The organism is Lysinibacillus sp. KU-BSD001 (assembly GCF_042920265.1).
GTDB lineage: Bacteria > Bacillota > Bacilli > Bacillales_A > Planococcaceae > Lysinibacillus_B.
In genome coordinates this window covers 57173-114843 of sequence record NZ_JBDQZI010000007.1, presented here as the reverse complement: position 1 = coordinate 114843, position 57671 = coordinate 57173, and the positions used below count along the sequence as shown (strand labels likewise).

Annotated in this window: 57 protein-coding genes (1 of these 57 cut by a window edge); 4 read left to right on the top strand and 53 right to left on the bottom strand. The window is 39.8% G+C overall.

Annotation, left to right across the window (positions count from 1 at the left end):
• The first annotated feature begins 257 nt into the window (after positions 1-257).
• Positions 258-620 carry a hypothetical protein gene (locus AAGS61_RS12115; RefSeq protein ID WP_391372011.1) on the top strand — a complete coding sequence of 121 codons (363 nt, stop codon included), beginning with the start codon at positions 258-260 and terminating at the stop codon, positions 618-620.
• A gap of 37 nt (positions 621-657) precedes the next feature.
• Here the strand turns inward: AAGS61_RS12115 and AAGS61_RS12110 are convergent, their stop codons facing one another.
• The 7 genes from AAGS61_RS12110 to mce form a co-directional block, all read right to left on the bottom strand.
• The gene (locus tag AAGS61_RS12110; protein ID WP_391372008.1) at positions 658-1173 is read right to left on the bottom strand and encodes an acyl-CoA thioesterase; all 516 of its coding nucleotides are present in this window, start codon (positions 1171-1173) and stop codon (positions 658-660) included.
• Positions 1174-1767: 594 nt separating this feature from the next.
• Entirely contained in the window at positions 1768-2427 is a 660-nt protein-coding gene (locus AAGS61_RS12105) for a ribonuclease H family protein (RefSeq protein ID WP_391372005.1), read from the bottom strand.
• A gap of 585 nt (positions 2428-3012) precedes the next feature.
• Positions 3013-3498, bottom strand: a complete 486-nt coding sequence (locus tag AAGS61_RS12100; protein ID WP_391372002.1) for a chemotaxis protein CheW — start codon at positions 3496-3498, stop codon at positions 3013-3015.
• 17 nt (positions 3499-3515) lie between these two features.
• Positions 3516-4628 carry a M20/M25/M40 family metallo-hydrolase gene (locus tag AAGS61_RS12095; protein WP_391371999.1) on the bottom strand — a complete coding sequence of 371 codons (1113 nt, stop codon included), beginning with the start codon at positions 4626-4628 and terminating at the stop codon, positions 3516-3518.
• A gap of 73 nt (positions 4629-4701) precedes the next feature.
• Positions 4702-5658, bottom strand: coding sequence for a hypothetical protein (locus AAGS61_RS12090; protein WP_391371996.1), 957 nt, complete (start codon positions 5656-5658; stop codon positions 4702-4704).
• Positions 5659-6039: 381 nt separating this feature from the next.
• The gene (locus tag AAGS61_RS12085; RefSeq protein WP_391371993.1) at positions 6040-7599 is read right to left on the bottom strand and encodes an acyl-CoA carboxylase subunit beta; all 1560 of its coding nucleotides are present in this window, start codon (positions 7597-7599) and stop codon (positions 6040-6042) included.
• Entirely contained in the window at positions 7599-8015 is a 417-nt protein-coding gene (mce, locus tag AAGS61_RS12080) for a methylmalonyl-CoA epimerase (RefSeq protein ID WP_391371990.1), read from the bottom strand. Before mce ends, AAGS61_RS12085 begins: the two co-directional genes overlap by 1 nt.
• 115 nt (positions 8016-8130) lie before the next feature.
• Here mce and prli42 point away from each other — a divergent pair, with 115 nt between their 5' ends.
• Positions 8131-8226 carry a stressosome-associated protein Prli42 gene (prli42, locus tag AAGS61_RS12075; protein WP_391371987.1) on the top strand — a complete coding sequence of 32 codons (96 nt, stop codon included), beginning with the start codon at positions 8131-8133 and terminating at the stop codon, positions 8224-8226.
• Positions 8227-8257: 31 nt separating this feature from the next.
• Here the strand turns inward: prli42 and AAGS61_RS12070 are convergent, their stop codons facing one another.
• The 10 genes from AAGS61_RS12070 to AAGS61_RS12025 all read right to left on the bottom strand — a co-directional run bounded on the left by AAGS61_RS12070 (position 8258) and on the right by AAGS61_RS12025 (position 20759).
• Complete coding sequence (locus AAGS61_RS12070) at positions 8258-9211, bottom strand: aromatic acid exporter family protein (RefSeq protein ID WP_391371984.1); 954 nt, start codon at positions 9209-9211, stop codon at positions 8258-8260.
• Positions 9212-9277: 66 nt separating this feature from the next.
• On the bottom strand, positions 9278-9718 hold the full coding sequence (locus AAGS61_RS12065; RefSeq protein ID WP_391371981.1) for a BrxA/BrxB family bacilliredoxin: 441 nt from the start codon (positions 9716-9718) through the stop codon (positions 9278-9280).
• Positions 9719-9821: 103 nt separating this feature from the next.
• A complete protein-coding gene (meaB, locus tag AAGS61_RS12060; RefSeq protein WP_391371978.1) occupies positions 9822-10907 on the bottom strand; it encodes a methylmalonyl Co-A mutase-associated GTPase MeaB in 1086 nt (361 codons plus the stop codon).
• Complete coding sequence (gene scpA / locus AAGS61_RS12055) at positions 10907-13054, bottom strand: methylmalonyl-CoA mutase (protein ID WP_391371975.1); 2148 nt, start codon at positions 13052-13054, stop codon at positions 10907-10909. Before scpA ends, meaB begins: the two co-directional genes overlap by 1 nt.
• Complete coding sequence (locus tag AAGS61_RS12050) at positions 13051-14745, bottom strand: methylmalonyl-CoA mutase family protein (RefSeq protein ID WP_391371972.1); 1695 nt, start codon at positions 14743-14745, stop codon at positions 13051-13053. Before AAGS61_RS12050 ends, scpA begins: the two co-directional genes overlap by 4 nt.
• A gap of 119 nt (positions 14746-14864) precedes the next feature.
• The gene (locus AAGS61_RS12045; protein ID WP_391371969.1) at positions 14865-16172 is read right to left on the bottom strand and encodes a dihydrolipoamide acetyltransferase family protein; all 1308 of its coding nucleotides are present in this window, start codon (positions 16170-16172) and stop codon (positions 14865-14867) included.
• A 12-nt stretch (positions 16173-16184) separates the two neighbouring features.
• Positions 16185-17168 (bottom strand): alpha-ketoacid dehydrogenase subunit beta, encoded by a 984-nt coding sequence (locus AAGS61_RS12040; protein ID WP_391371966.1) that lies wholly within the window; start codon positions 17166-17168, stop codon positions 16185-16187.
• Entirely contained in the window at positions 17168-18175 is a 1008-nt protein-coding gene (locus tag AAGS61_RS12035) for a thiamine pyrophosphate-dependent dehydrogenase E1 component subunit alpha (protein ID WP_391371964.1), read from the bottom strand. The genes AAGS61_RS12040 and AAGS61_RS12035 overlap by 1 nt, the downstream gene beginning before the upstream one ends.
• Before the next feature lie 20 nt (positions 18176-18195).
• The gene (gene lpdA / locus AAGS61_RS12030; protein ID WP_391371961.1) at positions 18196-19611 is read right to left on the bottom strand and encodes a dihydrolipoyl dehydrogenase; all 1416 of its coding nucleotides are present in this window, start codon (positions 19609-19611) and stop codon (positions 18196-18198) included.
• A 53-nt stretch (positions 19612-19664) separates the two neighbouring features.
• Complete coding sequence (locus AAGS61_RS12025) at positions 19665-20759, bottom strand: Leu/Phe/Val dehydrogenase (RefSeq protein ID WP_391371958.1); 1095 nt, start codon at positions 20757-20759, stop codon at positions 19665-19667.
• 287 nt (positions 20760-21046) lie between these two features.
• Between AAGS61_RS12025 and AAGS61_RS12020 the strand changes: the two genes are divergently transcribed.
• A complete protein-coding gene (locus tag AAGS61_RS12020) occupies positions 21047-21298 on the top strand; it encodes a DUF2627 domain-containing protein (protein ID WP_391371955.1) in 252 nt (83 codons plus the stop codon).
• Between the two features lie 77 nt (positions 21299-21375).
• On the opposite strand, the gene AAGS61_RS12015 is transcribed toward AAGS61_RS12020, so the two are convergent.
• From AAGS61_RS12015 to nusB, 14 genes are all read right to left on the bottom strand, one after another.
• Positions 21376-22092, bottom strand: a complete 717-nt coding sequence (locus tag AAGS61_RS12015; RefSeq protein WP_391371952.1) for a glycerophosphodiester phosphodiesterase — start codon at positions 22090-22092, stop codon at positions 21376-21378.
• Positions 22092-23663, bottom strand: a complete 1572-nt coding sequence (locus AAGS61_RS12010) for a DUF342 domain-containing protein (RefSeq protein WP_391371950.1) — start codon at positions 23661-23663, stop codon at positions 22092-22094. Before AAGS61_RS12010 ends, AAGS61_RS12015 begins: the two co-directional genes overlap by 1 nt.
• Positions 23664-23955: 292 nt before the next feature.
• Positions 23956-24198: a hypothetical protein gene (locus AAGS61_RS12005; protein WP_391371947.1), complete on the bottom strand. Its 243-nt coding sequence runs from the start codon at positions 24196-24198 to the stop codon at positions 23956-23958.
• A gap of 124 nt (positions 24199-24322) precedes the next feature.
• Positions 24323-25114 carry a sporulation transcription factor Spo0A gene (gene spo0A, locus AAGS61_RS12000; RefSeq protein WP_391371944.1) on the bottom strand — a complete coding sequence of 264 codons (792 nt, stop codon included), beginning with the start codon at positions 25112-25114 and terminating at the stop codon, positions 24323-24325.
• Positions 25115-25357: 243 nt separating this feature from the next.
• Entirely contained in the window at positions 25358-26293 is a 936-nt protein-coding gene (locus AAGS61_RS11995; protein WP_391371941.1) for a SpoIVB peptidase S55 domain-containing protein, read from the bottom strand.
• A gap of 222 nt (positions 26294-26515) precedes the next feature.
• On the bottom strand, positions 26516-28207 hold the full coding sequence (gene recN / locus AAGS61_RS11990; protein WP_391371938.1) for a DNA repair protein RecN: 1692 nt from the start codon (positions 28205-28207) through the stop codon (positions 26516-26518).
• Positions 28208-28222: 15 nt separating this feature from the next.
• Positions 28223-28672 carry a transcriptional regulator AhrC/ArgR gene (ahrC, locus tag AAGS61_RS11985; RefSeq protein WP_391371936.1) on the bottom strand — a complete coding sequence of 150 codons (450 nt, stop codon included), beginning with the start codon at positions 28670-28672 and terminating at the stop codon, positions 28223-28225.
• Positions 28673-28896: 224 nt separating this feature from the next.
• Positions 28897-29718, bottom strand: coding sequence for a TlyA family RNA methyltransferase (locus AAGS61_RS11980; protein ID WP_391371933.1), 822 nt, complete (start codon positions 29716-29718; stop codon positions 28897-28899).
• Entirely contained in the window at positions 29715-31604 is a 1890-nt protein-coding gene (gene dxs / locus AAGS61_RS11975; RefSeq protein WP_391371930.1) for a 1-deoxy-D-xylulose-5-phosphate synthase, read from the bottom strand. The genes AAGS61_RS11980 and dxs overlap by 4 nt, the downstream gene beginning before the upstream one ends.
• A 93-nt stretch (positions 31605-31697) precedes the next feature.
• Complete coding sequence (locus tag AAGS61_RS11970) at positions 31698-32582, bottom strand: polyprenyl synthetase family protein (RefSeq protein ID WP_391371927.1); 885 nt, start codon at positions 32580-32582, stop codon at positions 31698-31700.
• 1 nt (position 32583) lies between these two features.
• Entirely contained in the window at positions 32584-32811 is a 228-nt protein-coding gene (gene xseB, locus AAGS61_RS11965; RefSeq protein ID WP_391371924.1) for an exodeoxyribonuclease VII small subunit, read from the bottom strand.
• Positions 32811-34160 carry an exodeoxyribonuclease VII large subunit gene (gene xseA / locus AAGS61_RS11960; protein WP_391371921.1) on the bottom strand — a complete coding sequence of 450 codons (1350 nt, stop codon included), beginning with the start codon at positions 34158-34160 and terminating at the stop codon, positions 32811-32813. The genes xseB and xseA overlap by 1 nt, the downstream gene beginning before the upstream one ends.
• A gap of 212 nt (positions 34161-34372) precedes the next feature.
• Positions 34373-35248, bottom strand: a complete 876-nt coding sequence (gene folD / locus AAGS61_RS11955) for a bifunctional methylenetetrahydrofolate dehydrogenase/methenyltetrahydrofolate cyclohydrolase FolD (protein WP_391371919.1) — start codon at positions 35246-35248, stop codon at positions 34373-34375.
• 27 nt (positions 35249-35275) lie between these two features.
• Positions 35276-35659, bottom strand: a complete 384-nt coding sequence (gene nusB / locus AAGS61_RS11950) for a transcription antitermination factor NusB (protein WP_391371916.1) — start codon at positions 35657-35659, stop codon at positions 35276-35278.
• A 194-nt stretch (positions 35660-35853) separates the two neighbouring features.
• Here nusB and AAGS61_RS11945 point away from each other — a divergent pair, with 194 nt between their 5' ends.
• Positions 35854-36507: a hypothetical protein gene (locus AAGS61_RS11945; RefSeq protein WP_391371913.1), complete on the top strand. Its 654-nt coding sequence runs from the start codon at positions 35854-35856 to the stop codon at positions 36505-36507.
• A gap of 107 nt (positions 36508-36614) precedes the next feature.
• Here the strand turns inward: AAGS61_RS11945 and glpK are convergent, their stop codons facing one another.
• From glpK to AAGS61_RS11835, 22 genes are all read right to left on the bottom strand, one after another.
• Positions 36615-38105, bottom strand: coding sequence for a glycerol kinase GlpK (glpK, locus tag AAGS61_RS11940; RefSeq protein WP_391371910.1), 1491 nt, complete (start codon positions 38103-38105; stop codon positions 36615-36617).
• 144 nt (positions 38106-38249) lie between these two features.
• Entirely contained in the window at positions 38250-38654 is a 405-nt protein-coding gene (locus tag AAGS61_RS11935; protein ID WP_391371908.1) for an Asp23/Gls24 family envelope stress response protein, read from the bottom strand.
• A gap of 370 nt (positions 38655-39024) precedes the next feature.
• Positions 39025-40392 carry an acetyl-CoA carboxylase biotin carboxylase subunit gene (gene accC, locus AAGS61_RS11930; protein WP_391371905.1) on the bottom strand — a complete coding sequence of 456 codons (1368 nt, stop codon included), beginning with the start codon at positions 40390-40392 and terminating at the stop codon, positions 39025-39027.
• Between the two features lie 14 nt (positions 40393-40406).
• A complete protein-coding gene (accB, locus tag AAGS61_RS11925) occupies positions 40407-40901 on the bottom strand; it encodes an acetyl-CoA carboxylase biotin carboxyl carrier protein (protein WP_391371902.1) in 495 nt (164 codons plus the stop codon).
• A gap of 181 nt (positions 40902-41082) precedes the next feature.
• Entirely contained in the window at positions 41083-41619 is a 537-nt protein-coding gene (locus AAGS61_RS11920; protein ID WP_391371899.1) for a SpoIIIAH-like family protein, read from the bottom strand.
• The gene (locus AAGS61_RS11915; protein WP_391371895.1) at positions 41609-41983 is read right to left on the bottom strand and encodes a hypothetical protein; all 375 of its coding nucleotides are present in this window, start codon (positions 41981-41983) and stop codon (positions 41609-41611) included. Before AAGS61_RS11915 ends, AAGS61_RS11920 begins: the two co-directional genes overlap by 11 nt.
• Before the next feature lie 27 nt (positions 41984-42010).
• The gene (locus tag AAGS61_RS11910; RefSeq protein WP_391371893.1) at positions 42011-42172 is read right to left on the bottom strand and encodes a hypothetical protein; all 162 of its coding nucleotides are present in this window, start codon (positions 42170-42172) and stop codon (positions 42011-42013) included.
• Complete coding sequence (locus AAGS61_RS11905; RefSeq protein ID WP_391371890.1) at positions 42169-43068, bottom strand: stage III sporulation protein AE; 900 nt, start codon at positions 43066-43068, stop codon at positions 42169-42171. The genes AAGS61_RS11910 and AAGS61_RS11905 overlap by 4 nt, the downstream gene beginning before the upstream one ends.
• Before the next feature lie 10 nt (positions 43069-43078).
• Positions 43079-43456, bottom strand: a complete 378-nt coding sequence (locus AAGS61_RS11900) for a pyruvate formate-lyase (protein ID WP_391371887.1) — start codon at positions 43454-43456, stop codon at positions 43079-43081.
• Positions 43453-43662 carry a stage III sporulation protein AC gene (locus AAGS61_RS11895; RefSeq protein WP_391371884.1) on the bottom strand — a complete coding sequence of 70 codons (210 nt, stop codon included), beginning with the start codon at positions 43660-43662 and terminating at the stop codon, positions 43453-43455. Before AAGS61_RS11895 ends, AAGS61_RS11900 begins: the two co-directional genes overlap by 4 nt.
• Positions 43663-43853: 191 nt before the next feature.
• Entirely contained in the window at positions 43854-44387 is a 534-nt protein-coding gene (locus AAGS61_RS11890; RefSeq protein ID WP_391371881.1) for an HXXEE domain-containing protein, read from the bottom strand.
• The gene (locus AAGS61_RS11885; RefSeq protein WP_391371878.1) at positions 44347-45477 is read right to left on the bottom strand and encodes a DUF4085 family protein; all 1131 of its coding nucleotides are present in this window, start codon (positions 45475-45477) and stop codon (positions 44347-44349) included. The genes AAGS61_RS11890 and AAGS61_RS11885 overlap by 41 nt, the downstream gene beginning before the upstream one ends.
• On the bottom strand, positions 45478-46149 hold the full coding sequence (locus AAGS61_RS11880) for a DNA alkylation repair protein (protein ID WP_391371875.1): 672 nt from the start codon (positions 46147-46149) through the stop codon (positions 45478-45480). It abuts the gene before it with no gap.
• Positions 46150-46588: 439 nt separating this feature from the next.
• Positions 46589-47593, bottom strand: a complete 1005-nt coding sequence (locus AAGS61_RS11875; protein ID WP_391371872.1) for an NAD(P)H-dependent flavin oxidoreductase — start codon at positions 47591-47593, stop codon at positions 46589-46591.
• A gap of 133 nt (positions 47594-47726) precedes the next feature.
• Positions 47727-50309 (bottom strand): VWA domain-containing protein, encoded by a 2583-nt coding sequence (locus tag AAGS61_RS11870; protein ID WP_391371870.1) that lies wholly within the window; start codon positions 50307-50309, stop codon positions 47727-47729.
• Positions 50293-52038 carry a vWA domain-containing protein gene (locus AAGS61_RS11865; RefSeq protein WP_391371867.1) on the bottom strand — a complete coding sequence of 582 codons (1746 nt, stop codon included), beginning with the start codon at positions 52036-52038 and terminating at the stop codon, positions 50293-50295. Before AAGS61_RS11865 ends, AAGS61_RS11870 begins: the two co-directional genes overlap by 17 nt.
• An 11-nt stretch (positions 52039-52049) precedes the next feature.
• Entirely contained in the window at positions 52050-52925 is an 876-nt protein-coding gene (locus tag AAGS61_RS11860; protein ID WP_391371864.1) for a DUF58 domain-containing protein, read from the bottom strand.
• Complete coding sequence (locus AAGS61_RS11855; protein ID WP_391371861.1) at positions 52922-53917, bottom strand: AAA family ATPase; 996 nt, start codon at positions 53915-53917, stop codon at positions 52922-52924. The genes AAGS61_RS11860 and AAGS61_RS11855 overlap by 4 nt, the downstream gene beginning before the upstream one ends.
• Positions 53918-53927: 10 nt before the next feature.
• The gene (locus AAGS61_RS11850) at positions 53928-55346 is read right to left on the bottom strand and encodes a hypothetical protein (protein ID WP_391371858.1); all 1419 of its coding nucleotides are present in this window, start codon (positions 55344-55346) and stop codon (positions 53928-53930) included.
• Positions 55347-55358: 12 nt separating this feature from the next.
• Positions 55359-56219, bottom strand: coding sequence for an ABC transporter permease (locus AAGS61_RS11845; RefSeq protein ID WP_391371855.1), 861 nt, complete (start codon positions 56217-56219; stop codon positions 55359-55361).
• The gene (locus AAGS61_RS11840; protein WP_391371852.1) at positions 56200-57150 is read right to left on the bottom strand and encodes an ABC transporter ATP-binding protein; all 951 of its coding nucleotides are present in this window, start codon (positions 57148-57150) and stop codon (positions 56200-56202) included. Before AAGS61_RS11840 ends, AAGS61_RS11845 begins: the two co-directional genes overlap by 20 nt.
• Positions 57147-57671 carry the 3' portion of a hypothetical protein gene (locus AAGS61_RS11835; protein ID WP_391371849.1) on the bottom strand. The gene runs 1851 nt beyond the window's last position, so only the last 525 of its 2376 coding nucleotides appear in the window; its start codon lies off the right edge, out of view; the stop codon is at positions 57147-57149. The genes AAGS61_RS11840 and AAGS61_RS11835 overlap by 4 nt, the downstream gene beginning before the upstream one ends.

Genomic DNA, 57671 nt, shown 5'->3' with positions numbered 1-57671 from the left:
AGGAAATTTATTTGCGACGAAAGCGAAGCGACAGGAGCACCGAAGGATGAGCGACGAGGAGGCTTGATCTCGCCCGTGGAAAGCGAGTGCCGTAGCGGAAAGCAACGGTTACCCAAATGGTAATATATATTTGTAAATTTACTCATTATAAGTTAATAGTTTATTTCGAGAGATACATTCAAATTAGAGGCATAAATACTAGATGAACATACATATGTAGTAGATAGGTGAATACTATTAGAATAGGTGTGAATCGTATGAAGAAGTTAGTAAACGCTTTCATTGCATTTTTAGTCATTGGTAGCTTTATTCTCTCAGTCTCGTTCGCAAAGGAGGAAAATGAAACTGCTTTAAGTAGTATGCACGGCGTAAATGGCGATTTTGAAGTCTATACCGTAGATAACACTGAAATACTGCCAAAGCGACACATTACCGAATCCCATATACCTGTTAATAATTTCACCGCTATTCATACTAAACAGCAAGTTGTCATACCAACATTTCTTACGCTTGTTCACAAAACAAAAATGCAAGAACAACTATACAAAACAAATGAATTGATGCTACATGATTCCATTTATCCTTTCGGTCACTTGGCGATTCATACGTCAAATGACTAAGGCGTGAGCAGTTACTTCACTGCATCACGCCTTTTCATTAGCTCATTACATGATTTTCACGTAAGTATAAAATGATTTCTTTATTATGGATTTGCTTATCTTCTCGGAATAGTGCACGTTGCTTAGATTTTTCAAATAAATACCGTTCCTCTGATGTTTCAGGAATCACTTGCGGTACTTTTACTGGCTTTCGATTTTCGTCAAGTGCTATAAATGTAAAATAGGCAATAGCAGCGATTTTATGTTCCCCTGTACGCAAATTTTCCGCATATACTTTAATAAATATTTCCATCGAACTTGTTCCTGTCCATATAACAAATGACTCAAATGTGACGGACTCTTCTGGACGAATCGGCTGTAAAAATTCTACTGTATCTACTGAAGCCGTAACACACTCACGACGACTGTGCTTTGCGGCAGAAATGGATGCTACTTGGTCCATATCACTTAATAAGCGTCCACCAAAAAGCGTGTTATGATTATTAAAATCATTTGGAAATACACGACCCGATCTCAACACACGTGAATCTTTGCAATATTTTGTTTCCTCCATTCAAACTCCCCCTATTCCCCCATATATATTTTATCTTTACTACATTCTTTCTGTACTTAAAGTTCATTTTAAGCTATTAAATGCTATTTTTCTATATATAATCCCAAAAAAACATCTCACGTTAACTGGAGCAGTCACTAAAAAAGTCGAGTCATACCAGCATTATTGGTACAAATCGACTTTTCACTTTTATAGAATGAGGGAAAACAAGAAACTTCTTACATTTTCGAATATTATATCACGCATGTTGATTTCCGCTACGGCTGACTCGCTTTCCGCAGGCACGGCTTCAACTAATTTCTTTCGGCTAATGCCGAAAGAAATGGATTTTCAGCTCGGGGCAACATGATGTTGCTCACAAAGGCGTTGCCACAGGACGTGGCGACTTTAGCCTTTGATCTTTTTCCTGCAGGAGTCGAGTCGCCTCCGCTCCAATCAACGAGCAAGCGCCTTTTTATTAATCATTTCACTAAAAAGCACGCTCATAATATACCATTATTTGTATAATAAATACACCTGATATCATATAAATTCCCAAAATTAAAAGGGATGGGCTTTTTCATTTTAAACTATTACTGTGTAGGCTTTCGCAATTTATGATTGCAATTCAATTTCTCCTGAAATATCGGTTCCTTGAAGCGCTTGTGTAGCAAGACGATCTGCTTCCGTATTTTGTTTTCGAGAAATGAGTTCGTATTCAGGAATGATCCCTAATGAGTGTAACTTACCTTCTATTTTATCTGCCCAGCTTGCTAAATTTTGCTCATAGGCTGGCCATTCCCCGTTTAATTGATTGATCACCACTTGGGAATCACCGATAAAGCGTACTGTTTGATGATGCACATCCATTAATTCTAATTCCACTAAACTTAAATGCAATGCTGCATATTCTGCCTCATTGTTTGAATCTAAACTTGATACATATGCATTACGACGCAAGCGGTAAGACTTACCATCTTTTTCATAATAAATCGCGACACCAAGACCTGAACCTTTTGTTTGCACGTCAAAGCCACCGTCAAAATATACTTTAATATTATGCGGTTCTGTCTCCATTTCTTTTATATACTTTTTCAACTCTTTGATCATCCATGTACTATCGTGTTCATCCATGATTTCTATCGTTTTCACACGACCAGTACGTTCTAAATCTTCCGCAATCATTAGTGTATGTTCAACACTCATCGGTTCTGAGCGAAAGATTGTCGTTGCCCCTTTAGGTGTTTTATATGTCCATTCAATTGTTAGTTTCAAGGCGAATCAAACCTTCCCTAATATTTCCTTTATTATAACAAAAAAGCCCTTCCTTTATACGTAAAGGAGGAACACGACTTAAGCAACTTATAAAATATTTTTCGATTTTCTTTTTCCAACTTTTATCTTGTTAACGAAGACATCGGAATATATTGGTTTCTGCTACAACTAACTCGCTTTTTACATATTTCTTTGAGCAAATATATGTAACTTTAAGGTAATATAAGGTAAAATTAGTACATCATTACTCATCACCGTAAGTGATGAGGATAAACCGACATTCTTGAAAGGAAAAAAACAATGACACATTCTAGTAATAACACGAAACCAAAAACGCGTACGCTTATTGCTACTCAAACTGAAGTCCCTGGAGTATTTCATATAGTCACTTCCGCTACTCCTATATGGAATAATGTAAATGAAGAAATAATAAAAACAACACTAACACGTATCGATTGGCAAGCTATAGAAACAAAACCCCACTAACTGTTAGCTCCAAAAGATAAGCTCGCTATCGTATAGACAGCGAGCTTATCTCCTCTCTTAAATGAACTAGTTTTCACATGTACGGAACTCTTTCATATACTAAGCCTTTACGTTTTCTTCGTCACCTAACATTTTGTGTAGGTATTCGATAATTTCACGAATTCCTTCTAATGAATTCACTAAAATTTTCGGATCAACACACGTAATCATCCGCTCTTCTAAATTAGCAACAGCCGTAAAATAAGCCGTTTTTGCATAATTTACAAGGCCTACTTGTTTTAAAACGCTCGGATCGAAATCTAATATTTCGCGCGCATCTGTTACAACCAGCCCATAATTTACGACATCCGTATTTAAAATAATAATACGTACTTGTTCACCTTGACTTGACTGATGATATAAAATACGTTGAAAATCAATCACTGGAATAAGCTCCCCGCGCATCCGTGTGAAACCTAACAAATAATTCGGTAAGTGTGGAATCGGTGTAATACGCTCTAACTTTTCGATCGATACAACTTGTTCTACTGGTACGGCATATTCTTCCTGCCCACAAGCAAATACAACTGATTTTTCAAATCCCATAGTAACCCCTCTTCTTATTATTTCCCTGCGCATTTTACAATTTCAACTAAATAATCCGCTAGCTTTTCTAGTTCTTCAATTGGCATACGTTCATTTGTTGTATGAATTTCTTCATACCCTACTGCTAAGTTGACCGTTGGAATACCAAACCCAGCAATAACATTGGCATCACTACCGCCACCTGAAATGCCTAATGTTGGCTCTCTATCTACTTGATGTGCTGCTGCCATTGCTATTTGTACTACTTTATCAGCTTCAGTTGCTCTAAATCCAGGGTACATGAGCTGTACCTCTACTTCTGCACGGCCCCCTAGCTGTGCTGAAACTGTTTCAAATGTTTCTTTCATATGTGCGGTTTGTGCGTTTAATTTATTCTCATCAATAGAGCGCGCTTCTGCTAAAATATATACTTCATCACAAACAATATTTGTCGCTTTGCCCCCCTCAAATCGGCCGATATTAGCGGTTGTTTCTTCATCTAGGCGACCTAACTTCATCTGTGCAATAGATTTTGCAGCGAGCGTAATGGCTGAAATCCCTTTTTCAGGTGCCACACCTGCATGAGCTGTTTTCCCAATAATCTTTGCCTCAATCCGCGCTTGGAATGGTGCTGCTACAACAATCTCCCCTACTTTCCCGTTACTATCGACCGCAAATCCATATTTCGCTATGATCATTGATGGATCAAGCTCTTTTGCACCAACTAAACCACTTTCTTCTCCCGCCGTAATAATGAATTGGATTGTACCATGTGCAATATTTTGTTCTTTTAAACGGCGCGCCATTTCAAATAACGCAGCCATCCCTGCTTTATCATCCGCACCTAAAATCGTTGTTCCGTCTGAGTAAATATAGCCGTCTTCGCGAATTTCTGGCTTAATCCCTTTTCCTGGTACAACTGTATCCATATGTACAGTAAAGTAAATCGGCTCTACATTCAGTGTACCTTTTAAAGTAGCAATAATATTCCCTGCTCCGTGTCCATTGCGTGTATGTGCATCATCTTGTACAACATCAAAGCCCATCTCTTCAAGCTTTTTCACAAGAATTGGTGCGATTATTTCTTCGTGTTTCGTTTCAGAGTCAATTTGTACCAGTTCTAAAAATTCTTTTACAACACGAGTAGTCATAAAGTACACTCCCTTTTAATCCAAAATAAGATGGTACTATTTTACCTCTATCACCAATGAAAAACAATTATTCCTATTCATCTGATAGCAATTTCGCTTTTTTTGCAGATAATTGTTCTTTTTGTTGCTCTACTATTTCAAGCTTATGTTTCAGTGCAAGCAATGTATTCGATACATCATCTAATACACGTGAAATTTGGTTTGTGGAAGTGGAGATTTTCGAATGAATGGACCATGCTGAAAATAGGTCATCAAAGAAGAAATCAGCAAATTTGACAAAACCATCTGTATCGATTTGTAATGTTTCATGTTTCATTTCTTGAATGTCTAATAATTCATTTTGAAAACGTTGAAGAGCTATTTGCGCTCGATGCAAATACGCATTAGACTTATCAAGTTCTTGGTGTTTTAATGTTGTGGCAATGAGACCCCCACCTAAAAATGTATCCCATGTTGAATAATTCTTTGCTGTTTGCAATGCTTGGGCCGCTTCAACTAGCTTTCTTTGGGCTTCTTTTCCTGCTGTAATCGCCTCATGTATTTCAGTTAATAGTTGTTGCACTAAAAATTGTTGTTCAATGATTTCATCTAATATAGCCGCTTTTTCTTGATGATTGGCCATATAGTACAGTTGAATTTTATTTTCAAGCTTTTTAATTTGATCGATTAAATACGACTCATTCATGGCATTTATTTTGTAAATCGTATCGACTAAATCATCATTTAAATCTTCCTGCATCAGTTGAGCTTCGATCAATTTTAACTCTTTCGTTGCCATCACATCTAAGCGTTCTTCTACTAACTCTTGCTGTTTGCCTGTCCATGTACGAAATACATTCACAAAAGAAAAACCTTCTAATTTGTTTAATTTTTTGCGCGCATCTTTTAAATGTTGTTCGTATTTTTCAATATTAACTGCTACATGTTTCATTTGATGTTCTAATGATGCTTGTTGCTTTTTTAACTTCTCTAATGAAAGGATTTGCATTTTATAACTTTGGAGTTGTTGTTGTAATTCAATTAAATTCATTTTTTCCTCCTTATAATATTGCGGTATTTTTACTACTATAAGAAAACTAGGACATAAGAAAGACCTGTCTTGAGCAAAAATAGCGTGAAACTCATAATGAGTAAATCGATAAATATATATTACCATTTAAGTAACCGTTGCTTTCCGCTCCAGCACTCGCTTTCCACGGGCGAGATCAAGCCTCCTCGTCGCTCATCCTTCGGTGCTCCTGTGTAGGCTGTAGCAAAGCGCGGAGGCTATGATATATACCTTTTACTATTCAAATGGTATTTTTAGGATGTATTTTTGCTCATTACAGCGTGAAATATTGTTCCCCTCATACAGATATCGTCACACTAAAAAAACGCTCTCACAAATGGTGAGAGCGATTTTGTTCGCTTCTTATAGCGGAATATTGCCGTGTTTTTTGTATGGACGGTCTTCGTGTTTTGTAGAAAGCATATCTAATGCTTGGATTAACTTAATACGTGTTTCGCGTGGATCGATTACATCGTCTACCATACCACGAGATGCTGCAACGTAAGGGTTTGCGAACTTCTCTTTGTACTCTTCGATTTTTTGAGCACGCGTTGCTTCTGGATCAGCCGATTTTGCGATTTCGCTAGCGTGAATGATGTTTGCTGCACCAGCAGCACCCATTACCGCGATTTCAGCGTTTGGCCAAGCGAATACTAAGTCCGCACCAATTGCTTTAGAGTTAAGCGCTACATATGCACCACCGTATGCTTTACGTAAAATCACTGTAATTTTTGGTACAGTTGCTTCTGAGTAAGCATAAAGGATTTTCGCACCGTGACGGATAATACCACCGTGCTCTTGTTTTACACCTGGGAAGAAGCCAGATACGTCTTCGAATGTAATTACAGGTACGTTGAACGCGTCACACGTACGTACGAAACGAGCTAATTTATCTGAAGAATCGATGTCTAAACCACCAGCTAAGAATTTTGGTTGGTTACATACAAGACCTACAGATTCACCCGCGATACGAGCGAAACCAACTACGATGTTTTTCGCGAATTCTTTTTGAACTTCCATAAATGAACCTTCGTCCACTACTAGCTCCACAACTTTACGCACATCGTACGATTTTGTTTGGTCGATTGGCACAACGTCTACAAGCTCTGAGCGATACTCATCTCCAGCAGTATATTCTGCTTTTGGTGCTTTTTCTTTGTTGTTTTGTGGTAAGTAAGATAATAATTGTTGGATTTGAGCAATCGCTGCTTCTTCGCTTTCAGCACGGAAGTGAGCGTTACCAGAAATCGCGTTGTGTACTTTTGAACCACCTAAACCTTCAGAAGAAATTTTCTCACCTGTTACTGTTTCGATTACTTTAGGACCAGTGATGAACATTTGAGACGTTTTATCTACCATTAAGATAAAGTCAGTGATTGCTGGAGAGTAAACTGCTCCACCCGCACATGGTCCCATGATTACTGAAATTTGCGGAATTACACCAGAATAAATAGAGTTACGGTAGAAAATATGACCATAACCGTCTAAAGAAAGTACGCCTTCCTGGATACGCGCACCGCCTGAATCGTTAATACCGATGAATGGTGTACCGTTTTTCGCAGCTAAGTCCATTGCTGTTGCAATTTTTTTCGCGTGCATTTCACCAAGTGCACCACCGAATACAGTGAAATCTTGTGCGAATAAGTATACGTTACGGCCGTTGATTTTACCGAAACCAGTTACTACACCATCACCAGGGCCTTCTAATTTTTCCATACCAAAGTCTACTGTACGGTGTGTGATGAATGGGTTAATCTCTACGAAAGTGCCTTCGTCAAGTAACATCTCGATACGCTCACGAGCAGTCATTTTGCCTTTTTCATGTTGTTTTTCGATACGAGCGTCACCACCACCTAATTCAATAATCCCTTTGCGGTCATATAGTTCATTAATTTTGTCAAACATATCTACAGTAAGTGCCATTATTTTTGCTCCCCTTTTCCACTTTTATCACATAATTCGTATAGTACACCGAAAGAGTCTTTCGGATGTAAGAACGCTACTTCAGCGCCGCCTGCACCAGGACCTGGTTCATCTGAAAGAAGGCGTACACCTTTTTCACGAAGTTCAGCCATGCGCTCACGGATCCCTGTAACACCAAATGCTACGTGATGAATGCCTTCACCGCGTTTTTCTAAGAAACCATGAATTGCACTTTTTTCACTCATTGGTTCTAAAAGCTCAATTTTTACGTTTCCAGCATCGATGAAAGCGACTTTCACTTGTTGAGATTCTACTTCTTCTAATTTTAAAAGTTTTAAACCAAGTGTTTCCGTATAATATGTAATACGTTCATCGATATTTCGCACTGCGATTCCAATGTGGTCTACTTTTTCCATTGTGTAAACTCCCCTTATAAATGGCTATATTGCCGCCTTGTATTAAGCGATAACTACTTGAGAATTTCTTTAAATTTGATACACTAAATAAAGAGAAAAGAAGGAGCGAATACGTATGAGCAATAAGAAATTTCAAAAAATCGTTGTCTATACAATGATTGTCATTATGTTAATTTCAACGATTGGACTAGGTTTAGCTGCTATTATGTAAGGTGGATGCGATGTTGCATCCATCTTTTTTATTACAACCCCTTAAAAGATTGCTTGATTGCTAAATACGCATCCATTTCCTCAATAAACTGGTACAATGCTGCCATAGCTCTAAATGTTTGATGGTCATTTGGTAATGGCATATTGGCGAACTCTATTTTTACTTCATTTAGTTTTTCTCTAAAATGACTAGCTGTATTGCCTGAATGAACATGTTCACTTAGCTCTTTCATAAAAACAGCGACTAATTCCGATTGTTGTACTATAACAGGTAGGGCAGTAATTTTCGGCAAAACACGTTCAATGATCTCCAGTTGTTGTTCCCGCATATCAAAATAGACATAATATGCATTTTTCTTACGTGTAAGATGATTTTCAACATCCTGGAAAGCAAGTGCTTTTGCCTTATTTAATATTTCAACAGCTTTTACAAGTTCATGACCATCCCAAAGCATATCCCCTTCCTTTAAATATTTCGCAATTTCAGAAAATATTTTTTTGTATAAGGATTCAATTTCTCTTCGGTACCAGTCAAGTTCCTTTTGAATATCTGGCATATACATATTCACTACTAAACCTACTGTATAGCCAATTGCCATTAATGCTAATTCATTATAGAAAAGGGCTAATGTAAAATGGGCTTCCGCATAAATGTGCATAATAATGACCGCACTGGAGACAAAACCTGCGATCACACCAACCGATACAATCGTTGGTATAAAAACGACAAGCATTATTCCGAGAATAACGGGGTTATATCCAAATATTTCGAAAAATACGTATGCAAGTATCATCGCGATAGCACTTGCTACGACACGTGTGTACACGGCATGAAGCGATTTCTTTTTTGTCGGTTGCACGCTCAAAACGGTTAAAATTCCTGCGGCAGTAAAAAAATCTAAGTTACAGTACTGCGCGATTGCTATCGCAACAGAAGCACCAAGCGCCGTCTTTAATGTACGATAGCCGATTGAAAATTTTTTCATCGACCGCTCTCCCTTTTTTTAACAGGAAGTGCAAATCCCGTCAAGAACGGGACTGCACCGGCGTTTTTATACTTCCTCGCAGTATTCTTCAAAGTAACCTTGTAAGTTCGTAACAACACTAACTGGATCATGTCCTTCAATCTCGTAACGTCCCACTTCTGCCACTACTTGACCATCTTTTAATAAGACAAATGATGGCGATGATGGTAAGTGATCTTCACCAAAAAGGTAACGAGCTGCTGCAGTCGCCTCTTTGTCTTGACCTGCAAATACTGTTACTAAATGGTCTGGACGCTTATCATAGTGAATCGCTGCACCAGCTGCTGGGCGAGCAATTCCCCCTGCACATCCACATACAGAGTTCACTAGAACAAGGGTTGTACCAGGACGTTCAAACGCCGCTTCCACCTCTTCAGGCGTACGTAATTGTTCGTAGCCCGCTGCTTCCATTTCAGCACGTGCTGTCGTTGTAATTTGTTGCATAAATAAATCGTAGTCCATATTCATCGATTCATCGCTCCTTTCACAATACCATTTTATCATAGCAAGTTCGTTCGAGCGTTGCAAAGGACTTCAGTTGCAGAATCGATTGTTTAATAACCAATTATCCTTATTTTTCATCAAATAATTGATTAACCCCTTGTGTCACAGTTAGTCGACCATTTAAAATGGCATCCTCTAACTCGCGAACTTGCACTTTACGTGACGGATTTTGGTAAAAGGAATCGATTAAGTGATCCGTAATCATCGTATGGAACCAATCACGTGTTTGCTCATGACGGCGTACTGTCCAATAATTCGATTTTTTAACCGTTTCCTCAAACGTCAACAGCATATTCCATACATCTTCCAAGCCCGTTTTTTCCATTGAGGACGCAGCAAGTGCTGTACTAACCCACCCTGGTGTGGACGGCTGTAGAAAGTGCAAAATTTGCTTATATTCTTGCATTGTTCTTCGTGCCGGACGTACATTATCACCATCTGCTTTATGCACTAAAATCCCGTCCGCTAATTCCATAATTCCTTTTTTCATGCCTTGTAGCTCGTCCCCTGCCCCTGTTAATACAAGTAGCAAAAAGAAGTCGACCATGCCACGTACATACGTCTCACTTTGTCCAACGCCAACCGTTTCAATTAAAATGACATCATAGCCGGCTGCTTCACAAATGAGCATCGTTTCACGTGTTTTCTTATGGACGCCACCCAGTGTACCTGCGGAAGGTGATGGACGAACGAATGCATTTTCTTGACGAACAAGCTCTTCCATACGCGTTTTATCGCCTAAAATACTCCCGCCAGATAATGAGGAACTTGGATCAATCGCAAGTACCGCTACTTTTTTGCCCATTTTACAGAGCATCGTCCCAAATGCCTCGATAAATGAAGATTTACCTGCACCTGGTACACCTGTAATGCCAATACGAATACTGTTACCTGTAAACGGTAGTAGCTCTTGTAGTAATGTTTGCCCCTGCTCCTTATGCTCAGCATTGGAGCTTTCGACAAGCGTAATCGCCTTGGAAAGCGAAGTACGTACACCGGCACGTACCTCACTTGCTAAAGCAGGGATATCAAGCTGTTCTTGCTTTTTTTTACGGAATCGTTTCGGGGCTGAGTGACTCATACCATCATGACCACCTTTCACGCCTTCCATGACAATTAAGCCTTTTTCTTCCATCCCTTTAAAGTATTCCATTAGTTTGCCACTTCCTCGTAGCCTAACTGTTTGTAGATTTCCTCAATTAATTTTTGAGCTGCTACTGGAATAACTGTACCAGGACCGAAGATTGCTTTTGCTCCAGCTTCATATAAGAAGTCATAGTCTTGTGCTGGGATTACACCACCACAAATGACAATGATATCTTCACGGCCTAATTTTTTCAGTTCAGCGACTAATTCTGGTACTAATGTTTTATGACCCGCTGCAAGTGAAGATACACCTACACAGTGTACGTCATTTTCTACAGCCATTTGAGCTGTTTCAGCTGGCGTCATAAATAGTGGAGAAATATCCACATCGAAACCAAGATCCGCATAAGCTGTGGCAACAACTTTTGCACCACGGTCGTGACCATCTTGTCCCATTTTTGCTACTAGAATACGTGGACGACGACCTTCGTTTTCTAAGAACTCTTCCGTCATTTGCTTTACTTCTGTGATTACCTCATCATCTGCAAAGTTTGATGAGTAAACGCCAGAAATTGAGCGGATTACCGCTTTATGACGACCTGATACTTTTTCGATTGCATCTGAAATTTCACCTAAAGATGCGCGAGCACGTGCAGCATCTACTGCTACAGCAAGTAAGTTCTCAGATCCATCTTCAGCTGCTTTTGTTAAGCGCGCTAAATGCTTTTGTACTTCCTCTTCGTTACGTTCTGCTTTCATTTTTTCTAAACGCTCGATTTGTTTTTGACGTACAACGGTATTATCAATGTCAAGAATATCGATTGGCTCCTCTTCTGCTAAACGGTATCGATTTACACCAACAATCGTTTCAGCTTTTGAGTCGATTTTCGCTTGGCGTTTCGCCGCAGCTTCTTCAACTTTCATTTTCGGTAAACCTGTATCGATCGCTTTTGCCATACCGCCAAGCTCTTCGATTTCTTCGATTAATTCCCATGCTTTTTCTTGTAGTTCTTCTGTTAATTTCTCCACGTAGTAAGAACCGCCCCATGGATCGATTACTTTCGTCATACCTGTTTCTTCTTGTAAGAATAGCTGTGTATTACGTGCAATACGCGCTGAGAAGTCTGTTGGTAAAGCGATCGCTTCGTCTAATGCGTTTGTGTGAAGTGACTGTGTATGCCCCATCGCAGCTGCGTTTGCTTCGATTAATGTACGCGCTACGTTGTTGAATGGATCTTGCTCTGTTAAAGACCATCCAGACGTTTGAGAGTGCGTACGTAATGCTAAAGATTTTGAACTCTTTGGCTCGAATGTCGACATCATTTGTGCCCAAATACGACGACCTGCGCGCATTTTTGCTACTTCCATGTAGTAGTTCATACCAATTGCCCAGAAGAAAGATAAACGCGGTGCAAATTTGTCGATGTCGATACCGGCTTTAAGACCTGTACGTACATACTCAAGACCATCTGCAAGCGTGTAACCAAGCTCGATGTCGTTTGTCGCGCCTGCTTCTTGGATATGGTAACCCGAAATGGAAATCGAGTTGAATTTTGGCATGAATTTTGATGTGTATTCAAAAATGTCAGCGATAATTTTCATCGACATTGCTGGTGGGTAAATGTACGTATTACGTACCATATACTCTTTTAAAATGTCATTTTGGATTGTACCTGCAAGTTTATCTGGTGTTACCCCTTGCTCTTCCGCTGCAATAATATAAAATGCAAGAACTGGTAATACTGCACCGTTCATTGTCATCGATACAGACATTTGGTCAAGTGGAATCCCATCAAATAAAATCTTCGCATCTTCTACAGAGTCAATCGCAACCCCAGCTTTACCAACATCACCTGTTACACGTGGGTGATCTGAGTCATAGCCACGGTGTGTCGCTAAGTCGAATGCTACTGAAAGACCTTTTTGCCCCATCGCTAAGTTACGACGATAAAATGCATTCGATTCCTCTGCTGTTGAGAAACCTGCATATTGACGTACTGTCCAAGGACGAGCTACGTACATCGTTGGGTAAGGTCCACGTGTATTTGGTGCGATACCCGCTACGTCTTGTGTATGTTTTACATCTTTAATATCTTCTGCACTGTATACAGATTTTACTTCGATGCCTTCATTCGTTAAAAATGTGCCATTTGCTTCTACTTGTTCTGCCTTTAGCACGTCCTCGATCACAACTGATTTAAAGTTTGCGCTCATCGTTGTACCTCCTTCATGCTAGCAGTTACAGCATTTAGTTTTTCAATGATGTTTTGACCAGCGAAGATAAAGCCGTTCAAGCCTTGTGCTGTCCAAGTATCTGCTTCTTCTTTAAACTTACCTGCTGCATCTAACACGATATGAGCTGGCTTGTCTTCCAATAATGCAGGGACTAACGCTTTTGTATCATCGTCTGTTGCTGCTATACATACGTAATTGAAATCTGCTTGTGCTAACCAAGCTTTTGCTGCATCGATTGTATCGATTGCACCTGATTGTTCTGGTGTAATACCCGCTGTATTAAAGAAGCCTGCTACAAAGTCTGCACGTGGCTTGAAGTTCTTTAATTCACCGAATGTTAAAATGGCAATTTTAGCATTCGCTGCTGCAAATTCTTTACGTAAGTTTTCAAATGGAATCGCTAAACGTTTTACATCTGTAAATTGTACATTCTCTTCTGTTGGTAGTTCATCTGCTGGATTTGCGTAGATGTTCGTCCCAATTAGTGAATGCTTACGTGTTTCAACTGCTTTAATACGTTGTGCATAAACGTCTGCAATTTGTGCTGCTAACGTATCTGCATATGCATCAATACCGCCTGCTTCTTCAATTTCTAAGAATAGCGCCCAAGCCGCTTTTACGTAATCTGCTGTTAATGATTCGATGAAATATGAACCGCCTGCTGGATCTAATACATTCAACACTTGCGATTCTTCATTAATGACTAATAGTACATTTTGTGCAATACGTGTTGATGTAGTAGTTGGTTTTGATAACACATCATGTGGATGCACTGTAAATACATCAGCACCACCAATTGCGCCAGCAAATGCCTCGTTTCCAGCACGTAATAAGTTTACATAAACGTCTACTTTTGAGAAGCTACGTACGGATGTTTCAGCGACAATCGGTACAGCGATGGCTTCTGCACCAACCCCATTTGCAAACGCTTTCCATAGCACTTTAAAAGCGCGAAGTTTAGCGATTTCTGCAAAGAATTGTGTATCAATAGCAAAGTTGACGAAAAACTTAGAAGCAAACGCTTCATAAGATGCAGCCGCTTTTACTTGTTTTGCCGCAAGTGCTAATGCAATCGCTAACTCTTGTACAGCATTTGCACCATCGTTATGATATGGTACTGTGTTTGCTACCGAAGTTCGTACATTTGGATAGTCTGCTAAATCAATTGCATCGTTGCTTAAGATATAGCCTTCGACATTCGTACGTTTGCCTTCTTCGATTGCGTTGAACACGGCTAAAATTGGGTCATTTGCGTTTTCAACAATAAATTTAAACGAATATTCTGTTAAATAACTCGACAATTTAGCAATTATTTGCTCATCTAACGCGAATGGTAAACGGCTATCAATTGTAATTACTTTGTTGCCGCGTGCTAAGCTGTCGTCTAAATGCGCGAAAAATTTCTCTGGTGAATCGCCTGTGATTTGTTGTGCGATTTGTAATCCATTCGTTGCCGATAACGTACGGATTGTCGCTACTTGTTTCTCAAGCTGCTCCCCTAATTTTTCTACAAGCATTTCTTGTGTATAAAGTGGCTCAAGTGTAACCCCTTCGATTGTTTTTGTGAACAATGACTCAAATGGTTTTCCTTTTAAAGCAGCAATTGCCTGCTCTTTCCATTGTTCATAACTAGCTGCCGGAAATTGTATTTCTTTCATGTTAGTTGACATGTGGACGCTAATTAGCTTCCCCCCTTACTATATTCTACAATGTATTTTACATGAGAAAGTGCTTACAATAAAGTATAAAAATTAAAGGAAGCCTATATTTATAGGCTTCCTGGCAGTTGTCAGTAGACTGACATCTTATTTTTATCCGTGTTTTCGAGTATTTCTTTTACTCTTTTCAGAAAATTACCGCAAATAAGTCCATCGAGTACTCGATGATCTAATGATAAACAAAGATTGACTATATCACGTATCGCAAGCATATTTCCACCAATTACTACCTGTTTTTTTACAATACTTTCCACCTGTAGTATAGCAGCTTGTGGATAATTAATAATACCTGCTGACTGAATTGAGCCAAACGAACCTGTATTATTGATGGTGAAAGTTCCGTCCGAAACATGCTCAGGACGTAGGTTTTTAGTTCTTGCCAGCTGTGAAAGTTCATGAATTTCACGCGCTATTCCTTTTATTGACTTTTCATCAGCGTGTTTTATAACAGGGACAAATAATTGATCATCTGCTGCGACCGCAATGGACATATGAATATCCTTTTTTTGAATGATTTTGTCTCCTGCCCATGTGGAATTGATCATCGGGAATTCCTTTAATGCCTGTGCCACTGCTTTGATGAAAAATGCAAAATACGTTAAATTGTAGCCTTCTTGTCGCTTAAACTCCTCTTTTAGGGCATCACGATATGCAACTAATTCTGTTACATCTACTTCGATCATCATCCATGCATGAGGGATCTCTTGCTTACTGCGCACCATATTATTTGCAATCGCTCGTCGTACGCTTGTAATCGGTAGTTCAATATCTCCACTTTTTAAAGCTGTTTGTTCTTTTCGTAATGGTACGTTTTGCTGCACCTCTTGCTGTACTTCAAGCGCAGCTGGTGTTGGCACAGGTTCACTTTGTTGTTGGCCAGTATTGATTATGGCTAATACATCTTTTCGTGTAATCCGCCCTTCAAACCCTGTACCTTCCATCTTTTCTAAATCAACCGCATATTCTGCGGCAAGCTTCAATACAGCTGGTGAATAGCGTGCCTTCATTTTCGGCTCACGTAGTTCCCTTTTTGAGGATGGTTCTTCTTTTTTAGGCAGCGGTTTATGCACTCCTGCATTTAAAATAGCGGCAGAAACATTAGATTTTTTTGTTTCCGGTGCAGTTGGTAGTTCATCGCTACTTTCAATTTGAACGGTACAAACAACCGCCCCTACTGGAAGTGTCTCACCTTCAACAGCAATTAACTCTTGAATAATGCCACTAAAGGACGAGGGAATTTCTGCTTGCACCTTATCTGTCAGGACTTCTGCCAATGGATCGTATTTATTTACGCGGTCTCCCACTTTTACAAGCCAACGTTCAATCGTGCCTTCTGTGACACTTTCCCCAAGCTGAGGCATCGTAATGTTTTGAATCATAACGCTCTCCTCCTAAAATGCAGCAAGTTGACGCATTGCTCGCTCAATTTTGTCTGGACTAATCATATAAAATTTCTCCATCGTTGGCGCATATGGCATCGCTGGTACATCCGGTCCAGCTAAGCGTTGAATGGGTGCGTCTAGTTCAAACAAACAATGTTCTGCAATAATGGCCGCAACCTCACTCATAATGCTTCCTTCCTTATTGTCTTCGGTCACTAGCAGTACTTTCCCTGTTTTAGATGCCGCTTCAATAATCGCTGCTTGATCGAGTGGATAAACCGTTCGCAAATCGAGAATATGTGCTTCTATTCCATCGGTTGCTAGCCTTTCTGCTGCCTGCATCGCAAAATGAACAGTTAACCCATAAGTAATAACCGTGATGTCATCTCCCTCACGTTTTACATCTGCCTTGCCAATTGGTAGCGTATAGTCTTCCAGTGGGACTTCCCCTTTAATTAATCGGTATGCTTTTTTATGCTCAAAAAACAACACAGGGTCCTCATCTCGAATGGCTGCCTTTAGTAACCCTTTTGCATCATAAGGAGTTGATGGAATCACAATTTTCAAACCTGGTGTACCAGCAAATAGCGCTTCTACTGACTGTGAATGGTAAAGTGCACCATGGATTCCCCCTCCAAATGGAGCGCGAACGACAAGTGGACACGACCAATCATTATTCGAACGATATCTAATTTTCGCCGCTTCTGACACAATTTGATTGACAGCCGGCATTATAAAATCAGCAAACTGCATTTCAGCAATCGGGCGCATCCCATACATCGCTGCACCAATGGCTACACCTGCAATTGCACTTTCAGCAAGTGGTGTATCTAACACACGTGCCTCGCCAAACTGTTCATATAATCCTACCGTTGCTTTAAATACGCCACCCTTGCGTCCGACATCTTCTCCTAAAATAAAGACGCGCTCATCAGACGCCATCTCCTCTTTCATCGCTAAATTAATGGCCTCAATAAAAGACATTACTGGCATTAGACGTCACTCCCTTCTGCATACACAAATCTGAGTGCATGTTCTGGTGTTGCATACGGTGCAGCTTCTGCATAATCTGTCGCATCATTCACGATTTCTAGTATTCTTTCATTTATCTCCTGCAAGCTTTCAACTGTTGCTACATCGGTTTCCATTAAATACTTTTCAAATAATAGAATCGGGTCTTGTGCACGCCCTTCTTCAATATCCTCTGCCGTACGATATTGACGATGATCGTCATCAGAAGAGTGGGCTGTTAAGCGAAATGTTACGGTTTCGATTAAGCTCGGCCCTTCGCCTTTTCTAGCTCTATCTGCCGCCTCTTTCACTACTTTATATACTTCTAACGGATTTTTCCCATCTACTGTAACCCCAGGCATCCCATAACCAATCGCACGATCGGATACTTTCTTACATGCTAATTGCCGTTCAACAGGTACCGAAATAGCGTATTGGTTATTTTCAACCATAATAATGACAGGTAATTTATGAACACCTGCAAAGTTTGCACCTTCGTGGAAATCGCCTTGATTGGACGAGCCTTCTCCCAGTGTGACAAATGTGATAAAATCTTCACGCTGCATTTTCCCTGCAAGTGCTACCCCTACAGCATGTGGTACTTGTGTCGTAACAGGTGAAGAACCTGTTAAAATACGATTTTTCTTTTGACCAAAGTGCCCAGGCATTTGACGCCCCCCAGAGTTTGGGTCTTCAGCTTTTGCAAAAGCCGACAGCATTAAATCCCGTGCTGTCATTCCAAAGTGAAGCACAACGCCCATATCGCGATAATACGGCGCAATATAGTCTTTTGTATAATCAAGTGCAAATGCTGCCCCTACCTGCGCTGCCTCTTGACCTTGACATGAAATAACAAACGGAATTTTTCCTGCACGGTTCAATAGCCACATCCGCTCGTCTAATCGCCTTGCTAATAGCATTGTTTCGTACATTTTACATACATCCTCATTTGTCAAACCTAAACTACTATGATGTAACATTTCTGTCATACGAACATCCCCTCTCGTAGTTAAAAATGGATAGCCTTCCCTTCAATAGCAAGTGCTGCTTCACCTAACACTTCACTCAGTGATGGATGCGGGTGAATAGTCGCGCCCATCTCCCAAGGTGTTGCATTTAAAAATAAGCTCAGTGCCGCTTCTGAAATTAAATCTGTCGCGTGAGGACCAATGAGATGAACACCTAACAAATCATTTGTGTGACGATCCGCAATTACCTTGGCAAACCCTTCCGCTTCTCCATAGACAAGCGCCTTTCCAATTGCTTTAAATGGGAATGTAGCCACTTTCGTTTCAAACCCTTGCTCCTGTGCCTGCATTTCTGTTAAGCCAACACTCGCAATCTCTGGGTGCCCATACACACAGCGAGCTATATTGGAATAATGTAGTGCTTCATTTTTTAATCCAGCTATATGCTCTACCGCTCGCATCCCTTCATATGAGGCAACATGTGCGAGTTGCATGCCACCGATCACATCTCCGATTGCATAAATATGATGCTCTTTCGTTTGAAAATGTGCATTGACTTTTATGCAAGCGTTTTCAATTTCGATTTCAGTATTTTCTAAGCCAATGTTTTCAATATTTGCTGTACGACCAATGGATAGCAACATTTTTTCAGCTGTCAATACTTCTCCTGTTTTTAGCGAACATGTAACTTCTTTAGTCGAAACTTCGATTGTGCTCGTATCGATGATTGCACTAGTAAAAATACGAATATTGCGTCTTTTTAATAGTTTTGTCATTTCCGAGGAAATATCTACGTCCTCCGTAGGTAAAATACGCTCTCCATATTCTACAATGGTCACTGCGACGTCAAAATCAGCAAGCAACGATGCCCATTCAATGCCGATTACACCCCCACCGACAATGATGATTGATTTCGGTAACGTCTTTAATTGTAATGCCTCATCTGATGTGATAATCGTTTGTCCGTCAACATCTACCCCATCCAACATGCGCGGGCGTGATCCCGTTGCAACGATGACGTTTTTCGGTATAAGCATTTCATTGTCTGTACCGTCCTGCATTTCCACACTAATCGTCCCTGGCAATGGTGAAAAAATGGATGGTCCTAAAATACGCCCTGTTCCGTGATAAACGTCTATTTTCCCCTTCTGTATTAAATGCTGAACACCATTATAAAGTTGCTCAACGATTTGTTGTTTTCGATGTTGTACCTTTTCAAAGTTTAATGTAACTCCTGCCACATCAACCCCGTAACTATGCGCTTTTTTCGATTGGCTATAAATTTCTGCGCTTCTTAATAGCGCTTTACTTGGAATACATCCTTTGTGAAGGCACGTACCACCAAGCTTATCACGTTCCACAATTGCTGCTTTTAACCCTAACTGCGAAGCACGAATGGCTGCCACATATCCACCTGTCCCGCCACCTAAAATGACCACATCATATTCTTTTGCCATATACATCCCCCTTAAGACAGGGGAAGTGAAGTATACTTCACTCCCACTATGAACTATCTATCACCTAGAATGCTTTTCTCATTTCGTAAAAACTGACTACGTGACTTTGCAACTCTGACAATGCGTTGTTCAGCTAAACGGTTTGCTGCAATATATGTTGGAATATTTTCTTCTTTTGAAATAGCAAAGATCTTTATTAAGCTGTCATAAATCGTTTCTACACGTTTCATTGCACGGTCACGGTTATAACCGTAAAGCTCATCCGCTACGTTAATCACCCCGCCAGCATTAATTACATAATCAGGTGCATAGAGAATACCTTGCTCATGTAAAATATCGCCATGGCGTGATTCTTTTAATTGATTATTCGCAGAGCCAGCGATGATTTTCACTTTCAGTTGCGAAATCGTTTCATCATTAATAATTCCACCTAATGCACAAGGCGCAAAAATATCGACATCCTGTTCATAAATTTCATGTGGCGCTACTCGTATAGCACCAAACTTCTCTACTACGCGATCAATCGCTTTTTCATTAATATCGGTTACAATGAGTTCGGCACCGTCATTATATAAATACTCACACAATGTATACGCAACATTTCCTAAACCTTGTACAGCAATTTTTCTCCCGCTTAAACTTTCACTACCAAACGCTTCTAGTGCAGCTGCTTTCATCCCTAAGTACACACCATATGCCGTTACAGGGGATGGGTTTCCAGATGAACCGAATGCTGGTGAAATCCCTGTTACATAATTTGTTTCTTCATGAATGATATCCATATCAGAAACCGTTGTCCCTACATCTTCCGCTGTGATATAGCGACCATTCAACCCTTGAATAAATCGCCCTAATGCACGAAACATTTCTTCATTTTTATCTTTAAATGGATCACCGATAATGACCGTTTTCCCACCACCAAGATTTAACCCGGCTGCGGCATTTTTATATGTCATGCCCCGTGCAAGACGTAATGCATCTTCAATCGCTTCTTCTTCAGACGCATATGTCCACATACGACAGCCACCTAGTGCCGGACCTAACGTTGTATCATGAATGGCGATAATTGCTTTTAAGCCCGATTCTTGATCTTGACAAATCACAAGCTGCTCATAATCGTATTTTTCCATGTACTTAAAAATCTCCATATACTTATACCCTCCTTAATAAAATCTTCAAAACTTACTCGAATTAAATTATTTTTTCTACTTTATGTAGAGGACATACTTATAAAGCAATAATAATTTGCCTTATAAATTTACAATACTTTCTATTGGGAATGAACGCAAATAAAAATACACAAAAGTCTTTTATTAAGAATATTCTAATTTTTCAAAACTTATTAGATGTCATTTTAGTAGAAAGAGAAAGTGGTCGATTCTTGACTTTCACTATGACCATTGTACAATGAAATTATGATTAGGAGGGTTTTTGTATGGCTCGTATGGCAGCGTTTATCGTTCTATTAATTCCCGGCTTAATGGCTGCTGCTGGAATTAAATTTATGCGTGATACGTTATTCAGTAATTTAATTTCCCCATTTCCTTGGCTTTGGTTACAATTCGTTGTCGGGATTATTTTCTTCTTAGCCGGCTTCGGTTTCTTTGCGGGCTTCCTACTTCACCGTGATCGTAAAAAAGGGAAAGTAGCACCACGATGGCAACGTAAACCTACATCTCAAGATTAAAAAGACACATCTCGACCTTGATCGGGATGTGTCTTTTTCTTATGCACCTATTCATAAAATTTATACTGTACTCTCCGCTAAGCCTGGCGCTTTACTACCCGATCAGGATAGTCTGTAATCCACCCTTCGACAATCGGATGAGGCAATGCTAAAAAATGTTCATTTCCGCGAATACTATAAAAACGCATCGGCTTATTTGCCTTTTGACAGATGTCTAAAAAGCGCGGTTGATAATATTTTTTGTGTGCGTGCACAGCATTAATATAATGCATCTCATGCAATCGGTCCCACTCAAACTTCTTCGTCACGATGATGGCCGTCTCTATATGAGGGCAATGTACCTTGACCGCACGCAACAGTTCGTCATGAAAGGAAGATACGTGGCTTCCTTTAGGCAAATCAACTGTTTTTAACAGACGAATGAACGGCATGATATTCTCAATTAAAGATTCTTTTAGTTCAATATTTAACGGCATATGATGCCCATTAGCCCAATGGAACACTTTTTCTAAAGTCGGAATTCTCTGTCTAGCAAACAGACGAATAAAACGTCGCCCTAATTTGAGCTTACTTACTTCTTCAGCTGTACACTCGTTTATAAACTGACTAACACCCGTCAGCCTCTTTAAATGTAAATCATGAAAGACAAATAATCCATCATCCTTCGAACGTTGAATATCCAATTCAATACCATCTGCTTTTAATATACGTGCCTTGTCAAACGCTTCAAACGTATTTTCAAGAGCGTACCCAGACGCCCCCCGATGCGCATAAACAGGGATATATTTTGTCATTAAACGTTCAACTCTCCAAACTCTAAAGCAAATTTTCCCTTTGTCATTTTTGAAAGAATAGATGACTTTTTACCAATTTGGATATAAGTTCCCGCATTAGCTTCTTTTGTTACATAAATTTCTTCTTTTCCTACGTTACGTAAGTCATTCATCATTTTTTTAATTTCATGGTCAATTTCTAATGCTTCTTCATTATACTGTTTTAACTTCAATTTTGCTTGTTCAAAAGCGGCGATTTGTTGCGTATTTAGTCGGTTTGCAATAGCACTTAGACGACCTACTTGTTCTTCAAGGGATAAAACTTCTTCCTGTAAGGTCTTTAAATATGCTGCCTTTTCTTGAATAATGGCATAGGCTTCTTGTTTATTAATGCTATGGATAATCAATTCCGTACGACGCTCTAAACGATTACCAGAAATCGCTGTAACAATTTGGCTATTGGCAATGGCTGTACCACCAATTATTTTACCTTTACGCTCATCTACTAAAATAGAATGTGCTCTTAAGTACGAACCAATCGCATAAAAACCTATATGAATCTCGTTGCCTGCTATTAAGTTTGCTTCATTCACATGCTTAACGAAAATACTGCCCCCTGCTTCTATCCGAGTTTCACCTAAACCAAAAATACCACCGCGAATAAAAATGTCACCATCAATGGATTTAATTAACTTCGCACCTGATACACCTTCTGGTCCTTCAATGGAAATATCCCCTTTTGCAGTAACAGAAAAACTATTTTGAATGGTCCCACGAATCGTAATCGAACCATCAAACTGTAAATTCCCTGTTTCAATCCCTACATCCCCGTTAATCGGCAAGTGATGATTGACAGAAATTTGACCTTGTAGATGCTCTAATACGCCAGATATACGCGAACGGAGAACTACTTTCCCATCCTCGTCACATTCATATGCAGATTTGTGGTCATATTTTAGCGGTGCATCTCGTCCTGATACGGCAGGTAGCAGCTCTCCATATACATTTTTCCCTTCCTGCCCTGACTGCGGTGGGATTTTTTCTCCTAACCAAGAGCCTTCTTGAATTTCAAAAATAAAATTCATATCATAGTAATCTGCTTTTCCATCTTCTCGTATGACAGGCTTGCGTTCAGGTATTTCTAAATAAGTAATTTTGGCATCTTCACCTTTCACAGGCGGTGTTCCTTGTGCAATCAATATCGCCTTTCCTGGCATAATATTTTCCATATGTATAGGCAAAATACCATGAACAATACGCTTTTCTTCTAATAATTGATTAATTTGTGCATGTAATTGTTGTTGATTCCTGCGAATAAAATCGGGTGTTTCATGTATGAATAAGGAAGCATACATTTTATCGCGAGATACTTCAATTTCAAGGTTTGGTAACCATTGACCAACCTCGACAGGTGTTGCATTTTCTTTTGATAAAACATTTTTTAATACAGCAAAATTCGTTAACTTAATACGAGGAAAACTACGTAAAATAGCGTCAAAATCTTTTAAAGGGAATCCCGACTTCATAGTCTTTAAATATACCTTCCCGTTCTGTTCGGTAATTTCAAAAAAATCATTTATAAAGACGATCACGTAAATCCTCCTTTCCCTTGTAAACTAGTATATACAATCTTAAAAGTTTTGTTTAGCAAGAAATAGCAAATTATTCAACAAGCTTCTTTTACCTCACATAAACACCTTTCCAACCACCCCTTTATAACTATTTACTGTAGTTTAATATTTCAGAAAAAATCAATAATTTATTAAAAAAGGCATAAAAATAAGCACTCTTAACTTAGAGTGCCTAGAGGCAAAGGATAATTTAAAAAAAGTACAAATCACTAACAACTTTTCACCTAAAAGAAAACATTTTAAACATTACTTTTTAAATGCACTTTTTCTCAATAATGGTAATTTCTCGTTTTAAATCTTGTACAGTCATAGTATTTGTTACCGCTTCTTTGCAATATTTCAAATACATCACAATTTGAATTGTAATATCATCTGCTACCATGCCATTACAGTTTACTTCATTTTCTACTATCCGTTGAATATTTTTGAGTGTTCGAACGTCTATTTTATGAAGTGCTGCTAAATCAAATGCACGTAGTAAGCCGTCTGTAATCAATTGGATCCCTCCTACGATATTATGACAAGATTTAACATTTATTACCTTTATTGAGCATCATTAAAACTGGGTGATGTTGTAAAAGTGCGCCTCCCTCTTATGAAGAGCATAGCTACTTGATTTCTTAACTCGCGACCATTTCAATGCGAATTTTATCTGCGATCATGGCGATAAATTCACTATTCGTAGGCTTTGATTTCATATGATGCACTGTATAACCAAACATTTCTGAAATGGTTTCATAGCTTCCTCTGTTCCATGCTACCTCAATCGCATGGCGAATAGCACGTTCGACCCTAGATGAAGTTGTTCCAAACTTTTTCGCAATTTCTGGATATAAAATTTTGGTTACAGAACCTAATAACTCGATATCATAATAAACCATTTGAATAGCTTCTCGTAAATAAGCATAGCCCTTAATATGTGCTGGCACACCTATTTCTTTAATAATGGCTGTAATAGTTGTATCGAGCTGGCGTTGATCCATCTTTTTATTTTGTGTTGGTTGTAAAACGCTCTTTCGTTTTTCCGACTCTACTTTCACCCCTGCAACATGGGTAATTTTTTGTACCAATTGCTCAAATTCAAATGGCTTCAACATAAAATAAGAAGCTCCGTAATTTACAGCCATCTTCATCACATCATCTTGTCCAAACGCAGTGAGCATAATAACAGGGATATTAGCTAGCTTTTCGTCATTATACATCGCCTCTAGTACACCCATCCCATCTAAATGAGGCATAATGATATCTAGGAGCAACACATCTGGCCGATACTGTTCTAACATCTTAATGCAAACTTTTCCGTTTGATGCAGTAAAAATCACTTCAATCTCTTCGTGATTATCAAAATAGGCCTCCATCATTTTAATCAGATCTCGATTGTCATCTGCAATGGCAATTTTAATTTTTGACATAATATTTCCCCCTAGTGATTTTTCCATAAAAAACATTGTTAATTTGACACATTTTTTCTAATTCGACAACCTCTACAAAAAACCTTTCTAAATAGAGCAAAATGATTATGTAGTATTATAGATTCCTCTAAAAACGACAGAAAAATTGTTTTATCTTTCACTCGTCAAACTTTCGTCACAAATATTTTATTAAAAAAAAGTAAAAATGACTACACTTTTATTTAAAGTGTAGTCATTCCGACATTAATTAGGGGATTTTTTTATCATTTCCACAATGGTGATTGCCGCACCTTTTTGTGGTTCTTCCACGAACATATGCGTTACAGCACCGATAAATTGATCATTTTGTATAATTGGGCTACCACTCATGCCTTGTATAATGCCACCCGTTTTTTGCAAAAGTCGCTCATCCGTTACAGTAAATTGAAACGTTTCATTTGTCACTTTGTGGATATTGATAGAAAAACTTTCAATTTTAGAGCCCTCAATAGAAGTGAGCATTTTCGCCGGACCTATTTTAATTTCATTTCCATGTATAATTTCTAGTGGTGGATACAGACTTTGTTGTAGAGGTTGTTGCCATTTGCCAAAAATGCCGTACGCTTCATTTGATAATACATTGCCAACTTCTCCTTCATGCCGCTCGTTACTTGAGATTTTGTAGCCAGGCTCTCCAGGGCGGCTTTTTTTTATTTGGGCAATGTTTGCTAAATAGAGTGATCCTTTTAATACTTTAGGGGTAACATCTATAGAATGATCAAAAATTTGATGTCCTAGCGCACCATACTCTAAACGTTCAGGGTCGATATAGGTTAAAGTACCAACTCCATCTGTTTGATTTTTCATAAAGCTTACTAATTGTTGAAATTCATTCCCCGTTACTTGAACGGTATGTTGCTTTTCTCCTCGTTGCAACACAAGCTTAACGCTTTTATTCGATGAAATTTTTTGATCTTTTAATGCCTGTATGTCTTGCCCATCAACTTTTAGTAACTGATCGCTTTTACGTAACCAATCGCCGCTATTAAGAAGAACGTCATTTATTACATAGTAATGCGGCATTTGTAATTGAACACTAATTGTGTGTCCCATCGGTATAAGCTTTTTCGCCTCAATCGGCATGACAAACGTAAATAAAGTTAACCAAACAAGTAACAATGAATGGAAAAGTCGCTTCATAATCCACCTCCTTTTTTCATTAGCTTGTAGCACTTTTAATCGTTTATGAACGGAAAAATAAGGTCACATGTCAAAGACATATCCTTTACATCAGTTCATTAACAAAAAAGCAGATATCACGCAGTTAACAAGGTAAAATGATGTACGTTAGAATATATAAAACATTCCCTTTACTATCCATAAAAAAAGGCAAAATCGAAAATTCGACTTTGCCTTAGTTCATTAATTTATGACTTGTTTTCGTTCTTTGGCCATTTCAATCAGCTCTGTTGCATGTTGAAGTGTTAAATCAGTAATTTCAGCTCCGCTCATCATGCGGCTCACTTCTTCAATACGTGCTTGGCCTTTAATTTCTGTAACAGTCGTAAATGTACGATCATGTTCGACTTGTTTTTTAATATAATAATGATGATCTGCCATTGCCGCCACTTGTGGGAGATGGGAAATACATAGTACTTGTGAGTTAACGGAAATATCTACAATTTTTTCAGCTATCGCTTGGGCAACTCGCCCACTTACGCCTGTATCCACTTCGTCAAAAATAATAGATGTAATGCCATTTGACGACGAAAAAATGGTTTTTAATGCAAGCATCATACGTGAAAGTTCTCCACCTGACGCAATTTTTGGTAAAGATTTTGGCGGTTCCCCCACATTTGTTGAAATATAAAAAGCAATGTCGTCCTTGCCGTTGACATCAAATTGCTCTAACGTTTCAAAATGAACGATAAACTTCGCTTTTTCCATATGAAGCACCCGTAGTTCACTCATAATGGCTTCACTTAAAACGATCGCACTGTCTTTTCGAATAGCCGTTAACTGTTCAGCAAGGCGGTTTAATTTCTCTTCCATGTCACGAAGGCGCTTTTCACTTTGTTGAATCGTTTCATCACGATTAATGAGCTGCATTAATTCTTCTTCGATTTTCGCGTGATACGCTAAAATTTCTTCTACCGTCGTACCGTATTTACGCTTCATTGCTTGGTATTGTGCCAAACGTTGCTCTACTTCATTCATACGCTCTGGGTCAAATTCTAAATCATCTAGTACATGTTGAATTTGGTAAGCGGCATCTTGCAATGCATAAAAACTCGATGTGACCGCTTCTGATGCTTCTTTAAAATTCGTATCAAGACTTGCAATATCGTCAAGCGCGCGCATCGCATTGCCGATAAAATCAAGCCCTTGCGCTTCACCCAAAATAGCTTGATAGGCAACATTTGCGCGTTCAAAAATTTTATGGAAGTTCATTAATCGGCGGCGTTCTTCCGTTAACTGTTCTTCCTCGTCCACTTTTAATGCCGCTTCTTCTAATTCATTAATTTGGAATTGATATAAATCGATACGCTGTGCTGTACGCTGCTCGTCTAAATTAAGTGCTTGTACTTCTCTTTTCAATTCACGATACGATTCATAAAGTGCTTGATACTGCGCTTTTACTTCTTGCAACTCATCCTGTGCAAAATGATCGAGTAAATTAATATGACGTTTCTCATCCATCAGCTCTTGGTTTTCATGTTGTCCATGAATATCGATTAAACTGCCACCAATATCACGAAGCACAGAAAGTGGCACTAATTTACCATTTACACGACAAACACTTTTCCCGTTATCGTTTAAATCGCGTCGTAAAATAATGGTTCCTTCCTCTGCTTCAATACCTGCCTCTTCTAACTTTGCATAAATCGGATGATCATCATTTGAAATTTGAAATAAACCGCCTAGCTCCGCTTTTCGCGCCCCGTGACGGATAAACTCTAACGATCCTCGTCCACCTGCTAACAGATGAACAGCATCGATAATAATAGACTTTCCTGCTCCCGTTTCCCCTGTAAGCACAGTTAAGCCATCAAAGAAACTAACAGTCAAGTCATCTATGATGGCAAAGTTTCGAATACTCAGCTCTCGTAACAAAAATACCACCCCAAATTAAAGCATGTCTAATAGCTTGTTTTTAATTTCTTCACGGTCTTCTTCCGTTCGACAAATAATTAAAATCGTATCGTCTCCTGAAATCGTGCCTAAAATTTCATTCCAATCTAAATGGTCTAGTAATACTGCAATAGCATTAGCATTTCCAGGTAAAGCTTTCACTACTAGAAAATGCGATGCTCCGTCAATGGAAACAAATGCATCTGCTAATGCACGCTGTAATTTTTGAATTGGATTAAAGCGTTGGTCTGCTGGTAAGCTGTATTTATAACGACCGTCTTGTAGTGGTACTTTTACTAAATGCAGCTCTTTAATATCACGTGATACCGTTGCTTGTGTCACATTGTAGCCTGCATTTTTTAAATGCTCAACTAAATCATCTTGTGTTTCAATTTCATTATTTGTAATAATATCGCGAATTCGAATATGACGTTGACCTTTGTTCATATCTTCACCTCATGAAAAATTAATTGTATATTTACACTAACATTTGCATAAAAAAAAAACAAGAAAAATTGAATATAGCAGCGAGAAAAGCGTTTATTTCAATACTTTGTGAGTTTTAAGAAAATTCAAAAAGACAAAATCCTACGTATAAGATTTTGTCTTTTTAGCCATACGTATGAGCATACAATAACAGCTCACTCTATTTAAGAGTGAGCTGTATTTCTTCATGATTTTAGTTGTGCATGTGCTTCATTTACAACACGTGTAAAATCCGTAAACGGTGTCAATTCTTCACCGTCTTTTGGGTTTTTTAAATGGAATAAAAATTCGATATTTCCTTCGCCACCTGTAATAGGCGAGAAAGAGGCGTCTACTACGACAAAGCCTACTTCTGTTGCCATTGTAGCTGTTTGCTCAAGCACAGCTAAATGAATTTTAGGCTCGCGGACGATGCCTTTTTTACCGACATTTTCTTTCCCTGCTTCAAACTGTGGCTTCACAAGTGCCATTACATCGCCACCAGGCATTAATACCGTTTTTAATACCGGCAAAATAAGTGACAGTGAAATAAATGACACATCAATCGTTGCAAAATCCGGTAAACCTTCTACTAAGTCTTCCGGCTTTGTGTAACGGAAATTTGTTTTTTCCATGACCGTTACACGTTCATCTGAACGAATTTTCCACGCTAATTGGTTAGAGCCTACGTCTAGCGCATAGCAATGTTTTGCTCCATTTTGTAAAGCACAGTCTGTAAAGCCGCCTGTAGATGAGCCGATATCAAGCATTAACTTTCCTTCGACTGACATATCGAAAATTTGTAATGCTTTTTCAAGCTTCAATCCACCACGACTCACATATTTTAGGTCAGAACCCTTCACTTGAAGCGGCGCATCGATAACAATTTTTTCACCTGCTTTATCGATGCGCGTTTCATTGGAATAGACGAGTCCTGCCATAATGGAGCGCTTTGCTTTTTCACGTGTTTCACACAGCCCACGCTCCACTAATAGAACGTCTACACGTTCTTTTGGTTGTTTCGTCATATTGTTCCTACCCGCTTTTTAAGTAACGCATTGATACGTTGTACTGTTTCTTCTGTTGTGACATTAATTTCTTCAAGTAATTGATCGACACTGCCGTGTTCAATAAATTTGTCCGGAATACCGATACGATCAATATCAACTTTGTATTGATAATCTGCCGCAAACTCTAATACTGCACTACCGAATCCACCTTGCAAAACGGCTTCTTCAATCGTTAAAATTGGTGCACCGTGTTGCATTAATCCATGCAGCATTTCCTCATCCATTGGCTTAATAAAGCGCGCATTGACAACCTTTACTTGCACACCTTGTGAAGCTAGTTTTTCTGCCGCTTCTAGTGCCATTGGAATTGTTGTACCAAATGTAAGAATGGTTGCATCTTTTCCTTCACGTAGCACTTCCCATGAACCAATTGGCAATGCTTTCATTTCAGCATCCATCGGAACACCTAATCCATTACCACGTGGATAGCGTAGCGCGATTGGGCCATTGTCATACTCAAGCGCTGTTTTTACCATATGCTGCCCTTCGTTTTCATCTTTCGGCATCATAAGCACGATATTCGGAATATGACGCAAGAAGGAAATATCAAATACCCCTTGATGCGTTTCTCCATCTGCCCCAACTAAGCCTGCACGGTCAATCCCGATAAAGACATTTAAGTTCGGACGTGCGATATCATGAAGTACTTGATCATATGCGCGTTGTAAAAACGTCGAGTAAATCGCTAAAAACGGTTTCATCTTTTGCGTTGCAAGACCTGCAGCCATTGTTGCAGCGTGCTGTTCTGCAATCCCAACATCAAAGAATCGATTTGGAAAGTCTTTTTGAATGCCTTCCAGTTTAGAGCCCACTGGCATTGCCGGTGTAATCGCTACGATTCGTTCATCGTCCTTCATACATTTACGAACGGACTCTGCCACTAAGCTACTCCAAGCTGGACCTTTTACAGCTGACTTCACAAACTCACCGTTCTCCATTTTATATGGACCCGTTCCATGCCATGTACCAACTGTATCTTCTTCTGCTGGTTTGTACCCTTTACCCTTTTTCGTAATGACGTGAACAAGGACTGGACCTTCGACTTTTTTAGCATATTCTAACGTCTCTTCTAACACTTCAAAATCGTGTCCGTCAATTGGCCCTAAATATTTAAAGCCCATTTCCTCAAAGAAAACGCCTGATACAACTAAATATTTCAAGCTATCTTTTACACGCTCCGCCGTTGCCGCTAATTTATCACCGACAACTGGAATTTTATACATTAAGCGCTCCAGTTCTTCCTTGGCCTTAGAGTACTCTCTTGCCGTACGCAAGCGACCTAATACGCCATGTAATGCACCAACGTTAGGAGCAATAGACATTTCATTATCATTTAAAATGACAATCATATTCGTTTTTTCATGACCAATATGGTTTAGTGCTTCAAGTGCCATCCCACCTGTCAGTGCACCATCGCCAATAATTGGCACCACATAATTTTTTTCCTTTCGGATGTCACGAGCTGCTGCCATCCCCATTGCAGCGGATAAAGACGTTGAACTATGTCCTGTTTCCCATTCATCATGCTCGCTTTCTACAAGCTTCGGGAATCCACACAGTCCTTTATACTGACGTAATGTATCAAACTGACTGGCACGTCCTGTTAAAATTTTATGCACGTAGGCTTGATGCCCTACGTCCCATAAAAATTTATCTGCTGGACTATTAAACGCTTTATGTAAAGCGATTGTAAGTTCGACTACACCTAAATTTGGACCGATGTGACCTCCAGTGACAGAACATTTTTCAATTAGAAATGCACGAACATCTTTTGCAAGTGCCTCTAATTGTTTATTATTCAAGCCTTTTAAAAAGGATGGACTAGAAATCGTGTTTAAATCCATCTCTACACACACCTTTTCATCTATTTATTCACCGTGTTTGCGATATTGTTCTATTATAACAGTGTTAAACGTGAGAATAAAACGTTTAACACTTTAATTACTGCGAGAAATAATATAATTAGCAAATTCTCGTAACAATGTGCTATCCACTGTTAGACAATCTAATGCTGCAAGTGCCAGTTTATAATGCTCCTCTAGCTTTTGCTTTGCACCATCGATTGTTAATAGCGCTGGATACGTACTTTTATCACTTTCTACATCTTTCCCTGCGGTTTTTCCTAACTGCTCGCTCGTTCCTTCAATATCTAAAATATCATCTTGGATTTGGAACGCTAACCCAATATGGTGTGCATAGTCCACTAATGCCTCACGCTCTTCCTGCGAAGCATTACATAAGACAGCACCCGCTTCAATACTAAATCGTAATAAAGCACCGGTTTTGTTAATATGAATATTTTCTAATTCGGCTAAATTCAGCTGGCGTTTTTCGCCTTCCATATCAAGGACTTGTCCACCAACCATCCCTTCAGCCCCTGCACCTTCACTTAACATATGAACAAGTTCTAAGCGCTGTTCGGCTGATACATTTGGCATCCGTGCTAATACACCAAAGCATAATGAATTTAATGCATCCCCTGCAAGTACAGCCAGTGCTTCACCATACACAATATGATTTGTTGGCTTCCCGCGGCGCATATCATCGTCGTCCATGCACGGTAAATCGTCATGGATAAGGGAATACGTATGAATCATTTCGATTGTTGCCCCAACCGTATAGGATGCTGGCTGTAGACCGTTAAACATATCGCAAACAGCGACTACAAACAATGGACGAATACGCTTGCCTCCTGCTTCAAGTGAATAAAGCATCGATTCTTTTAGCATTTCTGGTCCACGAATTTCTTTTACAAGCTCATACATATGTGACTCAATCGTCGGCACATGTTGTGCTATAAATTGTTGTAAACGTTCACTCATTTTACATCTCTCCTGTATTAGCTGAAAACGGTTGTTTCTCGCCGTCTTCACCAACAATTGAAATTAGTTGTTGTTCTGCATTTGATAATTTTTCATGACAAAACTGAGAAAGTTCCATGCCCTTTTTATATAAATCAATCGCTTCTTCAAGAGGAACATCCCCTTGTTCTAGTTTGCGCACAATTTCTTCTAAGTCTGTCATCGCTACGGCAAATGATTGTTGTGACATTAGTATTCCTCCTTTTTCTCCGTTGACAGTATTTTAGCCTGCGCTGTCCCGTCATGGAGTGCAATTTGAATCGTATCATCCTTCGCTAATTGGTCAATCGACTTGACCACTTTCCCATCTTTGTATGACACATTAAATCCTTTGTGCATAATGGCTAGCGGATTTAACGCCTCAAGTGTACGGATGACGCTACTAAATTGATGTTTACGTTGTTCCACATTTGTATAAGCCGCTCGTGTTAATTGCTGCGTGATCTGATCTAATTGCCGTTTTGTGTAATCTAATGTTTGCTTCGGTGACTGCATTTGTAAAGATGCCTGCAGTCGCTCTAAAGCATTCCGTTGTTTCATCATATACAGTGAAGTGGCATGCTGAAGCTGCGTATCCATTTGTATTAGCTTTTCCGTAAACGGGCGATATAATCGCTCAGGCATCGCAAGCGGATATGCATTTTGTAGCTTCGTCAAACGACTGCGTTCAAATGTGAGACGCGCCGTCATCATCTGATGGAGCTGAGACTGATTTTTTAATACACGCTGATAGAGCTCTTGCTGATTGGGTACCGCAAGTTCTGCTGCGGCTGTCGGGGTTGGTGCACGTAAATCAGCTACAAAGTCGGCGATCGTTGTATCTGTCTCATGCCCCACCGCACTAATGATTGGAATGCGACTCTCGAAAATAGCACGAGCAACAACTTCTTCATTAAATGCCCATAAATCTTCAATGGAACCACCACCACGTCCAACAATCAGCACATCGCACATTGCCTGCTCATTAGCTAATATAATATTTTTAGCAATATTCGCTGCTGCATTTGCCCCTTGTACAAGCGTTGGATAAATACAAACTTCCGCTTGTGGATAGCGTCTCCCAATCGTTGTACAAATATCACGAATTGCTGCTCCTGTTGTAGCCGTTAGTACACCGACTGTTTTAGGATACAGTGGAATCGGTTGCTTAAAGTTAGGATTAAATAGCCCTTCCTTTTGTAAGCGTTCTTTTAATTGATTAAACGCAACAAATAAACCACCTACTCCGTCCGGTTCCATCGTGTGAGCATATAACTGATACGTTCCACCTACTTCATATACATTGACATCTCCCCGAATAAATACTTGCATACCTTCTTCCGGTCGAAAGGCTAATTTGGCTGCTTGGTTTCGGAACATTGTCGCATTAATACGTGCCCCATCATCTTTTAGCGTAAAATAAATATGACCTGATGTGTGGATTTTGACATTTGATAACTCACCTTTTACATACACTTCTCTCAGATGTGGGTCTGCTTCAAATTTCCGTTTAATATATTTCGTTAATGCTTTTACGGATAAATACGAAGACGACATCATTTCGCCCCCTTTTTTAAAAGAGTAAGAAAGTATAAAATTTTTCAAATTGAAAAAGTGCCTAAGCATTCGCGCCAAATCTTACTTTGCGACGAAAGCGTAAGCGGCAGGAGTACGGTTGCAAATACGCCTTTCTTATGTACTTAGCCTACAATGGCAAAAGAAAAGGGTGTCTGCACCTACCTTTAGACACCCTTATTAACACTATTCTTATTTTACATATTTTTAATAGCTTTGTCCTGTGCTAGCTTTTTTTCAGCCGCTTGCACTGTGTTTTCTAATAACATCGTAATTGTCATCGGACCAACACCACCTGGTACTGGTGTAATATGTGACGCAACTCCGTCTACATCCGCAAAGTTTACATCTCCACAAAGCTTGTTGTTTTCGTCACGATTAATCCCTACATCAATAACAACAGCACCTGGTTTAATATGCTCTTTTGTAATAAAATTCGCACGACCCACCGCCGCGATGATAATATCTGCTTGTTTTGTGAACGATGGCAAATCTGGTGTTTTAGAATGCGTATACGTTACTGTTGCATCTTTTTGAAGTAACAGTTGCCCCATTGGTTTCCCTACGATGTGGCTACGCCCAACGATGACCGCGTGCTTACCTGCCACTTCAATACCTGAATGTTCTAAAAGCTTCATCACACCGAAAGGAGTACATGGCAAGTACGTTTCCTGTCCTAACATCATTTTCCCAACGCTGATTGGTGAAAAGCCATCTACATCCTTTTCAGGAGAAATGGTTGCAATGACAGCATCCTCATCAATATGTTTTGGTAATGGGAGTTGCACAAGAATACCGTGAATATCTTCACGATCATTTAAATCACGGATTTGGTCGAGTAAAGCTTCTTGCGTTGTTTCTGCTGGTAACTTAATAAGCTCTGAATACATACCAATTGCCTCACAAGATTTTTGCTTGTTGGCAACGTATGTTTTACTTGCTGGGTTATCCCCAACTAAAATAACAGCTAAACCTGGTGTTACACCGTGTTCCTTTAATGCGCCTACACGCACTTCGACACTTTTTCGAATTTCTTGACCAATTTCTTTACCATTAATAATTGCACTTGACATGTTGTTACTCCTTCCAATGTTCACGGGTTATTGTTGTGTAAATTTAGAAAGTACACCATTGACGAACTTTGACGATTTTTCATCACCGAATACTTTACAAAGCTCAATCGCTTCGTTTAGTACTACGCGATGTGGTGTATCTGGCATATATAAAAGTTCGTAAACAGATAAACGTAAAACAGTTCTTTCAATTTTAGGCAGACGACTTAGCGTCCAGTTCTCTAGTTTTTCTTCTAACGCTGCGTCGATTGCTTCTTTATGTTCAATTGTGCCACGGACTAGCTGCTCTAAAAAAGCAGTTGACTTTTGCTCTTCTAAAACGTGCTCGATTGCTTGTTCAATCGGTAGCTCTGTGCTGTCTAATTGAAACAAAGCTTGCAACGCTTTTTCACGCGCTTCATGTCGTTTCATTCAATATTGCTCCTTCTTTTTATACATTACTTTTTATGATAGCATATTTTCTATATTATCACACCGCTACCATGAAATTTTCCTACGGATAACGTCTCATTTTAACAAAATTCTTTCTTAATAGACAAGCTAGGAAATTATGCAAATAATTTGATAAAATGATAGCTAAGGGGAAAATCTATGGAGGTGTTCAAATGAGCTATACAATTAGTTTAATTCTATTTGCCATTATTGCCGGAATCGTCGCGGTAATATTCAAAATCCCATTTTGGATTTTGGTCGTAACAATCATTAGTATTTCTTTATTACGTGCAGGCTATGTTATGTATATTTTATACAGAAGCCAAAATGTACAAAAGATTGAACGTTTTTTACAATCTTCAATAAAAAACCCATTGTACAACTACACATTATCGCTAAAGGAAAGTTCGCCAGCTATTCAAAAGCAAGCCATTGACCATATTTTAGCTACATACAAGTCGCCTATTATGCAAGGAACTTATCGAGCGAACCGGGCAATGATGGATCATAATTATAGTGCAGCAAAAGATTTTGCTGCACAAATCCCCAATGATATGATGCGTAATTATAGTCTCGCTCTGATTGATGCCACACAAGGGAATGCTAAAGCAGAAAACTATATTCTCGCAAAGCCTTGGATGACATCACTGATTGCCGCTGTACTTCAGTATAAAAAAGGACAAATGGATGAATACGAACAATATAAAATACAAGCATTACAGTATTCTCGTGGTATTCAGTATTTCACCAACTATTACTACTTTGAACGTATACACGAAAATGTAAAAACATCAAAAGCAAATAAGAAAATTAAAAAATCAAGCTAATGAAACATAGACAAAGTCGCATTTTGACTTTGTCTATGCTTGTTTTCACACTCAATTACCTATCATGAAACCTAACCTTTCCTATCCGTCAAGTTTAGCGTCACCTATTATTTGAACATTTGCGCGGCCTTGACCGCTTTATGCCAACCCGTAAACAATTGTTCACGGCGTTCTTCCTCCATCACCGGCTCAAATTTTCGATCCAGTTGCCAATGTGCTTGTACGGCCTCTTTCGTATCCCAAAAACCTACAGCTAACCCCGCTAAATAGGCTGCTCCTAAAGCTGTTGTTTCATTAACTGCTGGACGCTCTACCGGGACGTTTAAAATATCTGCTTGAAATTGCATTAAAAAACTGTTCATCACCGCTCCGCCGTCAACGCGCAATGTTTTCATCTCAATCCCGGAATCAGACTCCATTGCAGCTAATACATCGCGTGTTTGATAAGCTAACGATTCTAATGTAGCACGTATAAAATGTTCCTTACTCGTCCCCCGTGTTAACCCAAATACAGCTCCACGCACATCGCTATCCCAGTACGGTGTGCCAAGCCCTACAAATGCGGGTACAACATACACGCCTTCTGTATCACTCACACTTGTTGCATATTGTTCACTATCAGAAGAACGACGGAACATACGAAGACCATCACGAAGCCATTGAATAGCAGAACCAGCTACAAATATACTCCCTTCAAGGGCATAATATACTTTGCCGTCAAGTCCCCACGCAATGGTCGTTAATAATCCATGTTGTGATTGAACTGCTTGTTCCCCTGTGTTAAGTAACATGAAACAACCCGTACCATACGTATTTTTCACCATTCCTTGTTCAAAGCACGCTTGCCCAAATAGCGCTGCTTGCTGATCTCCTGCAATCCCCGCAATAGGAACCGCATAACCGAAGAAATGCTTGCCTACTACTTCACCATAAATTTCAGATGATGGGCGCACCTCTGGCAGCATAGAAGCGGGTACACCTAAAATATCTAATAGCTCTTGATCCCATTTTAAGTCGTAAATATTGTACATCAGTGTCCGAGAAGCGTTCGAATAATCAGTAACATGCACTGCCCCTTCTGTGAGCTTCCAAATAATCCATGTATCAATTGTGCCAAATAAGAGATGCCCCTTTTCAGCTTTGTCACGCGCGCCTTCTACATGATCTAAAATCCACTTTACTTTTGTCCCTGAGAAGTACGCATCAATGAGTAAACCTGTTTTATCGCGAAATAACTGTTCATGACCAGCCTGCCTTAGCTCCTCACAAATGTCGGCTGTTTGACGAGATTGCCAAACGATGGCGTTATATACAGGCTCCCCCGTCTGTTTATCCCATACGACCGTTGTTTCTCGCTGATTAGTAATGCCAATCCCTTTGACTTGCTCGGCTTTAATATCATTTTCTGATAATACTTGTGCAATTACGGACAAAATGGAGCTCCAAATTTCCTTTGGGTTATGTTCTACCCACCCTGATTTCGGAAAATATTGCTTAAATTCTTGTTGCGCCACATGAACAGGATTCCCTTTTTGGTCAAATAAAATTGCTCGACTACTTGTTGTTCCTTGATCTATGGCCATGATATATTCCTTCATCCTATACCCCCTCCTCATGTTTATATGTCTTAAGAAGATTTTAATGCGCTATGTGTCACAATGCCATGGCAAAGTTCGCAAAATATCGCTTCAATAGAAAAAGAGCAGGGAACATTCACTTTGAACATTCCCCACTCCCCTGTTTTATGCTTGCATTTCTTCTTTTTCAAATTGAATGCCAGTAATATGTACATTCACTTCGTTTGTTTCAATTGATGTCATATTTAAAATCGCTTGGCGAATTGCTGATTGCACTTCTTTTGCTACTTTCGGAATAGAGTATCCGTATTTCACCGAGCAAAATACATCAACCGCAATCAACCCATCCGATGTCATAGAAGCCTTAATGCCTTTTGAATGTACTTTCTTCCCGAAACGCTCTACCACGCCAGAAGCAAAATTACCGCGCGTTGCTGCGACCCCTTCCACTTCAGTCGTCGCAATACCTGCAATTACTTCTAGCACTTCTGATGCTACTTCAATTTGACCAAGCTCTTCTTTCCCTGTTGGCGTAGGTTGTACAAATGATGTTGGTTGTTTATCAGCCATTATTAAACATCCTCTCTTTATAGTCACTAACTTCACGCTAGTAATACGTAAACTAATTGGTTATATAGCCATTATACTACATTTTACAAGCAATGTGAGATGAAAAGGTACCGTCTCGCTGAAAAATCACATCAATGAACGAGAGCAGCTAGAAATACTCCCTATTGATCGATTCGTACCATACCATCATTTCGTGCGTAAATTAGAGGGAGCGGTTGATTATATACCTACAAGATCATACATACTTCAAATTCACCCTTTACGCCCTCTCCTTTTAAACATAAAAAACCTCCTAACTCCGAAAAGTTAGAAGGTCATAAATTTAAAAACTTTGATAAGCGCTCTATTTCTCTATCTATTCCCTAAGTGATTACTTCGCTTTTTCAGCTACACCTAATACGTCGTTCTCTTCTAGGAACTTCGTATTGAACTTAGCAGATTTGAATACGTCATTGTTCATTAAAGCTTGGTGGAATGGAATTGTTGTGTTGATTCCAGGACCAGAAACTTCGAACTCAGAAAGTGCACGGTTCATTTTTGCGATTGCTTCTTCGCGCGTATCTGCATGAACGATTAGCTTCGCAACCATTGAATCGTAGTATGGTGGGATTGTATAGCCTGCATATACAGCAGAGTCAATACGTACACCGTAACCACCTGGCGTTACGTAAGTATCTACAGTACCAGCTGATGGCATGAAGTTTTTGTACGCGTTCTCTGCGTTAATACGACACTCAATTGCCCAACCATTGATTTTAATATCTTCTTGCTTGAATGGCAGCTCAGCACCACCAGCAATTTTTAATTGTTGTTGAACTAAGTCAACACCAGTAATCATTTCAGTTACTGGGTGTTCTACTTGGATACGAGTGTTCATTTCCATGAAGTAGAATTTATCTTCTTGATAGTCATAGATGAATTCGATTGTACCCGCACCTTCATAGTTACAAGCGATCGCTGCTTTTACAGCTGCTTCACCCATTTCAGCACGACGCTCTTCAGATAATGCTGGAGATGGTGCTTCCTCAACAAGCTTTTGCATACGGCGTTGTACCGTACAGTCACGCTCACCTAGGTGAACGACGTTACCATGACCATCGGCTAATACTTGAATTTCACAGTGACGGAAGAACTCGATGAACTTCTCTAAATATACACCTGGGTTACCGAATGCTGCAGCAGCCTCTTTTTGTGTAATTTCGATACCTTTTACAAGATCTTCTTCAGTGCGAGCTACACGGATACCTTTACCGCCACCACCAGCAGTTGCTTTGATGATGACTGGGTAACCGATTTCAGCAGCCCACTTTTTACCTGTTTCGATATCAGGTACAATACCTGTACCAGGAACTAAAGGTACGTTCGCTTTTTCCATTTCAGCACGCGCTACGTCTTTAATACCCATGATTTTGATTGAATGTGATGATGGACCGATAAATTTAATACCAGCGTTTTCACAAGCTTCAGCAAAATCAGCGTTTTCTGCTAAGAAGCCGTAGCCTGGGTGAATGCCGTCAGCACCCGTTTTTTGTGCTACGCCTAATACAGCTGGGAAACTTAAATAAGAGTCTTTTGATAATTTTGGACCAATGCAATATGCCTCATCTGCAAGCTTTACGTGAAGTGCATCAGCGTCTGCTTCAGAATATACTGCAACTGTTGAAATACCTAGTTCTTTACATGCACGAATAATACGTACTGCAATTTCACCGCGATTAGCAATTAATACTTTTTTCATGTTAGCAGCGCTCCTTACTCAGGTTTCACTAAGAATAATGGTTGACCGTATTCTACTAATTGGCCATCTTTAACTAATACTTCTACGATTTCACCTTTAATTTCAGCTTCGATTTCGTTGAATAATTTCATTGCTTCAACGATACACACGATTGTTTCGTCGCCTACTTTGTCACCAACTTTTACATATGCAGGTGATTCTGGGTTTGGAGCTTGGTAGAATGTACCAACCATTGGTGATGTGATTTTGTGTAAATCCGCATCGTTAGCTGCTGCTGGAGCCGCTGCTGGTGCTTCTTCTTTAGCTGGAGCCGCTACTGGTGCTTCCGCTTTCGGTTGTTCTACAACAGGCGCTGGAGCTGCCACTACTGCTTTAGGAGCTACAACTTCAACTGCGCCACCGTTTTTCTTAAGTTTAACTTTTGAGCCGTCTGCTTCGTATACGAATTCGTCGATTGTAGAAGCATCTACTAATTTAATAATTTCACGGATTTCTTGAATTTTGAACATTAATAACTCTCCCTTGTATGTAATTTAAACTACGAACACTATTTTATAATTATTTCAGCCATTTTGAAATAGTTATTTTAAAAATTAAAAAAATTTCACATAAAATACTACAAACGCTTACATTTCGGGCGCAAAATTGTATTTACCTGCTATATAACACATGTCCACCTATTTTATTCCATTAATAGTAAGAAGTTTGTGGATTTACGGTCACATGGATCATTTTATCCATCTCATTTTTTACGAGATACACGATTTCATTTGCTTGTTCTGTCGAGATTTCTTCTGTTAATACCGTGACATTTGCTTTGTCTCCCTCTAAACGCACTAGTGCATCTGTATAGCCAAGTCCCTCAATCATCATTTCAAGCATCGCTTCTGATGATTCTAATTCAATTAGCGCATTTATCTCATTGTATGCCTCATTTTTTTCCTCTGCTGTAGACTGATCAGAAGCCATTTTCGTTGTTAATTGCGTACGTAGCTCACTTCGTTCATTGTCTATTTCCATGCGAATCTCCTCGAACACATAGCTGTCTGTTTGTACCGCCTTCTCTGCTTCATCGACACCTGTTAAAATAGCTCCCTCTAATGAATCATCTGTAAAAATCGCTGTGAAGTCAAAATTACTTGGTCGTTCAAATAAATAATACACAGATATTACAGCTGTTAAACATACAAGTGTTAAAAACCAAACTGTTCTTTTTTTAACTTTCATGATGATCCTCCTTTTTCATTGGTAAAATAATAATTTGGTGTGCTGGCAATTGGAGTACAGCACTCACAGCTTCTTGCAATTGCCGCCTAATAATCGGTGATTGAGCCCCCTCTGAAACGATTAACACGCCTGTATACGTCGCTTTATTTTCACTTGCACTAAATGAAAATAGTGTAGATTCCGCTGATGCCTCTGTATGAAAATATACCGATACTTGTCCTACCCCCTCAATTTGTGAGAGTGTTGCCGCTAGTTTTACTTCTACCGTTTCTTCTATTGATGGACTCACGTCTTGCCTAAACAGCAGAAATCCAACGAGGGCGATGACAATCAACGCGATTATATTCGCCTTTTTTGTTGCCACATATTACTTGCCCTCCTTTCTGTCACCTTATCCTATGAGAAAAATGGAGCCAATATACTTAACATTCTGTGCAATAAATTGAATTAACCATAAAAATACGGCCAGCTTTACGAATGTAGAAAAATCTTCGTCTCCTATAATCGTTTGTAAAATAACAGCAAAGACCATTAAATAAAGTAATTGAATCATAGTGATTTTCCAGTCCCGATTTGCACGATAAAAAATAGAATCAACCAAATGACAATAAACCCAATTGCTAATAATAATGCAATTGCACATAGCATAAACAAGGTCTTGCCAATATCATCAAGTAAATTACTAATTCGATTATTTACAAAAGGTTCTGCAATCGCCCCCGCTAATTTAAATGTAAAAGCTTTAATGAGCAATGTCGCCGCTGGATAAAACGATAGAATTAGCAGTGCTGTGATCGTTGTAAACCCTGTAACTGTTGTGGCGGTTGATTGAAACTTCTTTAACAGTGACATCCCCTCTACAAGCAGCGACCCGATAATGGGCACGTTTTGTTCAATGACTTTTTTTAATGGCGTTGCAAATGTTTCTTGAATCGAGAAAAAGGCAACGCTTGAAAATGTTAAAAATGAGGATAGCAATACAATGGATGCGGCGATTATACTAAAAATCGTTTTTCGAATTAATTCTGCTATTTTTGAAAAAGATACTTGTGGATAAAGTCTTGTACATATATCAAATATGAGTGCCATAAACAGAGAGGGAATCAATAGCTTGTCACAACAATAGACGAGCAGTTGCAAAACAAAAATAATGGCCGGGCTCCACGCTACTAGCGAGATCAGGGACTGCATAATGACTAAGACTGTGCTGACAAGTGGAATGAATGCTAAGAAAAAAGCCGAAAAGATAGCGGCGATTTCTTTCATTAATACAAAAGCATCAAATAACTGTTGTGCAACAATGATAAGTACGAGAAATAGAAAAACAGTTGATAACAACTGGCGTGAATGACTGGACACGCCTTCAATTAATAAAAGAAGCAAAAACAATAGCAACAATGTCGCGAGCAACGTAATCGATTCCGTTATCGGGTGTAGTAATTGTGCCATATCAGTCCCTCTAACTAAATCTGTGTAGTAAATCTGTTAGTTGTGTCATTGCGGGCTTTAGCTGCTGCAACCAGATGAGTACAAGTGATCCACGTATAGCAATATCTACGCCTTGAGAAAAAGCATCATACTCCTGCTCTTCCAATATCGATTTCACAAGATGACTTAATAATAACAGGAGTGCTGTATACGCAAGCAATTTACTATACGGAATGACTTGAGTAATGGTCACTAGCTCTGAAAAAAGAGGATATAAAACAAGTGCAAATATTTGTGCGAAAAATAAAAAGAAAAAAATAATGCTAATAATGGGATGTAGCTTACCAATGGCCCCTTTAATAAAGCTAAGTAGTAGCATGCATAACGTCGCAAAAATTAAATACTTCATATTGAAAAGGAGAGCCATCGTAGAAATTGCGCCACTTCCTCAAAAAACAAACGCAAAAATCGAATAAGCTCCACGGTCATATACAAGTAAGCAATAAAGAATAAAAAGAATGAAAATTCTTTTTTCCCAGTCTGCTCGAAAAATATATGAAGTAGTGCAATGACTAATCCGACGGCTGCTACACGTAATACATCTTGAAGTTCCACGCGCCTCCTCCCTCCTCTCGTAACGTAGTATATGAAGCAGGGGGAAGTGGCAGAACACCGTTTTTATTCAAATATTTAGCATCAATAGCTTCACTCCTCTCTCATTTTCTAAACTTTAGAGGGTGAAAGCTAAAAAAGACAGCGCAAAAAGATGCACTGCCTTGAATCGTACTAGTTTCGTTCGATAACTTTTATGCATGATGTGAAAAAGGCGATAACTGCCGCCCACCCCAAAATAACAATGGAATGAAAGCAATTAAACAGGGACCTACGATAACCGTTGATATTATCAATTCTCCCCACGTCATGACACCCTGTTGAAACATGTGATAAAGAATGAAAGAATTAATGGGAATATTTAATATTAGCCCTGTGATAAGTCCAGGTGCATATGTTTTCGTTGCAATCGTTGCAAGAAGATGTGGAAAAATAGCATTTAATACCATCGAACTTAAAAAGCCAATAAATAACCATTTCCCTAGTTGAAAATCAGGGAAATTCATATAAATAAATGCCGATAAATAAGCAAGTGCCGTAATGACAATGACCGCAAAATGAAATTCACTTGCCGTAACCGGCTTTTGAAACTTTGACGCCTGCTGAGACCATTTCGGTAGCCAAATCGCTTCCTCAAGATTATGTAATGTAATCGCTAAACAAAAAAAGACAATAGATGCTTCCAATTTAATCCCACCACACTTTAAACTTTTCTGTTGTCGTTTCATCTAATAACGCCCGTGCCTTAAAATGTGTGACTGCCGCATAAATCATCATTTCATTATTCTCTTGTATGTGAATGTTTTGTAAAATATGATTGATAACTTCACGGTGTGGCATAGGATTGTCATACAATGTATTAAACGCTCGTACTTGCCACTCTAAATCATTACTGAGCGCTGCATGCTCTAGCTCTTCCACTGGTACAGGGACACTAAAAATGGCATACGGATCCTCATAGGTGTCACAATAAAGAAGCGATTTACAAGCTACTAGCGATTCAGCTACTTTGATCCCTCTCACGTACACACCATCCGCACTCACTTCTAGTTTCTCCCTATCCCATGGAATCACCCTATCGGTAATAAAGAAATACTGCATATGTGGTGCCAGTTGATCGACAAACGTTTCAAAATCAGCTTCTTGCTGCTCAAAATAAGCTACTGGGCGAAAATAAAATGCAGCTTCAATTGTTTCACATGCAATCGTCCATTCTACTTCTGGACACTCCCAAATAACACGTAACGCAAAACCGCGCGCTGTCTTTTGAAGCTCGTCGTAAATATAGTAGCTGCCTACCTCAATCTCTCCTATCTCATCAATCACATTGATGAATTGTAATATCACAATGGCCTTTGGTGTAAACCCGCCACCTGTATTAAGCATGATAGTTACATCATTCCCTACCCGTTCTATATTGACAATAACAGCATCATGCAAAGAGTCACGAAAAACCTCTTGTGCGCTTTGTGGCAAATACGGAATCGCTTGTTGCTTCATCGTATATGCATGATTTAACACCTCTCTAAATGTTTGCTCTAAAGCTACTTGCCAAGCTAAATACTCCTCACGCACAGCTTTCGGTAAATTGGGTGTATTTAATGTATCGTTATGTATATACGGATGAAATTTTTCTGGCAACACTTGTAATAATCGTTCACGTACTTCGTCTAAACGCGCTTGAAGTTCAGCCGCTAAATCCATCCCTTCCTCCCGAGCTGTTTGTAAATCGTTTTCCCATTCATCATCTGTTTCCCTGATTGGCAATATATGAGCCGGCTCACTTTCTTTTTTCTTTTGTAAGGTTAAATGCCACATTTACTTCACTCGCTTCCAATGTTTGAGTTCTTCTTTCACGTCACCACTCACTTTTCTAGACTCCCTGATTTTTTGCAATGCTTTATGGAATGTAAAATCATCCTGTACAGCTGTTTGTAAAAAATGACGCGTTTTTTCCTCTTGCTTTATAAAGGCAATAGAAATCGCCCATGCAACAGCCATCTTCACATAATAATCATCGTGCTGAATTAACTGTAACTCCTGAAAAACACGCTCAATCCATTCATCCGATAAATAATACATGAGCATCATGACAATGATAAATCGTTGCACAAATGGATGCGACTCATGTCGAAGAGTCATTAAAAAGTTCCACATCTCTTGCGGATACTTTTTCGTTATTTTTAAGCTTGAACAAAAACTATCACAAAGCGACCAATTATCAATTTTCTTTATAAACTCCCCAATGAAAATAAAGCGTTCCTCTACGGGGATATTTACGGATGCAATGACAAACCCTTCGAGCATCATTTCTTCAAACGTTGTTTTCGGCTGTTCAATAAATGCCTGCCAGTCTGCTCGTACAATATCCTTCGCAAGCTGCCTGAGTGTCGGAATCCGTACTCCTAAAATCTCATACTTTGTCTCAACTAACTTTTCTGTAAATGCTTTATACTTAGGTTCAGCTAATTTTTCTAATTGCGTGCCCATACAATCACTCCTTGCTTTTCAAATAGCATACAAAATACTCATTGCATAAAAATAAAAGCATAGTTCAAGTTTACATGAAACCTTTCCCTATGCTTTCACTACTTAACACGCGTGTTGATTTACCTCTTATTACTAAAGAGAACATTGGAATACGTTGATTTCCGCTACGGCTGACTCGCTTTCCGCAGGCACGGCTTCAACTAATTTATTTCGGCTAATGCCGAAATAAATGGATTTTCAGCTCGGGGCAACATGATGTTGCTCACAAAGGCGTTGCCACAGGACGTGGTGACTTTAGCCTTTGATCTTTCTCCTGCAGGAGTCGAGTCGCCTCCGCTCCAATCAACGAGCAAGCACCTTTTTATTAATCATTTCACTAAAAAGCACGCTCATAATATACCATTATTTGTATAATTAACACACCTGACTAATTAAATGATTACCCCCATAGTGAGTCAATAATCGCTTTGACAGAGGCACGTCTCGCCATATAACTATTTTCCCCCATCCAAAGGGATAAGTATTCAGGACGCCCTGTTTTCGCACTAACTTGGCGAATTTTCGTCGTTAAATGGTGCTGTAACGGGTAAGGTGCAACAATTTTACCTTTTAATTGCTCCGTAAACTTATTCATCAGACCACGTGCAGGTTTTCCCGTAAATGCAATCGTCATACATGTACCCACTTCTTTTGAATGTAAAATTGCCTCTTTATGATATTCGTTCACACTACATTCATCTGCCGTAATGAGTGCTGTACCAATTTGCACAGCTTCTACACCTAGCGATAACATTTCAGCTACATGTTCTCGCGTCATAATCCCACCTGTAGCAATCACTGGAATCGTTACGTTTCCTACCACTTGCTTCACTAACTCACGAATTGGTATAAGTTGCATAGGCTCTTGGAAAGAACCACGATGCCCACCTGCTTCGCCTCCTTGTAAAACAACCGCATCAAAGCCCGCCTCTTCAACCGCGACTGCTTCTTCTTTCGTAGTAGCTGTACCGATTATAAAAGTACCCTTTTCTTTTAGCCGATGAACGACCTCTTCTGTTGGCAATCCAAACGTAAATGACACAATCGGCACTTCTTCATCTAAAACGGCTTGAATTTGCCCTTCAAATACTTCATTCGAAATAACTTTCGGTATATCTGTAATACCGAGTTCATCGTAAATAGGTTGTAACGCCATGCGCGCTTCTTGTAATACATGAACATCAATCTTAGGCTCTTCCTGCACAAATAAATTAATGCTGAATGGTTTAGTCGTTAATTGCTTTACTTCTTGAATAAACGCGCGTGTTTCCTCGCCATTTAAGTAACCGGATCCGATAGAACCAAGTACACCTGCTTCACAACAAGCCGCAACAAACGCAGGCGTTGTGACACCTGCCATCGGTGCTTGAATAATCGGTTTGTGTATATTGAAATTTTTTAGCATATTTATCACCTCATACAAAAATTGTAAACCTTTTAACTAAAATAATCTACCTAGCGTATGCAATTGTGTGGAAAGTTTTTTCACTCCAGCCCCTCATCAAAAAACGAGAGGGAATGATCCCTCCCGCTTATCCTTATTTTCGTTTTAGTTGTTTTAATAGCTCACTCACATTGGATGGAGTTTCTTCTATTATATTAGAACCCACGACTTGTTTCTTTTTAAAGGAGAAGCCAAATCGTCGCAGTGTAATATCCACAAAGAATAATAACAAGGCAATGACTAGAAGCCATGTTGTAATCGAGCGGCTTTCTGTCCCTTTTTGTTGAAACGGTCGGAACACATCACTAGCTTTTTCAATGACTTGACCACCACTACTATTCGCGATTGTTTCTAATAGTGCTGTATTTGTCGTACTTTGCTTATATTCATCACTATACGGCATTTGCACCCCAACTTTGACCATGTCTCCGTCTTTATTAACAATACTAAAGAACACAAGACCCGGTTCTCCATCTGCAAACACTTTCATTTTACTAGCGGATAATACATCGGTTTCAATCGGCAACTCTTCCCCTGCCTCATTGATCGCTGTCACTGATAAAAATGCTGCTTCGTTTGACACATCTGTAATGGTGAATTGACCGTTGCCATCTGACGAGACGGAATACGCTACGTCGTGATAGCTCGGTAAAAGCTCCGCAATGGCCGTTTGCCAAAATTCACGCCATTTCGCCCAAGTTGCCCAGCCGCCAGCCCACGCACCAGCTGCATCAGAAGTAAAGGCAATCGTTGTCCCTAACCCGTATTGCCATGTAGCTAAAACAGGATCTTCCTTTTCACTCTCTGCCACAACAGTCGCAAGCGGTTTAGCCGTCGTACCGATGTAGGCATTCATTTGTGCCACACCATCTGTAAATAAATGATGCCATTTATCTGCATTGTACACGGTCGGGTAAAACGGATTGTCTTCAATATACGTTCGTGTCATCATAGATGTTTCCCTTGATAAAATAGACGGAATCGTTGTTTCATCCACTACATCATAAAAACGCCCGCTCCCCATGTCACTTAAAGACTCCAGTAAATTCCGGTCCGCATCTTGCCCAATCGCAACTGTTGACAGTGTGACATTTTTCTCTAATCCCGCAGCAATTAAATCGTCATACGAACTATTTGTAGCGGAATAACCATCTGTTAGTAAAATAATATGTTTTCGTTGTAACTTTAAATCTTGTAGCCCCTCATAGGCTAATGCAAGCGAGCTATAAATTTCCGTTCCGCCACCAGCTGGAATCGATAACACTGCATCTGTTGCTTCCTCTTTATCGGCTAGCTTCGTCGTTTCGATAATTGGCCATGGTCGATCATCAAAGGCAATCACTCCAAGTGTATCATCATCACGTAGTAGTTCAATGGAACGTGCTGCGGCCTCTTTTGCAAGCTCAAGCTTACTTCCCATCATACTCCCTGAACGGTCAATGACGAGGACAAGCCCTAGCGACGGCATTTCGTGCTTTCCTTGCACGTCCATTTCCACAGGTAACAGCGCTTCAATCGGCGTTTTGAAATAGCCTCCTAAACCGAACGCTTGGTCACCACCAACCATCATAAAACCAACCCCAAAATGCTTGACCGCTTGCTCAATGACTTCCATTTTTGCTTCGCCTATTGTATGAGCCGATACATTATCAAAAATGATTGCATTATAGGCTAAATAACTTGATAATGACGACGGTAACGTAGATGCACTCATCACAGCATAATCAATCGTACTGTTTCCAATAATCGCTGGAATTTTAGAGGTAGCCTCATCATCTTGTACAATTAATAAACGCGGTGCTGCTTGTACAGTCGTCACGCTTGTTAACTTGTTATTTTCTAAAAAAGCATCATTGGTCGTTTGCACAAGGGCTTCATATTTGACTAGCCCTGTTGCACTGCTCATATGACTAAATGTAAAACGGTTATGACCGGCCTGCAGTGTGACTGATTGCTGTACTATTTTTTTATCATTTTCATATAAAATCAGCTCGGCCTGCTTTTCGTTTTCCGCATAAATATTTGTAACAAGCTGTTGTTGTTCCCCCTCATAAGCAATTTGAGGTGTTTCAACGCTTTCTAAAATAATATCCTCATTTGCACTTTTAGCAAGTGGGACAACATCGATTGACACATTGCTATTTGTTAATTTATTTACTTCTAGCAACGCCTCTCCCTCTGTTTCATTCCCATCTGTTAACAACACGATACGGGTTGCTTTTTGCTGATCCGCAATACTTGTCACCATTTTTAGCGCTTCTTCAATATTTGTATCGCTGACAGATGACATGGCCGATAATTGCGGCACTGCTTCTACCTCAGCGGATAGTAGGGATTCGGTTTGCACTGCACTGGCAAATGAATAAATCCCTACTTCATGCTTATCCTCTTTACTCGTTAAAGCCTCTTGTATAAACTGCGTTGCTGTATCCTCTTCTGCACTTGTAGAAGCTGAACGATCGATTAGGAATAACACTTGCTCTTTATCAATTGGCAATAAAATATACGGATTCGCTAAAGCAAAAATTAAGCAACTAACCGTTGCTATACGTAACACATACACAATATAATGAAGCTTTTTCCACTGTGCCTTATGCCTTTTCAGTACAAATCCAAAATACAAAACGACAGGAATAAATAATAAAAGCGCGAACGGAATATCAATTCGTAAATCCACGTCTACGTTGCACCTCCCATTCTGCTAAAATGAGCAGCAAAATTATCAATACGATATAAGGGAAGAAAGAAGTAGACGTTTCCACTTCCTCATTTTCGTTTGTTAATTGCCCCAGTGTAAAACTTTTACCGAACTGAATATGGCGTTCACTTGCGGCAAGCACGGTTGAAAATAATCTTGATTCATCCTCCGATGATAGCTCGTATAACCCAGGCTTGTCCGGAGCAATAAATTGTTTGCCACTCGTAAACGATGACACATATTTTCCTTCTTCGTCATAAATGGACCATTCTGTTTCACGTAGCGCAATAGAAGCGGATTGTTTCGGTGTAAATGTCCCCATACTGTCACCTGCCGCCGAAATTTGCTGCACTGCACTCCATAAGAACAATGGGAATGAAGGATGTAGCGGCCAATCTGTCGCCTGTAAATCGGCTAATACAATAATATCTCCTTTTGGTGACAATTGAATAAACGGCTCTTCATTGACCGTTGCAATCGTATCAAACTGTTCAAAAGGCGGATAAATCGATTGGACATACACATCTTGCAATGGACTAAAACTAAATAACGCAGCAGATGACGGACTAGCAAACGCATTCATCTCTTTACTACTTTCATCGTTGCGACCAATTAATATAACCGGGCTTTGTCCGTCTAATAAAGCAACATCATTTGAAATGAGTAAAGACTGCTCGTTTGCTTGCTTCAATGTCGCGTCATCAAAAAATGTGACGTGATCATAAACAGCAGCAAACCCTTTTTGAACAAGGGTATGTGTTGATGGATCGAGCATGACCTCGATTGTCTCCTGCTGGATAGTTGTGACCCATTCATTATCTAATGCATACTCATCATTGACTTCAATTTTCGCTGTAATGGTTGGCGTCAGTGGTAATTGATTGAATAAATGGATGATTGTGTCATGTTGCTCCAGTGTGAGCTGCTCTGAAACAAGGCGCTGATCCTTACCATATAAATCGATTGTAATGTTTTGTGTTTGATCGGTTTCATTTGTTAGCTGCACAAGTGCTGTCGTCTGTTCCCCTTGAGCAGTTGCTGCAAACTTCGTAATAGCTACATTATTTAGCTCCTCGGTTTGTCCATATACATGCCATTCTACAAAAGCACTTTCAACTGGTAGTTGTTGCTTTTCTAAGGAATCCGTAAAAACATAGATCGCCGTCGTCCGTTGACCAATAAATGCTTGTACGACTTCAACCGCTTTCTCCATATGTTCCTGCTCATATGTAACTTCTAAAGTATCTACTGCTTTTTCAACTTCAGCAGTATTCGTTTCTTCACGTAGCACAACAGTCGGCTGGCGTCCTGTCGTCACGAGCGTGATACTTTTCCCATCCATGTCTTTTAATAATTGCTTCATCTTATCTTTATGCTGTTCAAACGTTGTTGCCTCTTTCCCAGCAAGCATTGTAGCAGAAGTGTCCACTACAAAAATGACTTGCTCGCCCGCTATTTTCGTACTCGGTAAGTAAGGCTTCATCAATGCGAAAACAAGTAAAAGGAGCGCTGCCAGTTGTAAAAATAACAGGCTATTTTTTTGTAGCTTTTTTAAATACGGAGACGCTTTTGTTTCCTGCATAAGTTCTTCCCAAAAAAGGGTGGAGGAAACGGTTTGTTTCGTATATTTCTTTCGGAAAAAATAATACAGCAGGACGATGATTGGAAAAATAATCATCCCGATAAAAGCGACATTCATAAACCCCATCCATCGTCACCTCACATAATCCAATTCGCTTTTTTTAGACGGTGGAAAAAAGCGCTTGAAAACCCTTCTTCCGCAACGAGTTGAATTGTTGCTACACCATATTTAGCGCAAAGCAGCTGGAATTTTTTTTCGTGCTCTGCTTTTTTATTGATATACTGCTGGATGATTTGATTGGATACAGAAATATTTAACTTCTCATCTGTTTCAATATCATAAAGCTCCACATCCCCAGTAAAGTTCGGTTTCATTTCTTCCTGTGTTTCAATTTGAATGATCCGAATATCACCAGCATAGCGTGGTAATCGTTGAATAAGCGCCTCCCACTCAGCAATCGGCTCCAGTCCGTCTGTAATGAGTATGAGCACCGTTTGCCCTTTTGCTAGCTGCTTCATGGCATGCTGTACAAACGAATCCTTTAAGGATGGTCGTTGCAAACTAGCGATTGTATGCGCAAACGCTTGCTTATACGTGGCGCCTTTTTTACGGAATGGTATGACCGGCTGTGCCGAAATAACGGAAAAAGAAAGCCGATCATCATTTTGTAGCACGAGCTGCCCAAGTGCGAGCGCTAACTGTCTTGCAAGCAGCCATTTTTCTGGATGAACCATCGATTTCGATGCATCGAGTAAAATATGTACTCTCATTTCTTGCTCGTCTAAAAAACGTTTAATAAAATACTTTTCTGTACGGGCATATACATTCCAGTCTACTTGACGTACATCGTCACCCGCATGGTATTCACGGAAATCACTAAAGTCCATCGAGGAGCCAAAGCGATTGGAACGGTGTGAGCCTTTATGTTGACCACGAAGCTTTGATTTAGTTGCAAGCTTCGAGGAGCCAATTCTTTTCTGCCACTCACTTTGTAACAGTAGCTCCTTCGTCATACAAATGCTCCTTGCTGTACTTTTGTTAAAATAATCTCCACTATATCATCCGTTGTTTTCTCCGCCGCTTCTCCTTCATAATTGAGTAAAATGCGGTGACGAAGGGCAGGTTTTGCTACCGCTTTAATATCTGCTATCGATACATGGAAACGTCCATTCATTAGCGCGCGTGCCTTTGCAAGTTTAATGACACTTTGCACCCCCCGCGGACCACTACCATATTGCACAAATTGCTTCACTTCATCAAGAGCACTCGTATCAAATGGATTCGTCGCTGTGACAATATCTACCGCATAAGCAAGAATATCCTGTGCAATCATGACTTCTTTTGCCATTTGCTGTGCCTGTAGTAACTGTTCCGTATCCATTACTTTTGAAAGCTCAGCCGACGTAGCACCTGTCGTCCGTTCCATAATCGTTAACAAATGTTGCTTAGAAGGGTACGGAAGCAACACTTTACATAAGAAACGGTCAAGCTGTGCTTCTGGCAGTGGGTACGTCCCTTCCATTTCAATTGGATTTTGTGTAGCTAACACAAAAAATGGTCGTTCCATTGGCCTCGTATCGCCAAGTACCGTTACCGTTTTTTCGCCCATCGCTTCAAGTAATGCACTTTGCGTTTTCGGTGTTGCTCGGTTAATTTCATCAGCTAGCACAATCTGACTGAAAACCGGTCCTTTTTGAAATGTAAACTGCTGCTTGCCATTTTCTAAACGTTCAATCATGCTCGTTCCTGTAATATCTGCTGGCATTAAATCGGGCGTAAATTGAATGCGAGAAAAGCTCAGCTCCAGTACGTTAGCAATCGTACGAACGAGCATCGTTTTCCCAAGTCCAGGCAACCCTTCTAACAGCACATGCCCATCTGCTAAAATCCCATAGAGCGTAAACTCGACTGCTTCTTCTTGCCCGACGATAAACTTGCCGATTTCCTCTCTTACTGCGAGTATATGTTTACTCATTTGTTCGTATTGTTGTTCATGAAAAGCCATAGCCATCCCCCTAGTCTGTTTCTATTGATGTAAAATAATGTTGCACCATTTGCTGTAAATCACTCGGCAGCTGCAAGCGTTCAGTAGATTGCATATAGCTATCTTTGTATGTGCCAACTACCTCTTCGTATGGGCGCACGTCACCTCTTGTCGCAGGAACGTAACCTTTTTCTTCAATCGTATCGCCTTCACCTATTTTGCCAGAATCCACTGTCGTATCACTTGACCCACCAATACGATGCGGAACCGCTAATAAATCACGACCGCCAGAACCTGTGCCGCCCATTAAACCACCTTTGCCACCGCTACCACTTCCCGAACCACTGCCAGAACCAGCACCGCTACCAGAGCCTTGACCTTGACCTTGTCCTTGTCCTTGACTACTGCCGCCAGATTGCCCTGAGCTGTTGCCACTATTCGTAGATGATTGGCCTTGATTTGTACCTTGACCTGAGCTTCCACTTTGCCCACTGCCATTACTTTGTGAGCCGTTATTGTTCGTATTTTGCTGTCCGTTTGCGCTTGTCGTGCCTGATTGACCAGTACTTTGGCTTAATGAAGACGATGGATTCATATTCGCAATTGTTTTTTGCAAGTTTAAATCAATTGGTTTTCCAAGCTTACTCAACGAACTTTGCGCCTCACCTGCTGCAGAAGCTAGTTCTTTATTTAAAGAAGCAAGCTCATTTAATTGCTGTAGCTCGCCTGCTGACAATTCGTTCTTTTGCTGTTGTTCAGCAAGTTGTTGTTCTTGCTTCATCAATTCTTTTTGCTTTTTGACAAGCTCTTTTAACGCTTGCTCGCTCGTTTCAGCTTCCTCCAGCGTTTTCTTTAGTTCTTCCAATTCTTTCTTCGTCTTCTCTGACAACTCTTTCTTTAACTGTTCTTCCATCTCTTGATCAATTTTTTTCGTAATCGCCCGGTCTGCTTCTACTACTTTTGCTTCTTGTTGTGTAGTAGCAGGCAGCGCGATTAAACCTAACAGTAAAACAAACAGACCACATGTCGTCGCAAGTACTTTCGGTTGCAACAATTTTTTTGGTCGCTTTTTAAACGCCTGTAACGCTTGCTCTTTTTGCACAGACGCTTGCTTCATTAAAGTTTGAACGAGCCCATTTTCTTCCTTTGCTGTTAAAGCTGTCAGTAGCTCATTATGCGTAAAGTAGGCATCAAATAAAATCAGTGCATCTTTCTTCGTCAGCCGATTCGTCATAACACGCATCAGTTGCCATAAAAACGCGAGGACCGCCGCACCTATCGCTACACGGCTATAATACGGTAAAACAAATAGACGTGAAATGATATACACGATAGTAGCCGAAAGGACCGCGTAAAGCAGTCCTTTTTGAGCACCCAGTATCAATTTTTCAAGGAGTAGACTACGGCGCGCAGCAAAGACAGCTTGCCATAGCCTTTTCTTTTCCTCCATGCTAGCTCCTCCTTATCCTCGTTTCATATTGACACGAAGTTTTTTCACTGAAAGCACAAGCATTGTCACCGTTACACCTACATAGAAAATTAAATACGGAATCCAAATAGGCAGTCGAACACCGACAGTTGAATAAAGACCTTCTTGCATATCACTCGATAAAATCGTTAACATGAGCGCGCCTGGATTAATACTTGCCCAAAAATACGTAATCGGTGAGAACGGTGTGTAAGTTTGACTTGAGCTCATTGTTGCCATCGCCGACTGGTCAATTACAATACCGATAAAGAAGAAAAATGCTGTAAAGCCGCCTAAAAAAATCATCGCGCCATATGTGGCAATCATCGACGTAATCGTACGTTTGATGACTGTCGAGAAAAAGATCCCGATACTGCCGATTGCTACCATTGTGACAAAATAAAAGAAGAAAATTGTTAATAACTGTGTTGGTGAAACACCACCGAATAAAAAGACGATACTGTAAATCGGTAAACCGGCCATTAACAATAACCCTAAAAAGGCAATAGAAGATGTTAATTTCCCAAAAATAATTTGCCACGAGCTTTGTGTTGTCATGAGTAACATATTCAATGTTTGCTTTTCACGCTCTGTACTAATTGCCCCAGCTGTTAAACCAGGCGTGATAAACATTACGAGCCCCATTTGTAACACAGAAATCATCATAAACAAGTAAAGACTTTCAGACGGTCTAAAATAACCCGTACCTGAAAATTGTGTCACAATCATGAAGAAACCAATGACTACGATACATAGCGCCAATAAATAAAACATGAGACCCGTAATACTTTTAAAGAAACGAAAGCGCAATTTCAATTCTTTCATCAATACAGGATTATACAGTTTTTGCATCATTGTTTTGCGCCTCCTTCGTAATCGCCATAAAAATGTCCTCTAAATCTTTTTCGACTTCATTGGCACTGTAAATAGCAATATCGGCTAACAGCGCTTTTTTCAACATTTCCACCTGTTCTTCTTTTGAGCCTCGATATAAAAACGTAATGATGCCTTCTTCCGCATGTGCTTCAATGGCGCTAATATTCGGGTCCTCTTCGAAATGTCGAACTGCACGTGCTACATCGCCCATCACTTTAATGGTCATTTCTTTATCCCCTGTTAACTGCGCTTGAATCGCTGCTACATTTCCCTGCGCAATTAAACGGCCTTTATCCAGCACACCAAGCTCATCACACATCTCCGCCAGTTCAGGTAAAATATGCGACGAAATTAAAATCGTTTTGCCGAGTGTTTTTAAATGCTTTAAAATATCACGCATTTCACTACGAGCTCGCGGATCTAACCCAGATGCTGGCTCATCTAATATGAGCACTTTTGGGTCATGAATAAGTGTTCTCGCTAAACAAAGTCGCTGTTTCATCCCTCGGGACAATAAGTCGACATACTCATACCGTTTATCCGTTAAATTGACAAGTTCCAATAGCTCTGGAATTAGCTTTTCTCGCTCTTTTGCAGAAAGACCATAACTTGCACCGTAAAAATCTAAATATTCCTCAGCTTTTAATTGGTCATAAACACCGAAAAAGTCTGGCATATACCCGAGCTGTCTCCGCACTTCGACTGGATTTTCTACGACATTAATCCCATTTACATGTGCCGTCCCACTCGTCGGTGCTAAAAGGGTAGAAAGAATCGAAAACGTTGTAGATTTCCCTGCCCCATTTGCCCCAACAAAGCCGAACACAACGCCTTCTGGAATGACCAAATCTAACTGATTGAGCGCAGTAAACTGTCCATATTTCTTTGTGAGTCCTTTAATTTCAATCATTTTTTCACTACTCCCTTCAGTTCAAACGTAGGAAGCTGTACGGGCATGCCATCATCCATACCGACGCGTGACACCTTCAATATAAGTTGACGTTCAGCATTCATATAATTTTCCACATTTTCGGTTAATGTCACTTTAGCACTATCCAGCGGTTCATAAGAATCTGTTTTATGATTATACACTTCCGTATATATCACGCTGTCTTTGTATTTAAGTTGTAGTGAATCTAATGCAATGTTTGCCATATCGATATCCGCTATTAATTCATAGATTACTCGGAACTCACCATCACTAATATACGCATTGTAAATATCATTATTTTCAATATATCCGTGCCTAGCCATATCGAGCGGTTCGATATTTGCTATAATATCATCCACTGTAAACGTCACATCCCCTTTTAGAATCACTTCAGGGGAAATGGATTGTACAAAATAGCTCATCGCTGTCGTTTCAGCATTTCCTACTAGCTGCACTGGGACTAGCGAGACATCGGACCAACCAACAATCACAGGTTTGTT

What these genes read in the sequence shown, in the direction of transcription:
- AAGS61_RS12115 (WP_391372011.1), top strand. Translation starts at nt 258, where the DNA reads ATGAAGAAGTTAGTAAACGCTTTCATTGCATTTTTAGTCATTGGTAGC.
- AAGS61_RS12110 (WP_391372008.1), bottom strand. Translation starts at nt 1,173, where the DNA reads ATGGAGGAAACAAAATATTGCAAAGATTCACGTGTGTTGAGATCGGGT.
- AAGS61_RS12100 (WP_391372002.1), bottom strand. Translation starts at nt 3,498, where the DNA reads ATGGGATTTGAAAAATCAGTTGTATTTGCTTGTGGGCAGGAAGAATAT.
- AAGS61_RS12095 (WP_391371999.1), bottom strand. Translation starts at nt 4,628, where the DNA reads ATGACTACTCGTGTTGTAAAAGAATTTTTAGAACTGGTACAAATTGAC.
- AAGS61_RS12090 (WP_391371996.1), bottom strand. Translation starts at nt 5,658, where the DNA reads ATGAATTTAATTGAATTACAACAACAACTCCAAAGTTATAAAATGCAA.
- AAGS61_RS12085 (WP_391371993.1), bottom strand. Translation starts at nt 7,599, where the DNA reads ATGGCACTTACTGTAGATATGTTTGACAAAATTAATGAACTATATGAC.
- mce (WP_391371990.1), bottom strand. Translation starts at nt 8,015, where the DNA reads ATGGAAAAAGTAGACCACATTGGAATCGCAGTGCGAAATATCGATGAA.
- prli42 (WP_391371987.1), top strand. Translation starts at nt 8,131, where the DNA reads ATGAGCAATAAGAAATTTCAAAAAATCGTTGTCTATACAATGATTGTC.
- AAGS61_RS12070 (WP_391371984.1), bottom strand. Translation starts at nt 9,211, where the DNA reads ATGAAAAAATTTTCAATCGGCTATCGTACATTAAAGACGGCGCTTGGT.
- AAGS61_RS12065 (WP_391371981.1), bottom strand. Translation starts at nt 9,718, where the DNA reads ATGAATATGGACTACGATTTATTTATGCAACAAATTACAACGACAGCA.
- meaB (WP_391371978.1), bottom strand. Translation starts at nt 10,907, where the DNA reads ATGGAATACTTTAAAGGGATGGAAGAAAAAGGCTTAATTGTCATGGAA.
- scpA (WP_391371975.1), bottom strand. Translation starts at nt 13,054, where the DNA reads ATGAGCGCAAACTTTAAATCAGTTGTGATCGAGGACGTGCTAAAGGCA.
- AAGS61_RS12050 (WP_391371972.1), bottom strand. Translation starts at nt 14,745, where the DNA reads ATGTCAACTAACATGAAAGAAATACAATTTCCGGCAGCTAGTTATGAA.
- AAGS61_RS12045 (WP_391371969.1), bottom strand. Translation starts at nt 16,172, where the DNA reads ATGATTCAAAACATTACGATGCCTCAGCTTGGGGAAAGTGTCACAGAA.
- AAGS61_RS12040 (WP_391371966.1), bottom strand. Translation starts at nt 17,168, where the DNA reads ATGCCAGTAATGTCTTTTATTGAGGCCATTAATTTAGCGATGAAAGAG.
- AAGS61_RS12035 (WP_391371964.1), bottom strand. Translation starts at nt 18,175, where the DNA reads ATGACAGAAATGTTACATCATAGTAGTTTAGGTTTGACAAATGAGGAT.
- lpdA (WP_391371961.1), bottom strand. Translation starts at nt 19,611, where the DNA reads ATGGCAAAAGAATATGATGTGGTCATTTTAGGTGGCGGGACAGGTGGA.
- AAGS61_RS12025 (WP_391371958.1), bottom strand. Translation starts at nt 20,759, where the DNA reads ATGGAGATTTTTAAGTACATGGAAAAATACGATTATGAGCAGCTTGTG.
- AAGS61_RS12020 (WP_391371955.1), top strand. Translation starts at nt 21,047, where the DNA reads ATGGCTCGTATGGCAGCGTTTATCGTTCTATTAATTCCCGGCTTAATG.
- AAGS61_RS12015 (WP_391371952.1), bottom strand. Translation starts at nt 22,092, where the DNA reads ATGACAAAATATATCCCTGTTTATGCGCATCGGGGGGCGTCTGGGTAC.
- spo0A (WP_391371944.1), bottom strand. Translation starts at nt 25,114, where the DNA reads ATGTCAAAAATTAAAATTGCCATTGCAGATGACAATCGAGATCTGATT.
- AAGS61_RS11995 (WP_391371941.1), bottom strand. Translation starts at nt 26,293, where the DNA reads ATGAAGCGACTTTTCCATTCATTGTTACTTGTTTGGTTAACTTTATTT.
- ahrC (WP_391371936.1), bottom strand. Translation starts at nt 28,672, where the DNA reads ATGAACAAAGGTCAACGTCATATTCGAATTCGCGATATTATTACAAAT.
- AAGS61_RS11980 (WP_391371933.1), bottom strand. Translation starts at nt 29,718, where the DNA reads ATGACGAAACAACCAAAAGAACGTGTAGACGTTCTATTAGTGGAGCGT.
- dxs (WP_391371930.1), bottom strand. Translation starts at nt 31,604, where the DNA reads ATGGATTTAAACACGATTTCTAGTCCATCCTTTTTAAAAGGCTTGAAT.
- AAGS61_RS11970 (WP_391371927.1), bottom strand. Translation starts at nt 32,582, where the DNA reads ATGAGTGAACGTTTACAACAATTTATAGCACAACATGTGCCGACGATT.
- xseB (WP_391371924.1), bottom strand. Translation starts at nt 32,811, where the DNA reads ATGTCACAACAATCATTTGCCGTAGCGATGACAGACTTAGAAGAAATT.
- xseA (WP_391371921.1), bottom strand. Translation starts at nt 34,160, where the DNA reads ATGATGTCGTCTTCGTATTTATCCGTAAAAGCATTAACGAAATATATT.
- folD (WP_391371919.1), bottom strand. Translation starts at nt 35,248, where the DNA reads ATGTCAAGTGCAATTATTAATGGTAAAGAAATTGGTCAAGAAATTCGA.
- nusB (WP_391371916.1), bottom strand. Translation starts at nt 35,659, where the DNA reads ATGAAACGACATGAAGCGCGTGAAAAAGCGTTGCAAGCTTTGTTTCAA.
- AAGS61_RS11945 (WP_391371913.1), top strand. Translation starts at nt 35,854, where the DNA reads ATGAGCTATACAATTAGTTTAATTCTATTTGCCATTATTGCCGGAATC.
- glpK (WP_391371910.1), bottom strand. Translation starts at nt 38,105, where the DNA reads ATGAAGGAATATATCATGGCCATAGATCAAGGAACAACAAGTAGTCGA.
- AAGS61_RS11935 (WP_391371908.1), bottom strand. Translation starts at nt 38,654, where the DNA reads ATGGCTGATAAACAACCAACATCATTTGTACAACCTACGCCAACAGGG.
- accC (WP_391371905.1), bottom strand. Translation starts at nt 40,392, where the DNA reads ATGAAAAAAGTATTAATTGCTAATCGCGGTGAAATTGCAGTACGTATT.
- accB (WP_391371902.1), bottom strand. Translation starts at nt 40,901, where the DNA reads ATGTTCAAAATTCAAGAAATCCGTGAAATTATTAAATTAGTAGATGCT.
- AAGS61_RS11920 (WP_391371899.1), bottom strand. Translation starts at nt 41,619, where the DNA reads ATGAAAGTTAAAAAAAGAACAGTTTGGTTTTTAACACTTGTATGTTTA.
- AAGS61_RS11910 (WP_391371893.1), bottom strand. Translation starts at nt 42,172, where the DNA reads ATGATTCAATTACTTTATTTAATGGTCTTTGCTGTTATTTTACAAACG.
- AAGS61_RS11905 (WP_391371890.1), bottom strand. Translation starts at nt 43,068, where the DNA reads ATGGCACAATTACTACACCCGATAACGGAATCGATTACGTTGCTCGCG.
- AAGS61_RS11900 (WP_391371887.1), bottom strand. Translation starts at nt 43,456, where the DNA reads ATGAAGTATTTAATTTTTGCGACGTTATGCATGCTACTACTTAGCTTT.
- AAGS61_RS11890 (WP_391371881.1), bottom strand. Translation starts at nt 44,387, where the DNA reads ATGAAACGACAACAGAAAAGTTTAAAGTGTGGTGGGATTAAATTGGAA.
- AAGS61_RS11885 (WP_391371878.1), bottom strand. Translation starts at nt 45,477, where the DNA reads ATGTGGCATTTAACCTTACAAAAGAAAAAAGAAAGTGAGCCGGCTCAT.
- AAGS61_RS11880 (WP_391371875.1), bottom strand. Translation starts at nt 46,149, where the DNA reads ATGGGCACGCAATTAGAAAAATTAGCTGAACCTAAGTATAAAGCATTT.
- AAGS61_RS11875 (WP_391371872.1), bottom strand. Translation starts at nt 47,593, where the DNA reads ATGCTAAAAAATTTCAATATACACAAACCGATTATTCAAGCACCGATG.
- AAGS61_RS11865 (WP_391371867.1), bottom strand. Translation starts at nt 52,038, where the DNA reads ATGGGGTTTATGAATGTCGCTTTTATCGGGATGATTATTTTTCCAATC.
- AAGS61_RS11860 (WP_391371864.1), bottom strand. Translation starts at nt 52,925, where the DNA reads ATGACGAAGGAGCTACTGTTACAAAGTGAGTGGCAGAAAAGAATTGGC.
- AAGS61_RS11855 (WP_391371861.1), bottom strand. Translation starts at nt 53,917, where the DNA reads ATGGCTTTTCATGAACAACAATACGAACAAATGAGTAAACATATACTC.
- AAGS61_RS11850 (WP_391371858.1), bottom strand. Translation starts at nt 55,346, where the DNA reads ATGGAGGAAAAGAAAAGGCTATGGCAAGCTGTCTTTGCTGCGCGCCGT.
- AAGS61_RS11845 (WP_391371855.1), bottom strand. Translation starts at nt 56,219, where the DNA reads ATGATGCAAAAACTGTATAATCCTGTATTGATGAAAGAATTGAAATTG.
- AAGS61_RS11840 (WP_391371852.1), bottom strand. Translation starts at nt 57,150, where the DNA reads ATGATTGAAATTAAAGGACTCACAAAGAAATATGGACAGTTTACTGCG.